We start from the raw sequence: 55,881 nt of genomic DNA, 5'->3' as shown, positions 1-55,881 counted from the left end.
TTGATTCTTGTTGTCGGTATGATTTTGCTTGGCTTGGCCATCACAAATTGCGGTGGCGGTGGTAGCGCAGCCAGCGTAGACAAGCTCACCATCGTAGGTTCTGGTAGCTAGCCCTGTTTAAAAAATGACCAGGAAAACTATTATGAAACCATCCCGTTTTATTTCAATCGCCGCAGTACTTTTGGCAACCAACGCGTTGGCAGGAACTGTGCTTCCACCTGTTGATGCCAGTTCTTTGAAATTGAAAGTGTATTCAATCATGCTTTCTACGAGTGCGCTGTGTACCAGTCCTATCACGGTGTTTTCAAGCGCGGTGCCCACAGAAGTCGATTTTTTGGCGTCGCCAACTTTGGGCAGTGGCAACCCCGCTGACGGCACCTACAACTGCGTCATCATCAAAATGTCTGACAACATCAAATTCAAACCCACGACGTCGTCAGGCAGTTGTGTCTCCGGTGTTGAGTATGTCAATGATGTGTGTAGAAGTGACAATGGCGGCACGACCCAGGCACCTGATGCGGTTGGTGCTGCAACGAGTTGTACGGGTACGGATCCTTTGCCAGTTCCGGACATCGTTCATCTGTATTTGACGACCAACGCCTTGGCCGGTACAGGTGGAAATACATTTTTGCAGCCGACAAGTTCTTCAAGTACCAATGGCATAAAACTGATCTCGCCGCTGGTTGTAGCCGGGACTGCGAAATCAAAATTTGTCGTTAACGCCGCAGGAGCGGTAGATGGAAGCAATAGCACCTGCGGCATGAATCCGCCCGCCTTTGGTTTTGTCAAGTTATAGCGTTCAATGGGTAGGAAGGGTTGCAGCGCAGGGGGACTGGCGCAGTAGCAAAGCAGCGCAGCTTTGCAGCGCCGGTGAGTCCGAGGCTTGCGCAAGCTGGACGAGGTTGGCGACATAGGCCGGGTCGCAGTGCAGACGGGTGGTGTCGATCCACCAGCCTTCTCCGGCCATGAGCCATTTGAAATCAACTTCAACCAACAGTGAAACGCCTTCCTCGCTATTCACCACGGGTGGATCGCTTGGGAGGTCGGGAGTTGTCAGGTTTTGCATGGTAATTACTCCTCATGCTTAGGGAGATGGGGCTTTAACGCCGCTTGCAAAGTATGGGCTGACAATGAAAGGGTGCTCGCTCTAAAAGGGGGAGAAAAACGACGTTTATCAAACGAACGGAATGCGTTGTGGATCGGGCAGTGAGCGGCGCAGCCGGTTAAGAAATGACGCGCACAATGAACCCTGCACACAACCGAGCCCGCTCCATGACCTACACCGAACGATTTTCAGCCGCTGAGCTGGCCCAAGTGATCAACGAAAGCTTTGTTTATATGTGTGCCTGCCCGGCCCAGGTGGCTGAGGGTATTTTGAAGCTGCGCGAGCTGTACCGCTACCAGATGACGTGCTTGAACGACACCAGCAACCAAGTGCTGGTCCACCAGGCCATCGCCGCCAGCACCATTGCCGCGCACGCCGAACTGGAAGCCTGCATGGAAAAGGTGCTGCGCCTGGAAGGCTGGGATCTCACGACCCTGAAGATGCCTGAAAGCCTGCGCAACCGTCAGATGAAGGAACTGCTGGCGGATTAGCCACCGCCTGCTGCAGCCAGGCCAGAAAGGTTTTCATCACCGGGCGCTCGTCGGCGCGTTCGGGCGTCACCAGGTAATACGCGCGCTCGCCGGGCACGGCTTGGCCACTGGCCAACACCAACTCCCCGCGCAACAACTCCCCTTCGATCAACAAACGCGGCACCAGCGCAAGTCCCAAACCGTGGCTGGCCGCTGCCGCCGTCATGGAAAACAACTCGTAGCGCGGGCCAGCCAGGGCCTGCGGCGCGTTCACGCCTGCGGCCTCGAACCACTGGCGCCAACTGTCCGGGCGGGTGCTTTGTTGCAGCAAGGGGAGCTGGGCCATGGCCTCGGGCGTCAGGGTGCGCTGGGTGCCCAAAAACCGGGGGCTGCAGACCGGCACCACATCCTCGGCCAGCAGCCGGGTGGCGCGGGTGCCCGCCCATTGGCTCACCTGCGCCGGGCTGCCGGAGTACAGCGCGGCGTCAAACGCGGTGTCGGCAAACATGAAGGGGCGCGTGCGGGTTTCGATGTGCACCGTGATTTCGGGGTGCAACGCGGCCAGCAGCGGCAGGCGCGGAATCAGCCAGCGGGTGGCAAAGGTGGGTACCGCCGCCAGCGTGATCGTGCCGCCGCTTCCCTGGTTGGCCATGGCGTCCAGCGTGTCGCGCTCCAGACCTTGCAGCCGCGGCGCCACCGAACGCGCATAGTCGGCCCCGCGCTCGGTCAGCGCTACGCCGTGGCGGGTGCGGCGAAACAGCGCCATGCCCAAAAATTCCTCCAGTGCCGTGATTTGGCGCGACACCGCGCCCTGCGTCAGCGACAACTCTTGCGCTGCGCGGGTGTAACTCTCGTGGCGGGCGGCGGCGTCAAAGCAGGCCAGGGCTTGAAGGGAGGGGATTTTTCTGCGCATGATGTGCGGAATATACACATAAGTTTGAATGCGCAATTAAAAAACGCTACTTAATTTATAGCTTCTTGCGCATTTACATAAAGGGCTAGAGGTTAATTTGATCAATATGTCCAGGCTAAATTCCAAGGGCCTAATAGATCCATATATTAGTAAAACGCATGACTGAGTGATGAACTATCGTTTGCTCAAGGGGTGGCTGTCCCGCTACCATGCACAACATGCTGCCGTTGCAGCCCCGAATAATTTCACTTTCACCTCACGGAGATACACATGGCCCACGCTTCTTTCAACTGGCAAGACCCGTTTTTACTCGACAGCCAACTCAGCGATGAAGAACGCATGGTGCGCGATGCCTCAGCCGCCTATTGCCAGGACAAACTGCAACCGCGCGTGATCGAGGCCTTTCGCAAAGAACAAACCGACGCCTCCATCTTTCGCGAAATGGGCGAACTCGGTCTGCTAGGGCCAACGATCACCGAAGCCTACGGCGGCCCCGGCCTGAATTACGTCGCCTACGGCCTGATCGCCCGCGAAGTCGAGCGCGTGGACTCGGGCTACCGTTCCATGATGAGCGTGCAAAGCTCGCTGGTGATGGTGCCCATTTTTGAGTTCGGCACCGAAGGCCAGCGCCAGAAATACCTGCCCAAACTCGCCACCGGCGAGTGGATTGGCTGCTTCGGCCTGACCGAACCAGACCACGGCTCCGACCCCGGTTCCATGATCACCCGCGCCCAGAAAGTGCCAGGCGGCTACAAGCTCAGCGGCGCCAAGATGTGGATCTCCAACTCCCCGATTGCCGATGTGTTTGTGGTCTGGGCCAAAGAGGTCAGCGAGAGCGGCCAGGTCGGACCGATCCGCGGCTTTGTGCTGGAAAAAGGCATGGCCGGTTTAACCGCACCTGCCATTCACGGCAAAGTCGGTTTGCGCGCCAGCATCACCGGTGAAATCGTGATGGACGGCGTGTTTTGCCCCGAAGAAAACGCCTTCCCTGAAGTGCAAGGCTTGAAAGGCCCGTTCACCTGCCTCAACAGCGCCCGCTACGGCATCGCCTGGGGCGCCTTGGGTGCGGCCGAAGACTGCTGGTTCCGTGCCCGTCAATACACCATGGACCGCAAACAGTTTGGTCGCCCCTTGGCCGCCAACCAGCTCATCCAGAAAAAACTGGCCGATATGCAGACCGAGATTGCACTCGGTTTGCAGGGTTGTTTGCGCCTGGGTCGCATGAAGGACGAAGGCACAGCATCGGTCGAACTCACGTCGCTGCTCAAGCGCAATTCGTGTGGCAAGTCGCTCGATATTGCCCGTTTGGCGCGCGACATGATGGGTGGCAACGGCATCTCGGACGAGTATGGCGTGGCGCGGCATTTGGTGAATCTGGAGGTGGTCAACACCTATGAAGGCACGCACGATATTCATGCCCTGATTTTGGGTCGGGCGCAGACGGGGATTGCGGCTTTTTCTAACTGATATTGTTTTTGCGCTGGTTTTTGGTTCTATGTTGATGGTTTTGTGGGGCAGCGTTTGGGGTCTTTGTCCCCGCCTCATCTGTCAAAGGCCCAGAAAATCGGCGGGGACAAAGACCCCAAACGCTGTCGTTAACAGGGTGTGGCACCACGAGGGAATACCGAACCGCTCTGCGTGTTGCGTGCATTCGGAATTAGGTATTCGTCATTCGGTTTGCTGCTTTCTGTATGCCTCAGCCGCGTAACACCGCCGGCTCACGTCATGAGGGGGAGTCCCGGGGGGCGATTTTCTGGGCCTTTGACAGATGAGCCCCCCGGGACGCCCCCTCGTGACTAGTAGCTCCGCCAAAGCCAACCCTACCCAGAAGTCCTGCCCAAAAACCCAAAACCAAACGCCAACCAAGCAACCAAACAAGCGCCAGGAACAAAAAATGACAACCAAACCCGCCGCCCTCGCACACCTCAAAGTACTAGACCTGTCCCGCGTGCTGGCCGGCCCGTGGTGCACCCAAATGCTGGCCGACCTGGGCGCTGACGTCATCAAAGTCGAACGCCCCGGCGCCGGTGACGACACCCGCCACTGGGGCCCGCCGTTCATGCAGGACGCGCAAGGCAACGACACCGACCAGGCCACCTACTTCACCGCCTGCAACCGCAACAAACGGTCCATCACCCTCGACATGGCCCAACCCGAAGGCCAGGCGCTAATCCGGCAAATGGCCTTGCAAAGCGACATTTTGGTGGAGAACTTCAAGGTCGGCGGACTCAAAAGCTACGGGCTGGATTACGCCAGCCTCAAGGCGCTGAACCCGCGCCTGATTTACTGCTCGGTCACCGGTTTTGGCCAGGACGGCCCGTATGCTGAACGCGCGGGTTACGACCTGATGATCCAGGCCATGAGCGGCATGATGAGCATCACCGGCCGCGCTGACGATGTGCCCGGCGGCGGGCCGCAACGGGTAGGCGTGGCCATCACCGACATCCTGACCGGCGTCTACGCCTGCAGCGCCATTTTGGCTGCCATCGAAGTGCGCCACAGCAGCGGCGAGGGCCAGCACATCGACATGGCGCTGCTCGATGTCGGCATGGCGATGCTGGGCAACCAGGGTGCCGGATTTTTGAACACCGCTCGCGTGCCGCAGCGCCAAGGCAACAGCCACCCCAGCCTCGCGCCCTACCAGGACTTTGCCACGCAGGACGGCGCCATGCTGCTGGCGATTGGCAACGAAGGCCAGTTCAGCCGCTTTTGCGAGGCGCTCAAGCACCCTGAATGGGCGACCGATGCCCGCTTTGCCAGCAATACCTTGCGGGTGCTCAACCGCGAAGCGCTGGTCGCCCTCATGCTGCCGGTCACCCGCAGCCAAACCACGGCCCACTGGATCACCTTGCTGGAAGACAAAGCCGTGCCCTGCGGCCCGATCAACGACATCGGTCAAGCCTTTGCCGATACCCAGGTCAAAGTCCGGGGTTTAGTGGTCAATCAGCCTGTAGCCCACGTTGTATATGTGCAGACAGCTATTGAATCAGTAGCAACAGTGGCCAGCCCGCTGCGCCTGACTGCCACACCGCCGGTGCTGCGCCGGGCGCCACCGGCCTTGGGCGAGCACACCGACGAAGTGCTGGCCGAGCTGGGGCTGGATGCAGCGCAAATTGCCGCGCTGCGACAGGCCGGGGTGGTTTAGCCCTGTTCTGTGAACCCTCCAACGCCCTCGCCATGACCCTGATTCCTACCCAGCACCCCCAATTCACCCTGCGCTTTGCCACGCCAGACGACGCTGGCTTGGTCGTCAACTTCATGCAGAAGCTCGGCACCTACCAAAAGATGGCCGACAAAGTCATCGCCACCGAAGCCGGGATTCGTCAGCTGCTGATCAAGCAAAAAGGCGAAGCGGTGTTTGGCATTTACGCCGGTGAAATGGTCGGCTTTGTCTATTTTTGCCAGACCTCGTCGGCCTTTATCGGGCAGTCCGGCCTCTACATCGACGGCTTTCTGATCGACGATGCCCTGCGCCACAAAGGGCTGGGGAAAATCATGATGGCGTTCATGTCCAAGCTGGCACTTGAACGCGGTTGCCAGCGGCTGGAATGGGGCTGTCTCGATTGGAACGAGCCCACCCTCCAGTTTTACAAAAGTCTGGGCGCCTACGGTGTCGACACCATGACCATTTACCGTTTTGCCCCCGAGCAACTGAAAGCCAACGCAGCTTTGTTTTAAAGCGGAATCAGTTTATAAATTAGACCCATATAGGTATAATTTAAGTATGCCTAAAACCCACCACGAACCCAAGCCTTTACTTTGGGTAGGGTCTGCCAAAAAAGATCTTCAGGCTATGCCCGAGGAGGTGCAAGATGCATTTGGTTATGCGCTGCACTTGGCGCAGGCGGGTGGCAAGCATGCACATGCCAAGCCATTGAAGGGGTTTGGTTCGGCGGGCGTGCTGGAGGTCGTGGAAAGCGAGTCAGGGAGTACTTATCGGGCGGTTTACACCGTCAAAATTGCCAGCGCCGTGTATGTTCTGCATTGCTTTCAGAAAAAATCAACCTCGGGTGTGGCCACGCCCAAGCCCGATATGGACTTGGTGCGCGACCGGCTCAAGGCGGCCTTGGTCCATGCCGGCCTATCGCAGTAACCATCAAAAATTAAGGAGCCATCATGAGCACCATTCCCATTGAAGAAGGCAGCAGCAATGTCTACGCAGACCTTGGCATGGCCGAGGCACAGGAGATGCTGGTTAAAGCCAAGCTGGCCAGCAAAATCGGCGACATCATCAAGCGTCAAAACCTGACCCAGCAACAAGCGGCCGAATTGCTGGCCATGCCGCAGCCCAAGGTCTCCAAACTGCTGAACGGACAATTCAGGGGCATCAGCGAAGCCAAAATGCTGGACTGCCTCGCCCGGCTGGGGCGGGATGTCGACATCGTGGTCAAGCCGGCACGCAGGCGGACTGCCGCAGGTGCCGTGGGGCGGGTCAATGTTGTTTTCGCCTGAGTCATCGATGAATTACAAACGTGTGATGGCACTGGCCTTGTCGCTCAGCGCTGCCTTGGTCGCGGCACCTGTCAGCGCCCAACCGGTCACCTTCGGCCTGTTTGGCGACACGCCTTACAGCGCGTGGGAACGGGACCATTTGCCTGATTTGATCGCGGAGATGGAGGGTGAAAACCTGGCCTTTGTGGTGCACGACGGCGACATCAAGAACGGTTCCAGCGAATGCAGCGACGCCGTGCTGCGCGACATTCGGGATGTGTTTCAGGCCTCCAAAACACCGCTGATATATGTGCCGGGCGACAACGAGTGGACCGATTGCCATCGCAAAAGCAACGGCAAATACGACCCGCTGGAGCGATTGGACAAACTGCGCGAACTGTTCTTTGCGGGGGATGTCGCCCTCGGCCAGCGCAAGCTGGTTCTCAAGCGCCAGAGCCATGATCCTGCATTTTCAAGCTACCGCGAAAACGTACGCTGGGAGGCCGGTGGCGCCCTGTTCGTCGGGCTCAACCTGCCGGGCAGCGATAACAATTTTTACGGCACCCACCAAAAGGACAAGGGCGGCCCGGTGCCGGAGTTTGTCGAGCGTAGCGCGGCCAATCGGGTGTGGCTGGCGCAGGCGTTTTCGCACGCCCGCACTAAAAAACTGGCCGGTGTGATGGTCGTGATCCAGGCCAATCCTGAATTTGAAGACATCAACAAGGGCAAGCGCCAGCCGGGCTATGAAGCTTTTGTCGCACAACTTCTCGAAGAAACGCAGGCTTTCGCAGGTCAAGTGGTGCTGGTGCATGGCGACTCGCATTCGCAGCAGATCAACCAGCCGATGATCGACCCTGTGAGCCGGCAGGTGGTTAAAAACTTCACGCGGGTCGAGACCTTTGGCTTCCCGTTTTTTGGGTGGGTCAAGGCCACGGTCGATGCGCGTGACCCGCAGGTGTTTCGGTTTTCGCCGCGCCGCTGGCTCAAGGCACCTGAAAATTAGCCCTTATTCGGTCGCGGCGGTGACGGCCGGTTTGCGGTTCACCAGCACGATGCCCCCCGCCACCATGGACAACGATGCCATTAAATTAACCGTGACGGGTTCGTGCAGCCAGGACGCACCAAACAGCAACGCAAAGACCGGGGTCAGAAACACAAAGGCCGAAATCTTGGTCGCCGGGTAGCGCCCCAGCATCCACATCCAGGCCAGATAACTGGCAAACGCGCCGATGACGGTTTGCGCCGCCAGCGAAGACAGGGCAAAGGCGCTGAACTGCCAGACCCAGCGCTCCGCCAGCCCGAGGGACAACAGCGGCAACGCCAGTGCGCTCACCGCCACTTGGTAAAAAAGCAGTTTTTCGGGCGACACGCGGGTCAACCCAGAACTGCGAATCACCACCGTGGTTAAACCCCAGAACATGCCAGCGGCCAGTGCCAGCAGGTCGCCTTTCCATTGTTCGGCGGAGCTGGTTGCGCCCAGGCCTTCGCCCAGCGCAAACACCACCGCCAAAAAGGCCAACGCCAACCCTAACCACTGCACCGGGCGCAACTTTTCAGAGCTGACAAACAAGGGCAGCAAGACCGCGACCCAGAACGGCGCGGTGTAGAGAAAAACCGTCAGGCGCGAGGCCGGTGAAAACTTCAGGCCGATGTAGAGGCAGGCAAACTCCATGGCAAACAGGCCGCCCGCAAGCAGGCCGGGCCACAGCGATTGGTCCCGCTCAAACAACTTCACTCCGCGCCACGCACACCACAGCCACAGCAGCAGCGTGGCCCCGGTAAAACGCAGAGCAGCCTGAAACACCGGTGGCAACTCAGGAATGGTGGCTTTCACCAGCACCTGCTGAAAGCCCCAGAACAGGCAGCAGACCAGCAGCAGGCTGACCGCAAGGCCGTCCAGATGCTCTTTGCGCGCGGGCATCAACGCAGCCTCACAGCGGATGTTCGGTGTAGAACTTGCCGCCGTGGTAGAGCAACGGTGAAGCGTCAGCACGGTGGGTGCAGCGTTCGACTTCGCCGACAAAGATGGTGTGGTCGCCTTCTTCGTAGCGGCTGCGGTTGAAGCACTCAAACGAAGCCGCCGCGCCTGCCAATAATGGCGCACCGCCCACACCTTCAATGAATTCAACATCCGCAAAGCGGTCCAAGCCCTTGGCCGCAAAGCGCAGCGCCATGTCTTTCTGGTCAGAGGCCAGAATGTTGATGGCGTAGTGCGAGCCTTTGCTGAAGGCCGGCATGGAGGCCGCCGCCTTGGAGAGGCTCCACAGCACCAGCGGCGGGTTGAGCGATACCGAGTTGAACGAGTTGGCGGTGAGCCCCACCAGTTCGCCTTCTGCTGTGCGGGCGGTCACGATGGTGACGCCGGTGGCAAACATGCCCAAGGCGGTGCGGAACTCGGGTTGGGAAAAGTTGGGGGTTTGGGCCCGAAGGCGCCGGTCAGTCAAAGTCATAAGATCAATTTAACCGACTTTGGACTTAGCCGCTTGCAGCATGGCCCCCAGCAGGGTGGCGGGGTCATGGGCCCCCGAAACGCTTAACTGCTGGTTGAAGATGAAAAAGGGCACACCGGTCATGCCGAGGCTGCGGATGTGGGCGTCGGCCTGGGCCACCACCTCCAGGTGTTCGGGGTCGGTCACAAAATTGCGGGCGTCTTCGCCGTTCAGGCAGGCTTCTTCGGCAATTTCAGCCAGCACATCGGGGCTGCCGATCAGGCGGTTTTCGACAAAGTAAGCTTGAAACAGACGTTCCATAACGTCGCTGACATTGGCGTCGCCCGCTTGGGCAAAGGCGATCAGGGCGTGGGCGGCCAGCGTGTTGGGTTGCTTGCTGATGCCGTCGATGTACAGGGTTAGCCCCACCGCTTGACCGGCAGCGCGCACGCGTTCGTAAATCTCGGCGGCCTGCTCTGGCCCACCAAACTTGTCTTCCAGGTACTGCTTGCGCGGCATGCCGGCGGCGGGCAGGTCGGGGTTGAGCTGGAACGGGTGCCAGCGGATGATGACGTTGGGAAGGTCAGCGGCTTCGGGCAAGGCCAGGGCGGCCTCCAGTTTGCGTTTGCCGATGTAGCACCAGGGGCAAACGACGTCGGACACGATGTCAATGGTCAGGGTTGGAGAGTTCATCTGTAAATTGTAGGGTGAGGGCGTAACGGCTGTAGGGCCGTCAGGAAATGGCCAACTACTGTCAACTGGCATCTGTATACTTAAAAACCGGGAACAATTTGACTGCGCAGGCACTGACCGGCGTGGCGAAAAAACAAACCTTTACCGGTTTTCTTACCCAGCCCACCATGACCTCGTCGGCGCCACTGCAGAGTTCCCTCAAAACCAGGATCACGTTCACCACGTTGGTCGTTTTGCTGCTGGGTCTCTGGTCTCTGTCTTATTACGCCAGCCAGATGCTGCGCCGTGACATGCAGCGCTCGCTGGGCGAGCAGCAGTTTTCTACGGTTTCCATGGTCGCCACAGGGGTGAACGAAGAGTTGGTTGAACGACTGGATGCGCTTAAAAGCCTGGGCAGCCACATCAACCCGTCCATGATGCCCAGCAACGAATCGATTCAGGCCCTGCTGGAGCAGCACCCGGTGGAGCTTTCAATGTTCAACGGCGGCGTATTCGTCACCGGTCTTGATGGCACGGCCATCGCTGATGCGCCCCGAGTGGCTGGACGAATGGGTACCAATTACCTCGACCGGGATTCGGTCTCTGTGCCGCTGCGCGAGGGCACGCTCTGGATCGGGCGGCCCAACATGGGCAAGACATTGAAGGCCCCGATTTTCAGTCTGTCAGCGCCCATTTTTGATCCCCAGGGCAAGGTGATGGGTGCAGTGGTCGGGACGATTAACCTGGACCGGCCTAACTTTCTCGACAAAATCATGGGTGGGCATTACGGCAAAAGTGGGGGCTATTTGCTGATCGCGCCCCAGCACGGCCTGATCGTCACCGCAACCGACAAGAGCCGCAACATGCTGCCGATACCGGTCACGGGCGTCAATGCCATGCACGACCGTTACATGCAGGGTTTTGAAGGCTACGGAGTGGCCGTAAGCTCCCAAGGCGTGCAAGAACTGTCGGCGGCCAAAGGCATACCGGTGGCGGGGTGGTTCATGGCCATCACGCTGCCAGCGGAGGATGCGTTCGCGCCAATCCATGCGATGCAGCAGCGCATATTTTTCGCAACGCTCATTCTCACCTTGCTGGTGGGCGGTCTGACTTGGTGGGCGACCTGGTGGCTGCTCCGGCAGCAACTTTCGCCCATGCTGGTTGCCACGCGCATGCTGTCGAATATGGCGACAAACAAGCTGCCGCCCCAGCCCTTGCAGGTGCACCGGAAAGACGAAATTGGGGAGCTGATTGGCGGTTTCAATAACCTGCTGGGCACCTTGGGCCAACGCGAAGCCTTGCTCAAGCAAATTCTGAATATCTCCAGCGTGGCAATTTTTCTGGTGGACAAAGAAGGGGTCATCTCGCAGCCCAACCAGCGCATGGCCGAGATGTTCGGGATGCCGCTGGCAGACCTGGACGGCAAAGAGTATGTCGAGCTGGTGCACCCCAACGAGCGGGAAGCCGGGCGCAAAAATATGCGGGCCTTGCTGAACAGCCAGGTTCAGTTCGTAGAAGTTGAGCGCTGCTACTGGCGGGCCGACCAATCCGAGTTTTGGGGCCACTTGACGGGCCAGCGCTTTATCGATGCCAATGGCGAAGACCGCGGCTTGGTGGGCGTGATTGCCGACGTGACCCAGCGCCGCCAGGCCGAGGCCGAGTTGCACATCGTCGCCACCGCGTTCGAGTCACAGCAAGGCATTGCCATCACCGATGCCAACCGGACCATTTTGCGGGTCAACAAAGCGTTCACCGAAATCACCGGCTACACCTCGGCCGAAGCGGTGGGGCAAAACCCAAGTCTGCTCAGCAGTGGTCGCCACGACGCTGTTTTTTACGCCGCCATGTGGGACGCCATCGCACGCGCAGGCAAGTGGCAGGGCGAAATCTGGAACCGGCACAAAAGTGGCGACGTGTTTCCGGAGTGGCTCACCATCACGGCGGTCAAGAACGGCGAGGGGCCGGTCACGCACTATGTGGCCACCTTCAGCGACATCACGGACCGCAAGGCCGATGAAGAGAAGATCAAAACACTGGCCTTTTACGATCCGCTGACCTCTTTGCCCAACCGCCGCCTCCTCATGGACCGGCTGGAGCAGGCACTGGCCGCCTGCAACCGCCATAACCGCAATGGCGCCTTGCTGTTTGTGGATCTGGACAACTTCAAGACCATCAATGACACCTTAGGCCATGACAAGGGTGACCTGCTGCTGCAGCAAGTGGCCAAGCGGCTGACCCTGTGCATTCGGGAAGGTGACACCGTGGCGCGGCTCGGCGGCGACGAATTCGTGGTGATGCTGGAAGAGCTGAGTGAATACGAGTTGGAGGCTGCGACCCAGGCCGAAGTGGTGAGCGAAAAAATCCTCGCCACGCTCAACCAGACCTATCAATTGGCCAGTTATGAGCACCACAGCACGCCGAGCATTGGCATCACCCTGTTTGGGTCGTTTCAGGAAGGTATTGAAGAACCCCTGAAGCGGGCTGATCTGGCGATGTACCAGGCCAAGGCCGCAGGCCGCAACACGGCGCGTTTCTTTGACCCGCAGATGCAAGCCGTGGTCACGGCACGGGCGGTTTTGGAGACCGGTTTGCGCGAGGCGGTGGCCAAAAAGCAGTTCCTGCTGCATTACCAGCCGCAAGTCATCGGCGCGGGCCAGATCACCGGTGCCGAGGCGCTGGTGCGCTGGCTGCACCCGCAGCGCGGCATGGTGTCGCCGGCTGAGTTCATCCCGCTGGCCGAAGATACCGGGCTGATCTTCTCGCTGGGCAACTGGGTACTGGAAACCGCCTGCACTCAATTGGCGCGCTGGGCCACCGTACCCGCGATGGCCGAGTTGACGCTGGCGGTGAACGTCAGTGCCCGGCAGTTTCACCAAAGCGATTTTGTGGCGCAGGTGCTGGCCGTGCTGGCACGCACCAGCGCCAACCCGCACCGGCTCAAACTGGAGCTGACCGAGAGTTTGCTGGTCACCAATGTAGAAGACGTGATTGCCAAGATGACGTCTCTGAAGCAAGTGGGTGTGGGCTTCTCGCTGGATGACTTTGGCACCGGTTTCTCGTCGCTGTCGTACTTGAAGCGACTGCCGCTGGACCAGTTGAAGATCGACCAGGGCTTTGTGCGCGATATTTTGGTGGACCCCAACGACGCCGCCATTTCCAAAATGGTGGTGGCTCTGGCCGAGACCCTGGGCTTGGCGGTGATTGCCGAGGGGGTGGAGACCAATGCGCAGCGGAACTTTTTGGCGGGGCAGGGTTGTCATGCCTACCAGGGTTATTTGTTCAGCCGACCACTGCCGCTTGATCAGTTTGAGGCATTTGTGGTGAATTATCGGCGCCAAACTTAACATGTCGTATGTTAAATAAGCTGTAACCCTCGTAATATAAGCAAGTATAGCTATTATTTGTATAGCAACAAAAGGTAAAGCGAGAGTATGTCAAGTGCAGACCGCGAACAAATAAACGCCAGGGTCCCGGCTAAATCGCAAAAAAGGGACTCTGAAACGGGCCGGTTGCGTGTGCTGCTGCTGCTATTTGTCGCCCTGATTCTGGTGGTGCCCCTGGCCAGCCTGACCGTCGTCAAGATTTACTCGCCTCAGGTTGAACGCGAAACCTATGCCAACCTGGTAGCCATCGCCAACCTCAAAGCCGGTCAGATTGAAAGTTGGTTGCTTGAGCGGCAAAAAAATGGTCTGGCCATCATGGCCGACGAAACACTGGCCCTGGACATCAGTGACATGGTCTCGGGCAAGTTTGATGAGGCGCGTTGGGCGCGCGTCCAGCGGTATTTCAAAAGTTTGCGCCTGACCTACGGGTATGCCGGCATTGTGTTGACCACGCCAGAAGGCCGCTTGCTGTTGTCCACTGGTGACTACATGGACAGTGGCGATGAAACGGAGTGGCAAGCGCAAAAAATATCCCGCGGGCAACCGTGGCGCAGTGCCATTTACCTGGATGCCCGAGGCCATGCCCACATAGACTGGCTGGTGCCCATCAGCGCTTCAGGACGGTCGAATGATCCGCCTGTGGCGGTCCTCATCTTGCGTATCGATGCCAACCAGTTTCTTTATCCTGTGATCAAAACCTGGCCCACCGCCAGCCCCAGTGGAGAGACGCTGCTGGTGCGCCGCGAAGGCGACAAGGCCGTGTTTCTAAACGACCTGCGGCATAAAAAGGGCACGGCCTTGGTGCTGGCGCCCGCCATGAGCACGGTTGATTTGCCTGCCGCCAACGCTATTCGCGCCAATGCGCCGGGCACCACCGAGGGCGTTGATTACCGCAACATGGCGGTGCTGGCCGCTTACCGCCCGGTGGCGGGCACCGATTGGCATCTCATTGCCAAGCTCGACCGGGAAGAGGTGTTTGCGCCGCTTCATGCGTTGGTGCTCTGGGTTGCCTGGATCTCTTTTGCGGCGGTACTGGTGTTGTGTGCGGGCATGCTGTTGTTGTGGCGCCAGCAAAGTCGAGTGCAAAGCCTGGCCGGGTTGGCGCAACGCTCGCAAGCCGCGCTGGAGCACAGTCGCCTCGACGAGTCGGTCAAGGAAAGTCAGGCTCGGGCCCAGATGTTGATTGACTCGGCACTGGACGCCGTGATCAGCGTGGACCAGGTGGGACACGTCATCGGCTGGAACAACCAAGCCGAGCAAATTTTTGGCCACACTGCTGCGCACGCCATGGGTTGCGATATGGCCGACTTGATTGTCCCGCCCGCTGTGCGAGGGGCGCATCGCAAGGGCATGGCGCGTTTTGTCAGCACCGGCCAGTCAACCATCATGGGCAAACGTATCGAAGTACAGGGGCTGCGTGCCAATGGCACTGAATTTCCGATGGAGCTGACGATCTCGACCTTGTTCCAAAACGACAAGCACTTTTTCAGCGCCTACGTCCGGGACCTGTCGGAGCACAAGGCCAGCGAAGACCAGAAAGCGCGCTTGAACCAGGAGCTGGCGCAGCACCGCGATCACCTGGAAGAACTGGTCATCAACCGCACGGCACAGTTGGTCGAGGCCGGTGAAATTGCCGCTGCAGCCAACCGAGCCAAGAGTGCCTTCCTGGCCAACATGAGCCATGAAATTCGCACGCCCATGAATGCCATCGTCGGCTTCACCCATTTGCTGCGCCGCGCCGGGACCACACCGGATCAGTCAGAGCGACTGGGCAAGATTGAAGGGGCGGCCAACCACCTGCTGTCCATCATCAACGACATTCTTGACATCTCCAAGATTGAGGCCGGTCACCTGAAACTGGAGCAGACCGACTTTCATCTGGGCAGCCTGCTGGACAACGTGTATTCGCTGATCTCCGACCAGGCCACGGCCAAGGGTCTGGTGGTTGAGGTCGACCCCAGCAGCGTGCCACTCTGGCTGCGTGGCGACCCTACCCGACTGCGCCAAGCCTTGCTTAACTACGCCGGGAACGCCATCAAATTCACCGCCACGGGGTTCATTGCCCTGCGTGCCCAACTGCTGCAGGAAGAAGCGGGTGAAATTCTGGTGCGCTTTGAAGTGGAGGACACCGGGATAGGTATTGCTGCGGAAAAACAAGGAAGCTTGTTTCAGGCGTTTGAGCAGGCCGATGTCTCCACCACCCGCAAATACGGCGGCACCGGGCTGGGCCTGGCCATCACCCGGCGACTGGCTCATCTAATGGGTGGCATGGCGGGCGTAGACAGTGTGGCCGGGCAAGGCGCCACCTTCTGGTTTACCGCACGCCTGCAGCGCGGCCAGGGGCGCATGGAGGCGCAAGAGGCGAGGCAGGCCGATGGCGCCGAGCTTGAATTGCGCCGCTACGCCGGCAAGCGCATCCTGCTGGTGGACGACGTGGATATCAACCGGGAAATTGCCCAGCAATTGCTGGAGGGCACCGGCTTGCTCATCGACCACGCCTGCGACGGCCAGCAGGCGGTGGACAAAGCCAGTGCCACGGCCTATGACCTGATCTTGATGGATTTGCAGATGCCGGTGATGGACGGTCTGGAAGCCACCGGCGCCATCCATGCGCTACCGGGTCAGTCGGCAACGCCCATTTTGGCCATGACCGCCAATGCCTTTGATGAAGACCGGCGCGCTTGCCTGGCGGCTGGCATGGTGGACTTCATCTACAAACCGGTGGACCCGGGGGTGCTGTACCGGACGCTGCTGAAGTGGCTACCCCCGTTGACGCTTGATGCGTCCAAAACGCACGAAGCCCTGGCTGCTATGCCGCTGCCTCTTGCATCAAAACTGCCGCCCGTCTCCGACTATTTACCAGGGATGGACGTTCGCCGGGGCTTGAGCACCTGGCGCCAACCCGAGGTGTATGCCAAGTTTTTGCGCAAGTTTGCGTCTGATTACGAAGACAGTGTGCGCGTCATGGCGCAAGCCCTGATCAACCCGCAAGACGGGGCGGCAGGGGCGCTGGCCCACAAGCTCAAAGGGGCGGCCGCCAATCTCGCGCTGACCGATGTGGCCCGGCTGGCGGGCGCGGTTGACCAAAAGCTGAAAGCCGGTGTGCAGGTCACGGCCCTGTTGCCTCATTTGCAAAAGGCGCTGGAGGTGGCGTTGGCTTCGATTGACCGGTATGCGCCGCCCATGCCCGCTGCTGCCAGCACTGACCTCTACCTTGACGCCGCGCAAACCAAACAGGTCGAGCCCCTTTTGCACGCCTTGCTGCTGGCGCTGGATGCGGACAACCCGGACCTGGCCGAACCGCTGATTCAACGATTGGCCGCACTGCTGGCGCCAGAACACCTGCAACTGGTGCGCGACACGCTCAGCGATTTTGACTTCAGGGGCGCCCAGGCGGCCACCCGACAACTGGGCGAGCGCCTGGGTATTTCCTTGGAGGGCTAATAGATGCTGGCTACCCTTCTGATCGTTGATGACGAGCCTGCCAATCTGGCCCTGCTGCGCCAAATTTTGTCACCCAAGTATTCGCTGGTGTTTGCGCGCAGCGGCAGAGAAGCCTTGGCCGCCGCCCTGAAACATCGACCGGCGCTGATCCTGCTCGACATCGAAATGCCCGACATGGACGGCTACACCGCGTGCCGCCTGCTCAAGGCCGACCCGCTGACCGAGCGCATTCCGGTCATCTTCGTGACCAGCCTGTCTGACATTGGCGACGAGACCGCCGGGTTTGAAGCCGGTGCGGTGGACTACATCATCAAGCCCGTGTCGCCCGCCATCGTGCACGCCCGGGTTCGCACGCACCTCTCGCTGGTGAGTGCCAAACAACTGGCCGACAGCTACCACGACGCCATTTACATGCTGGGCGAGGCCAGCGAGTTCAAGGACGCCGAGACCGGCACGCACATCTGGCGCATGGCGGCCTACAGCAGTGCGTTGGCGCAAGCGGCCGGTTGGGAGGCATCCGCCTGCCAACAACTGGCGCTGGCAGCACCAATGCACGACATCGGAAAACTCGGCATACCAGATGCCATCCTGCACAAGCCCGGCAAGCTCGACGCTGACGAGTGGGGGGTGATGAAGACCCACTCGCGGGTGGGTTACAAAATCTTGTCCAAGAGCACCTCGCCGCTCCTCCAGATGGCGGCCACCATTGCCCATTACCACCACGAAAAGTGGGATGGCAGCGGCTACCCGGATGGACTGATCGGCGAAGCCATACCCGAGATGGCGCGCATCGTGGCGGTGGCGGATGTGTTTGACGCCCTGAGCACCGTGCGGCCCTACAAACAAATCTGGCCGCTGGACCGCGTGATGGAGACCCTGCAAAGCAGCGCGGGCAGTCATTTCGAGCCCCGTTTGATCGATCACTTCGTGCGCATCCTGCCGCAAATTCTGGCCATCAAGGAAGCCTGGCAAATGCGTGTTGCGGAGCGAAAAACCCCGATTTAAGTTCAAAAAAACTGAATTGAAACTTCAATCTGGTTGAACACGTTTAAATGTGTTGACCTCTAAACTTTGTGTACTTCGCAGGTTTTCCCTGTGAAACCCATTTTTAGAAGGTCTCTCGTGGTCACCATTTCAACTTCAGGTTCAACAACGGCCCCATCGCGTTACTCGCCCTTGGCGATGGCCTTGCACTGGTTGCTGGCGCTGGTGATCATCGGCCTGTTTGCGGTCGGTGTTTACATGGCCGATCTGCCGTTTTCGCCGATGCGCCTGAAACTGTTCAACTGGCACAAATGGGCTGGGGTCACCCTTTTGGCGCTGTCGGTCTTGCGCTTGCTGTGGCGCCTGACGCACCGCCCACCGGCTTTGCCCAAAACCATCGAGCTAGCGATGCCAAGCTGGCAACTGCAGGCCTACCACGCCACACACTACCTGATGTACGCACTGTTTTTTGCCGTGCCCCTGATCGGCTGGGCCTACAGCTCGGCGGCCGGTTTCCCCATTGTCTGGTTCGGCCAGATTGCTTTGCCGGATTTTGTGTCGCCCGATAAAGAACTGGCGGCCCTGATCAAACCGCTACACGCCCTTTCGGCTTTTGCGCTGATGGGTTTGGCGGGTCTGCACGTCGCTGCCGCCCTCAAGCACCACTGGGTTGACCGTGACGGTTTGCTGAACCGCATGTTGCCCGGTCGGGCTTGAACTTTTGACCCGTATTTTTGAAAGCATTTTTATGAAATTCAATTCACTCACTTGGCCTCTGGCCGCAGCCTTGCTCAGCGCCGCCGCGCTGCCCGCCCTAGCAGAGCAAAAACTGCTGCCGGCGCAAAGCGACATCAGTTTTGTCTTCAAACAAATGGGGGTGCCGGTAGAAGGGCACTTCAAGAAGTTTGACGCGCAGATCGCCTTCGATGCGGCCAAACTTGCCACCAACAAAGTCGCCTTCACGGTCAACATTGCCAGCGCCACCCTGGGTTCACCCGAGACCGACGCCGAGTTGCCCAAGTCGGAGTGGTTCAACACCGCCAAATTCCCGCAAGCCACCTTTGCCTCCTCCGGTTTCAAAGCACTGGGGGCTGGCAAGTACGAAGTGGCGGGCAAGCTCAGCATCAAGGGCCAGAGCCGCGATGTGGTGGTGCCGGTCAGCATGACCCAAACCGGTGCTGTGACGATGGCCACCGGCGTCTTCCCGATCAAGCGGTTGGGCTTCAAGATCGGTGAGGGCGATTGGGCCGACACCTCGATGGTGGCCGACGATGTGCAAGTCAAGTTCAAGCTGGCCCTGAGCGGGGTTGGCAAGCTTTAAGTTTTTTCGTGAGTGCGAGATCATCGCCGTTTTCTTTGTTTTGTATTTAACTTTCTACTGGAGTTTTCTCATGCGTTTATCTCTCATTACCCTCGCAGCCGCCACCTTGCTGGCTGGCGTTTCCCAAGTTCAAGCGGCGACCTACGCCGTGGAACCCACCCACACCTTTGCCACTTTTGAGATCAGCCACTTTGGCACCACCACCAACCGTGGTCGTTTTGATAAAAAAGAAGGTACGGTTCAATTTGACCGCGCCGCCAAGACCGGCAGCGTCGAGATCGTGATCGACACCACCTCCATCAACACCGGCACCGCCGCTTTCAACAAGCACCTGCAAAGCGCTGACTTGTTTGACGCAGCCAAGTTCCCCACCGCCACCTTCAAGTCTGACAAGTTCAGCTTCAATGGCGACAAGGTGTCTGAAGTGACCGGCACCCTGACCCTGCTCGGCAAGACCCAGCCCGTCACGCTCAAGGCCACCAACTTCAACTGCTATGACAGCCCGATGATCAAGCGCGAAGTGTGCGGCGGCGACTTCGAGACCACCATCGACCGCACCCAGTTCGGCATGAACTACGGCATCGATTGGGGCTTCCCGAAAAACGTGCGTTTGATCGTTCAGGTCGAAGCCGTCAAGCAGTAATCTTTCCGTAAAACCATCCCGTTCGGGGTGGTTTTAATGTCAAGGGGTCAATTGCGGTCATAATTTCCCGAACAGGAAACAACATGACTACTCTCATTGACACCCCAAAAACACTGGGCCAGGCGGTCCGCGCGGCCCGCCACCAACTGGGCCTGACCCAGCCCCAGCTAGCCTTGGCCGCCGGAGTTGGCATTCGCTTCGTCGTCGAGCTGGAAGCCGGTAAACCCACCGTGCGGCTTGAGAAAGTGCTTTGCGTGTTGCACGCGCTGGGTGGGCAAGTGGCCGTCAACGGTCTGCCCACAGGCAGCGAAGGCGCCTGACATGCCCAGGCAACTTGCCGTCTGGCTGTCGGGTCACCCTATTGGCACCCTGGCCCAGGTTGATGGCCGCTTGAGCTTCAGCTATGCGCCGCAGTGGTTGACCCATGCTGAGGCCCGACCCTTGTCGCAATCGTTACCGCTACAGACAGAGCCGTTTGATGACCGCGCCACGCGCCCCTTCTTTGCGGGCCTGCTACCCGAAGGCGACAAACGCAAACTCGTCGCAATGGCCCTGCATGTCTCCCGCCAGAACGACTTTGCCCTGTTGGACGGCATTGGTGGCGAGTGCGCCGGTGCCGTGACCCTGCTCGAACCTGGGCAAACCCCGCAGGCCACCGAAGCGACCAACGCGGTGCGCTGGCTGCCCAACCCCGACCTGCTACGCGTGCTGGAAGACATGCCCCGGCGCCCCATGCTGGCCGGTGAGCAAGACATGCGTTTGTCGCTGGCCGGAGCGCAAGACAAACTCCCCGTGGTGGCGCAGTTGGAGGCCGGTCAGGTCCGCATCGGCCTGCCCCGGTTTGGCTCCCCCAGCACCCACATTCTCAAACCGGCCATTCCTGGCATTGAGGGCAGCGTCTTTAACGAAGGGTTTTGTCTGGCGTTGGCGCACGCGATCAAACTGGACGTGGCCCGTGCCGCTATCCATAGCGTTGAAGACCGTGCCTATCTGCTGGTTGAGCGTTACGACCGCCAGCGCACGCCCGAAGGCCAATGGACGCGCCTGCATCAAGAGGACTTTTGCCAAGCCTTGGGCTTGCCGCCCGAAACCAAATACCAAAACGAAGGCGGCCCTGATCTGGCACAGGCCTTTGCCCTGCTGCGCCACGCCACCCGGCCCAGTGCGCCACACATTTTGAAACTGCTGGACTTTGTCATATTCAACGCCTTGGTTGGCAACCACGACGCGCACTCCAAGAACTTCTCGTTGCTCTACACCCCACAGGGTGCCGTGCTGGCCCCGCTGTATGACGTGTTGTCCACAGCGGTTTACCCCCGACTCACCGACAAAATGGCCATGAAGATCGGCAGCAAATACAAGTTTTCTGAAGTCGAGGTGCGACACTGGGCGCAGTTGGCGGTAGCCGCCGGGCTGTCGCCCGCGCTGGTCAAAAAACGCATTCTTGAGATTGCCAAGCGCCTGCCAGACTTGGCCCATAAAACCCAGGCCACGTTTACGACCCACCCCGTCATTGGGCAGATCGTGACGCTGATCGACCAGCGCTGCGCCCTGACCACCCGCCGCCTCGCCACCGATAGCCCAGCCGCGTGAGAGTAGTCCCGCTACACCCCACCATGCAAACCCTGCGCACTGCCGTCCTCGGCCCGCTGCTCATGCAAGACGCGGTGGCCAAAGCACAAGCCACACTCGCCTTGAGCCTTGACCTGCCCATCGACGCGGACGCTCTTCTAGCGCCGCCGCCGGGCATACCGGGTCGCCCGGCCAAGCCGACGCTGGTGCACGCGAAGGCGATCCGAAAAATATCGCTGCTCACGCTCGAAGGCCGTGCGGCGCTGCTGCACGCGTTGGCGCACATCGAGTTCAACGCCATCGATTTGGCGCTCGACATTGTTTGGCGCTTTGCCGGTATGCCGGACCCCTTTTACCGCGACTGGCTGCGCATCGCCCAAGAGGAGGCGCTGCACTTCACCCTGCTGCGCGACCACATGGTGAGCCTCGGGTTTGACTATGGCGACTTCGACGCGCACAACACCTTGTGGGACATGGCCGAGAAGACCCAGGGCGATGTGCTGGCGCGTGTGGCGTTGGTGCCGCGCACGCTGGAGGCGCGTGGTCTGGATGCCTCACCGGCGGTCAGAAACAAGCTGATCAGCGTGGGCGACCACAAGGCAGGCGCCATTCTGACCACCATCCTGAACGATGAAATTGGCCATGTGGCCGCTGGCAACCATTGGTACCGCTGGCTGTGTACCCAGCGGCAACTGGACCCGATCACCACCTATACCGATCTGGTCAAGCAATACGACGCACCCAAGTTGCTGCCGCCCTTTAATCTGGAAGCCCGCCGTCTGGCGGGTTTTGACGAGGAAGAACTCCGTCAGCTGGCTCAACCCAGCAAGCTGTCCGCCGTCACATACGGGTAGCCCAGCGCCAGCGCGACGGCTTCGTAGGTGACTTGTCCGTTGGCCACATTCAAGCCGTTCTTCAGGTGCGGGTTATCGCGCAGGGCCTGTTTCCAGCCCTTGTCAGCCAGTGCCACGGCGTGGCCGATGGTGGCGTTGTTGAGCGCAAAAGTCGAGGTTCGCGCCACGGCGCCGGGCATGTTGGCCACGCAGTAATGCACCACGCCGTCCACCATGAACGTGGGTTCAGCGTGCGTGGTGGCGTGCGAGGTCTCGAAGCAACCGCCTTGGTCAATCGCCACGTCCACCACCACAGCGCCTTTTTTCATGCGGGAGATCATGCTGCGAGTCACCAGCTTGGGTGCGGCGGCACCGGGGATCAGCACCCCGCCAATCACCAGTTCGGCATCCAGCACGGCGTCTTCGACGCTCTGCGCGGTGGAGTACACGGTGCTGATGCGGTTGCCAAACACCAGGTCAAGCTGGCGCAGGCGGTCCACGCTCTTGTCGAGCACCGTCACGCGGGCACCCAGACCCACCGCCATTTGCAGCGCGTGCGTGCCAACCACACCGGCCCCCAAAATCACCACATGCGCAGCAGGCACACCGGGCACGCCGCCCAGCAAAACGCCCATACCGCCCTTGGATTTTTCAAGGTGCGCGGCACCCGCTTGCACCGCCATGCGGCCCGCCACTTCGCTCATCGGGGCCAGCAGTGGCAAGCCGCCACCGGGGCCGGTGATGGTTTCGTAGGCAATGCAAACCGCGCCGGATTTAACCAGCGCCGCAGCTTGTTCCGGGTCGGGTGCGAGGTGCAGGTAGGTGTACAAAATCTGGCCCGGGCGCAGCATGGCGCACTCTTGCGGTTGAGGCTCCTTGACCTTGACGATCATGTCAGCCTGCGCGAACACGTCGCTGGCCAGCGCCACCAGTTTCGCGCCGGCGGCGGCATAGAGATCGTCGGTCATGCCGATGCCTTCACCGGCACCGTTTTGCACCAGTACCTCGTGGCCATGCAGCGTGAGTTCACGCACGCTGGCGGGGGTCAGGCCGACGCGGTATTCGTGGTTCTTGATTTCTTTGGGTAGTCCGATGCGCATGATGAAGTCTCCGGTTTTGTAGTAAGAGGCGAAGTGTGTTTCAAGTCGCCGTGCGTGGCTACCAACATCAGACTAATCGAAGAGTCATTCTTGTGGCTAATAACAAAGTCAGGCAGCGGTCGCGGCCCCAATCGCTGTCAGTAAGGCATCGATCTGCATCGGCTTGAAAAGCACGGTGATGCCCTGCTCGCTCATGCGGCGGATCACGTCCGGATCGGTGTCACCCGTGATGAGCAAGGCAGGCAGCGCCTCACCGAAGTTGACTCGGGCTTGCGCGATGACGCCGAAACCGGTCAGGCCGTCGCCAAGCCGGAAATCCGAGATGACGATATCGGGCGCGAGGGAGCCCAGCAAGTTCATCAGCGACTGACTGTTGGTGGCGGCCACCACCGTATGGCCCGCGCTTTCAAGGGCGAGTTGCAAGGCCCGTAAAACATCTGGATGGTCTTCCACCAGCGCGATGCGCACAGGCTTGAAGAGTGGCTGTGCTGATGGGGCGATGGTGGGCGTGCTCACGACGGCCAGCGGCAAGGCCACGGCAAACATGGAACCCCGACCCGGGCGAGAGCGGAGTCGAATTTCCAGCCCCAGCAGCGCGGCGGCCTTGGCCGCGATGGCCAGCCCCAGACCGCTGCCCCGGTTGCGGGCGTCGTCCCCGAGTTGGCGGAATTCTTCAAAAATGAGACCGGTCTGATCGGCGGCAATGCCGATGCCGGTGTCCCACACCTCTACCCACCACCGACCCTGATGGCGTCGGCACGCGATCAAAACGCCACCCTGGTGGGTGAACCGAATTGCGTTCGAAATGAGGTTGCCCAGGATGCGGCTCAACAACTGTTGGTCGCAGCGCACTGTCAGTCCGGCGTGACGCCAGCGCAAATGCAGTTCTTTTTCTTGCGCCGCCACCTGGTGCACGGTAAAGAGCGCGCCCAGCAAGTCGTCGATGGCGAATTCCGACAACTTGGGGGTGACCACGCCAGCGTCAAACTTGCTGACGTCGAGTAAGTCGGTGAGCAACTCCGAGAGGCTGTTGCTGCAATCTTCAATTCGCGCCACCAAGTCGGAGTTCGCGGGGGCGGCCTGGCGTTTGAGGATGCCCACGTACAGCGACATGGCGGCCAGTGGCTGGCGCAGGTCGTGGCTGGCCGCGGCCAGAAAGCGCGACTTGGCATGGTTGGCCGCCTCGGCATCGGCCTTGGCAGACAACAGTCTGGCTTTCAATCGCTTCCGATCGGAGATGTCGATGCAAGCCCAGATCGAGCCCTCGACACCCTGAGCAAGCAAACCACCGCTGAGTTCAAACCAGACCAGCGACCTGTCTTTGCGCAGGTACTCTATTTCAGTGCGGTAGATTTCGCCCCGTTGCAAGACCGGGTAGGCGACTTGGGAAAGCGCGTCAAAGGCCTGATCGCTGGGGTACAGGATGCGGGTGGATTGGCCCACCAACTCGCCGGGGACATAGCCCATCATTTCTTCAAAAGCCGCATTGCACCAGGTGAATTTGCGGTCTTTGATTTTGACGATGCCGATGATGCGGCTGTTCAGAATAGCCTGCTGTTCATGCATGAGATGGACAATGCGCTGATCAGCCAATTGGCGTTGTGTGATGTCGTGAATGATCGACACCAGAACAGTTTTGGGGCCTGAGGTAATGGACGTGCTATGCACCTCGACCGCCCTGGATTCGCCATTGGCAAGGCGGTGGCTGAAGATGAAGTAGTTGCGCTTGCCGCTAGTGGCAGCCGCCATCTGAACTTTAATCTCACTCGGCCCCAGGGTGTTGATGTCCTTGATGTTCATGGCACATAACTGGGCCTTGTTCCAGCCATAAAAAACGCTCGCTGAGTCGTTGGCATCCAGAATCTGACCAGTGACGGGTTCGACCTGGAGAATGACCGCGTTGTTGTGGTCGATCAGATTGCGAAAACGCTGCTCACTCATCTGCAGGGCGGTTTCCCTCAGATTCGCAATGGCCAGCTGTCGGTTAAAGCCCAGAATCAGCTCGCCAATTTCGTCATGGGTCTGAATCGGCAAGGGCTGCAAGGGCTGGTCGGTGTGCGACAGCAGGGCGATGGTTTTGGCAGCCTGCTGCATTGGCGCCAGTTGGCGCTTGAGCACCCACCAGGTCAGCACCCCCGACAGCAAGGTGGCGAGTAGCGTGACGAACAGCATGTGCGTTTGCATCTTTTGAACAGGGGCAAAGGCTTCTTGGGTCGGCATCGAGACAATCACGCGCCAACCGTTCAAGTGAATATTTGTGCCGGAATTCAAGACTTCCCGGCCTTGGCTGTTGGTAAAAATGGCGGTGCCTTCGTGCCCGTCCAGCAGGCGGTCCAAGAACGGCATGAGGCCTGGAGCAGGGGTTTTCTCCATGATGCGGCTCTTATCGGTGGCGGTAATAATGAGTCGATGCTGTGAATCAATCAGAAGTAAACCACCGGATTCGCCATATTTGCCTTCTGCGAAGCTGTCTAAAAAATTCACCTTGGACAGATCAGTGGCCCCCGCAATGGCCCCGATCACCTTGCCCTGCGCATCACGAATGGGCACGGTCATGGCAAAGCTTGCCGCCTTGACCCGCTTGCCAACCACCGGTTTGCCGATCGTTGCTTTGCCGTCTCTGAGCGCAGCCATGATGTGGTCTTTGTCCATGTAGTTGAGCCCAACCCGACCCATCACAGGAAACTCGGCAACGGCGAGACCGTCTAGCCGGGTGATGAAGATACCCGCGTTGAAATACAGCTGAGTGAGTGGACGATTTGCAACATTTTTTTGCAAAGACGCTGGCTGATCGAGCAAGTGAGCGTCAATTTCGCTGGCCAAAATTTCCAGCGCTTTCATTCGGAGGTTCAACGCGTCATTCACGTCCTTGGCAATGAATGACGCTAACGAAAACTGCTGTGCGCCTGACACGCGTTGCATGTCGTCACGCAAGATGTTGCTGGCATAGAACGAAAGCGACCAGAGGCTGAGCAGGAAAATGCCAAGGGTTAGCGCAAGCACCCTGGTTTTGAGCGAGCGCCATGGAAAGAAATTCGGGATCATGGAATTCTTTGTGGTTAAAGACCTGGCGCTGCGGGTCGCACCAGTGTCTTGTAGATGACTCGCCCAGCGAGACCGTTGGCCCGGGGCGAAATGGTTAACCTCGGCCTGGGGTGGCGGCCATTTTGCACTTTGTCCAGAGGTGTATGGGTTTTTATTGCAGCGCGTCAAACCATGAAGCAGGGGCAGGAATACAGGTCAAACAAGCCTCTAGCCCCCGTGCTACCTGCGCAAGCAGCTATTAAATATATAGCAAATTTATATTCCGGTTGAATTCAGGCTTGCGAGGTAGGGTCCCGCGCTCGGGTCGGAGACTGTTCGCAGTATTGACGATGGTCAAGTTAACTCAATCCAGCAGCTTCACACTGCTTCACCTGATGAATGGCTTTACTGCCATTGAGCCTGTTTTTTAACTGGAGATCCTGATGAAAAAGACTGTAATTGCCCTGAGTCTCGGACTCGCCGTGGTGAGCCTGGGCACCGCCCACGCCGCCGACCCGGCCAAGATCGACTGGGGCAAAATAAAAGTGACCCCGGTTCAGTTGTTCTACCCCGGGCAATCGACCTACGAGTGGCTACGCAGCGATGCGCACAAGGGCGCCAGCAAAGAGGTGATTCGCGGTGATTCCTGCGTGTCATGCCACGACGAAAAAGACGCCGAAAAAGACCTGGGCAACAAACTCGTCAAGGCCAACCGCCTGGAGCCCGTGCCCGTCAAAGGCAAAGTGGGCTATGTCGACCTGAGCGTGCAAGCCGCCTACGACGCCAAAAATGCCTACCTTCGTTTCCAGTGGAAAACCCAAAACCCGTACCCCGGCACCGAGCACCAGTACCTGCGTTTTGACGGCAAGGAGTGGAAGGTCTGGGGCTTCCCCAAGCTGGACAAAGTGGTGCAGGACGGCACGCAACCCGGCATTTACGAAGACCGCATGTCGATCATGATTGACGATGGCAAGGTGGCCGGTTTCGCCAAGCAGGGTTGCTGGCAGAGTTGTCACGACGGCCAGCGCGACATGCCCAAGCAGTTCACCAAAGAAGAGGTGGCCGCCAACCCGCTGCTGCAGGCCATCAAAAAGAGCGATGTCCGCAAGTACCTGCCCGACACCCGCACCGATCCGTCTGACTGGAAGACCGGCAAGTCTGTGGAAGAAATAGCCAAGCTCAAGGCCGATGGCAAGTTTGTCGACCTGATCCAGTGGCGCGCCCACCGCAGCAACGCGGTCGGCATGGCCGATGACGGCTATGTGCTGGAGTGGCGCCTGGGCGATGCCGGTACCGATGTGTTCGGTGGCAACGCCGATGCCAAAACCCATGCGCCCAAGTTCATGTGGGATGAAAAGAAGATGGGCTTCAAGTCGATCACCGCCGACAGCCAAGCCCGCAAAGGCGAGCTCTACCTGGTGCGCGAAAGCAATGCTGTGCCGTTTGACCCGAACGCTGGCTGGAAAGAGGGCGACATGGTGCCCGACTACATCATGAGCCGTGAGGACGCCAAGGGCTCGGCTGCCGACAACAACGCCATCGCTTCATGGCGTGACGGCATGTGGACGGTGGTGATGGTGCGTCCGCTGGGGCTGACCAACGCAGACGACAAGACGCTCAAAGCGGGTGGTGTTTACAACGTCGGCTTTGCCGTGCACGACGACAACATCACCACCCGGGGCCACCACGTGTCGTTCGTGAAGACCCTCGGGCTGGGGGCCAAGGCGGACATCCAGGCTGTGAAGCTGCCCTGAGGGGGAAACGAACTGGGCTGCATGCGGACGATTGAGTGAACGGGCCAATTTAAGCGCGTATGAAATTAAATGAAGTCAACGAGGTTTCTTGTGCGGGAGTAAACTTATCGTGCGTACACATAATACGTGCTAAAAATTTACAGGAGCGTTTCATGAACATCACACTTTCGGTTGACGAGCAAGTTGCGGCCCGCGCGCGTGAGGCTGCGCAAAAGCTGGGCAAGAGTCTTAATCAGGTGGTGCGTGACTACCTGGAGCAATTGGCCGGCAGTGCCCGGCGCGGCCAGCAGTGGGAGCAGTTTGAGCAGCGCTGCCTGCAGTCGCAAGCACGGTTGGAGGGTTGGCGTTTTGACCGTGACGAAGCCAACGAGCGTTGATCTGATGGCCACCAGAAGCTTTATTGATACCAATGTCCTGATTTATGCAGAGGCTGGCGATGCACCTGCCAAGCAGCATGCTGCACTGGCGCTTCTAAAACAGCTGTACGAGGGTATGGATGGTGTTTTGTCAACACAAGTGCTTCAGGAGTATTGCAATGTTGCGCTTAAAAAGTTGAAGCTGCCGCCCCAACACATTCGTGCCCAGCTTGACTTGTATGAACAGTTTGAAGTGGTCCAGGTCACCCCCGCTGTCATTCGTGCCGGGCTGGACTTGCATCAAACACGCAGTGTCGCTTTTTACGATGCACTCATCATGGCCAGCGCCCAGCTTGCGGGGTGCAGCGTTTTGCTCAGCGAAGACATGAATGTTGGTGAAACCATGGCGGGTGTGCGTATCGTTAATCCGTTTGCCTGAAGCTGGCATGGATTAATTTGAGCCTGGCCCTTTAATTCGCTGCACCCTCCACCCCGGTGTCATCGTCTGTGAGCGATGTTGGCCGACTCAGGACGGCGTGGTATTCAGCGCAGTGAGGTCAAGGCGGAGGCCAAAGGCCGGGGGACACGAACGGCGCTGAGTGCCGCGCCGTCCTGAGTCCCGCACACCCTCTACCGCGCACTAGGAAAGCTGAACGTCGCGCCTTCGCGCACGCCAGCCGACGGCCAGCGTTGGGTGATGGTTTTGCGCTTGGTGTAGAAGCGCACGGCGTCCGGGCCGTAGGCGCACAGGTCGCCAAACAGCGAGCGCTTCCAGCCGCCAAACGAGTGGTAGGCCACCGGCACTGGCAGCGGCACATTGACGCCGACCATGCCGACCAGAATGTTGTCGGTGAAGTAGCGGGCGGCTTCGCCATCTCGGGTGAAGATGCAGGTGCCGTTGCCGTACTCGTGGGCGTCGATCAGGTCCATGGCTTCTTGCATGGTGTTCACGCGCATCACGCCCAGCACCGGGCCAAAAATCTCTTCCTGGTAAATCGTCATGCCGGGCTTGACGTGGTCAAACAGGCAAGGGCCTAAGAAGTAACCTTCGGCATGGCCGGGCACCTTGATATTGCGGCCATCGACGACCAGCGTGGCGCCCTCGGCCACGCCCTGATTCACATAACCCAGCACTTTCTCAAAATGCATTTTGGTGACCAGCGGTCCCATGTCGTTGGCGGCATCTGTGCCGGGGCCGACTTTCATTTTGGCGATCTCGACCTTCAGGCCCGCCACCACGGCGTCGGCGGTGGCGTCTCCCACGGCAACCACCAGCGGAATCGCCATGCAGCGCTCGCCGCACGAACCATAGGCCGCGCCCATCAAGGCGCTGACCGCATTGGCCACATCCGCATCAGGCATCACCACAGCGTGGTTTTTGGCCCCGCCCAAGGCTTGCACGCGTTTGCCGTTGGCACAACCGGTGGCGTAAATGTATTCAGCAATCGGCGTCGAGCCGACGAAGCTGATGGCCGTCACGCGCTTGTCAGCCAGCAGGGTGTCGACCGCTTCTTTGTCGCCGTTGACCACGTTCAGCACGCCCGGTGGCAAGCCCGCTTGCAGCGCCAGTTGCGCCACCAGCATCGCGCTGCTAGGGTCGCGCTCGGACGGTTTGAGCACAAAGGTGTTGCCGCAGGCAATCGCCATCGGCCACATCCACAGCGGCACCATGACGGGGAAGTTGAACGGCGTGATGCCGGCGGTGACGCCCAGCGCCTGAAACTCGCTCCACGAGTCGACACCGGTACCGACGTTTTTGCTGTGCTCGCCTTTGAGCAACTCGGGCGCGTAACTGGCGTACTCGACGTTTTCAATGCCGCGCTGCAGTTCGCCCATGGCGTCACTCAGCACCTTGCCGTGCTCGGCGGTGACCAAAGCGCAAATCTGGTCGGCATTTTCTTCCAGCAAAACCTTGAGCTTGCTCATGACCCGCGCCCGCTTCAGCGGCGGCGTGGCACGCCAGGCCGGGTAGGCGGCGTGGGCCGACGCAATCGCTTGCTCGACCGTGAGTTTGTCGGCCAGTTGCAGTGTGGCAATGACCTGGCCCGTGGCCGGGTTGTAAACCGGCTGGGTGCGCGTGCCGCCGGAAGTGGTTTGACCATCAATCAGGTGCTGGATCAGTGTGGGCGTGTTCATTCGGTAACCTTCAGGATATTGTTACTATTAAATAAGTAGCTGCTTGCGCAGATGATGCGGGGGCTACAGCTCTATTTGTTATAAAAGTGGAGTCAGGCGGTTTGGTTGATGGTCTCGCCCAGCGCGTTGATCAGGCTGTCGATCTGCGCTGGCGTGGTGATGAATGGTGGGGCCAACTGGATGGTGTCACCGCCGTAGCGCACATAAAACCCCTTGTCGAGCATGGCCATGGCGATCTCAAAGGGGCGTCGCGCGGGCTCGCCCGGCACCGCGTCGATCGTGAAACCGGCGGCCAGACCATAGTTGCGAATGTCGGTGATGTGTTTGACGCCTTTGAGGTTGTGCACCGCATTCTCGAAATACGGCGCCACCGCCTTGACCTGCTCGATCATGTTTTCTTTTTCCAGCAAGTCCAGTGTGGCCAGTCCGACCGCACAGGTCACCGGGTGAGCCGAGTAGGTGTAGCCGTGGATGAATTCCAGCATGTAATCCGGCCCACCCTGCGCCATGAAAGTGTCGTAGATGTCTTTTTTGGCCAGCACCGCGCCCAGCGGCTGCGAGCCGTTGGTGATCTGCTTGGCCACGTTCATGATGTCGGGCGTGACGCCAAACGATTCGGCCCCGGTCCAGGCACCGCAGCGGCCAAAGCCGGTAATGACTTCGTCAAAAATCAGCAAAATATTGTTGGCGGTGCAAATCTCGCGCAGGCGTTGCAGGTAGCCTTTGGGCGGAATAACCACGCCCGCCGAACCAGAGAACGGCTCGACGATGACCGCCGCAATATTGCTGGCGTCGTGCAGCGTGATCAGGCGCAACAGGTCGTCGGCCAACTCCATGCCTTTGTCAGGCATGCCGCGTGAAAAGGCGTTGCTGGGCAACTGGGTGTGCGGCAGGTGGTCGGCGGCAATACCCTGACCAAACATCTTGCGGTTGGCGCCAATGCCGCCGACCGAAATGCCGCCAAAGTTGACGCCGTGGTAGCCCTTTTCGCGCCCGATCATGATGGTTTTGCTGGCCTGGCCCTTGATGCGCCAGTAAGCCCGGGCCATTTTGAGCGAGGTGTCGGCCGACTCGGAGCCGGAGCCGGTGAAGAACACGTAATCCAGCCCGGCGGGGGTGAGTTCTTTGAGCTTGTTGGCCAATTCGAACGAGAGCGCGTGGCCGTACTGAAACGCCGGTGAGTAGTCCAGCGTCGCCATCTGCTTGGTGACCGCTGCGGTGATTTCTTCGCGCCCGTGGCCCAGGCCGCTGCACCACAAGCCCGAGAGACCATCAAAAATCTGCTTGCCGTGCTGGTCGGTGTAGTAGCAGCCTTTGGCGCTCACCATCATGCGCGGATGCGCCTTGAAATTGCGGTTGCCGGTGTAAGGCATCCAGTGCGCATCGAGCCAGGCGGCATCGGTGCGGGGCTGCGTCAGGTGTTGGGTGTCGTTCATTTTCATGGTGTCTCCAATTCAGGAAATAAGTCGACGATTCTGATGGGCTCTGTTACTCTTATAAATGACTATGTATCACTATTCAGTTAGCAATCTATGAAACTAAAAAGCCGTTCCTCGCTGGGGCAGTTGAGCGACATGGACATTCGCCTGTTGCGGGTGTTCAAAAGCGTGGTCGATTGCGGCGGCATGGCGGCGGCCGAGTTGGAGCTCAACATTGGCACGTCCACCGTGAGCCGCCATATCAAAGACCTGGAAACGCGGTTGGGGCTCACTTTGTGTCGTCGGGGTCGGGCTGGGTTTTCGCTGACCACCGAGGGTGAGCAAATTTATTCGGAGACCCTGCGCCTGCTGGCCGGCACCGACGCCTTTCGCGCCAGCGTGGACGAGATTCACCGGCGCATGGGCGGGCAGCTCAACATCGCGGTGTTTGACAAGACCGCCAGCAACCCGCAAGCGCATCTGGGGCAGGCGATTGCCTTGTTTTCAGAGCTGGCCCCTGAAGTCAACCTTCACCTGTACGTGGCGCCGCTGAACGCGATTGAGCGCGGTGTGATCGACGGGCAGTTTCAGGTCGGCGTGATTCCGGGCCACCGCAGTTCGGACTCTTTGGTCTATGAGGAGTTGTTCACCGAGACCATGTTTTTGTACTGCGGCGCGCAACACGCCTTGTTCAAGAACGAACCCACTGAGATGGGGTGGGACGAGATGCGCAGCTACCCTTTTGCCGGCTTGGGCTACCACTCGCCGAACATGGAAATCACGCAGCAGGTGCGCCTCACGCGCCAAGCCACGGGCTATGACCAGGAATCCATCGCAACGCTGATTCTGTCGGGCAAATTTCTGGGATTCCTGCCGGACCACTACGCCGAAGGTTTTGTGCGCAGTGGCCAGATGCGCGCCGTCAAGCCTGAGTTGTTTCGCTACAGTTGCAGTTTTTTCAGCATCCTGCGCCGGTCACCGCAGCCATCGCGGGTGACCCGGGCGTTTCAGGATTGTTTGCTGAAGGCGCATGGGCAAGGCGCTTAAGTTAATACTGATTAAATAGTGCTCTAGCCCCCGTTGAATATGCGTGAGCAGCTATATAAATAATAGCGTTCGAAAGTCGGATAATACAGAGCTTAAGCGGCGCACTCCCTTGGGGTTGAGTCCAGAAACACACTGACAGGTCTTTAAATGAACACTTTGCCCGATATTGAATTCTCTGAAGCACTGATCCGCCGCTTTGACAAACTCGGCCCCCGTTACACCTCGTACCCAACGGCAGACCGTTTTAACGCTGAATTTACTGAGGCCACTTACTTCACGTACCTGGAGCAGCGCGCCACGCCGGGACGCGACAACCCGCCCCTGTCGATTTACATCCATGTGCCGTTTTGCGAGTCGCTCTGCTACTTTTGTGGCTGCAACAAAATTGTCACCAAGGACCACAGCCGCACCACCGAGTACCTGAGTTATCTGGCCAAAGAAATGGCGCTGGTGGCGGCTCACCTCGGCCCCGACCGGCGCGCGTCCCAGTTGCATTTTGGCGGCGGCACCCCGACCTTTTTGACGCCCGATGAACTGCGCGAATTGATGACCATGTTGCGCAGCCATTTCGAGTTTCTGCCAGACGCAGAAATGAGCATTGAGATCGACCCCCGCACCGTCAACGACGACACCATGGCGATGCTGGCGGAGTTGGGCTTTAACCGCACCAGCTTTGGCGTGCAGGATTTCGATGTGGCCGTGCAGCAAGCGGTGAACCGCGTGCAGCCCTACGAGATGGTCGAAAAAGCGGTCACTGCAAGTCGCAAATCGGGCTTCGAGTCGATCAATGCCGACCTGATTTATGGCCTGCCCAAACAGTCGCAAGCCAGCTTTAACCGCACGCTGGATTTGGTGATTGAACTCGCCCCCGAGCGCATTGCGCTCTACAACTACGCCCACTTGCCGAGCCGCTTCAAAGCGCAACGTCTGATTGTGGAAGCCGATTTGCCATCGGCTGAAGAGCGTTTGCAGATCTTTTTGATGTCGGTGCGCCGCTTGCTGGACGCCGGTTACATCTACATTGGCCTCGACCATTTCTCCAAGCCGGATGACGAGCTGAACAAGGCCCGTCTGGATAAAACCCTGCACCGCAACTTCCAGGGTTACACCACCCGCGCCGATTGCGACCTGATTGGTTTTGGCGTGTCTGCCATCGGCAAGGTGGGGCATTCCTACAGCCAGTCAGTGCGCACAGTGAAGGCCTATTACGAACACCTCGATGCCAATCAGCTGCCGGTTGAAAAAGGTTTTTCATTGACCGACGACGACGTGCTTCGCCGCCAAGTCATCATGGAACTGATGTGCAGCGGGCCGGTCACGTTTGCCGCCATCAACGCCGCGCACCACATCGACTTCGTCAGCTACTTTGCCGACGAGTTGTTGCAGCTCAAGCAGTACGAAGAGGCCGAGTTGATTGTGGTCGATGCGAACAGCATCTCCGTCACGGCCAAGGGACGCATGTTTGTGCGCGCCGTGGGCATGGTGTTCGACAAGCATCTGGCGCAATCGACCGCCAAGTTCTCCAAGCTGATTTAAGGCGCATCACTCGACGAGGCACCAGCCACCCAACGACTTGTTTCGCGGTGGCTGCGTGCTAGACTTTCTTGGCTTTGTTCCACTTTTTCCGGATATAAAAATGCTCAAAAAACTGTCTCTGGCCCTCCTCGCTACATTCGCTAGCGCCGCTTACGCCGACATCAATGTCGGCGTTTCTGTTTCAGCCACCGGCCCGGCTGCTTCGCTCGGCATCCCGGAAAAAAACACGATCGCCTTGCTGCCCACCAGCATCGGCGGCCAAAAGGTGAACTACATCATCCTTGACGATGCCACCGACCCAACGGCCGCCACCAAGAACATCAAGAAACTGATCAGCGAAAACAAGGTTGATGTCGTCATCGGTTCGAGCACGACGCCGAACTCGCTGGCCATGATGGACGTCGCGGTCGACAACGAAACACCGATGATTTCCATGGCGGGCTCGGCCATCGTCGTCGAGCCGATGGACGCCAAGCGGCACTGGATCTTCAAGTCGGCCCAGAATGATGCCCACATGGCAACCGCCATCGTTGGGCACATGACGGACAAGAAGCTGCAAACGGTCGCCTTCATCGGCTTCGCCGATGCGTACGGCGAAGGTTGGTACAAGGAATTCGCCAAGATTGCCGAAGCCCGCAAGCTCAAGCTCGTCGGCAGTGAACGCTACCAGCGCAACGACACCTCAGTGACTGGTCAGATTCTCAAGATCATGGCTGCCAAGCCCGATGCCGTGCTGGTCGCAGGTGCTGGCACACCGGCCGCGTTGCCACAAAAGGCGCTCCGGGAAAAGGGCTACAAGGGCTTGATTTACCAAACCCACGGCGTGGCCAACAATGACTTCCTGCGCGTTGGTGGCAAGGATGTCGAGGGCGCCTTCCTGCCGCTCGGCCCCATGGTCATCGCCAATCAGTTGCCCAATGACAATCCGGTCAAGAAATCAGCGCTGGAGTACGTGACCAAATATGAAGCCGCCTATGGCAAGGGCAGCGTCAGCTCCTTCGGTGGCCACGCCTGGGATGCCGGTGTGCTGCTCGGCAACGCCCTTCCATTGGCCCTGAAAAAAGCCAAGCCCGGTACGGTTGAATTCCGCCGCGCCCTGCGCGACGCCCTGGAGGGCTCGACGAACCTGCCGGGCGCTCACGGCATCTTCAACATGACGCCCAACGACCATCAGGGTTTCGACCAGCGCGCCCGCGTCATGGCCACCATCGAGAACAACACCTGGAAACTGGTCAAGTAATCTAGCCGTCTCTTGCGCTGGCGTCACACCGACGCCAGCCGCACTCCCTAGTCCGGCGGCGTGTTTTAGCCGACGCCCGGGCCGCAGCCATTGGTAAGCCATGGACTTTCAAATTCTTCTTCTGCTCGGCCAGGACGGCATCACCAACGGGGCAATCTACGCCTTGCTGGCGCTGGCTCTGGTGCTGGTTTTTGCGGTCACCCGCGTCATCTTCATTCCGCAGGGCGAGTTCGTCGCCTATGGTGCGCTGACACTGGCCAGCCTGCAGGCGGGCAAGGTGCCGGGCACCCTCTGGCTGCTGGTCGGTCTGGGCACGACCATTGCCTTGCTCGATGGCATCAAATTACTGCGCGAAAAACGATTTTCCAAATTGCCGCCGCTGGTTATTTTCAACATCGGCCTGCCGCTGCTCGCTGCCGCCGGGCTGTTTGCCGTGCCGCCAGCTAATTTGCCGCTTTGGCTGCAGGTGGTGATCTCCCTGCTGCTCGTCGTGCCGCTCGGGCCCATGATCTACCGCGTCGCCTTTCAGCCGCTGGCCAGTGCGCCGGTGCTGGTTTTGCTGATCGTGGCGGTCGCCGTGCATTTGGCACTGATCGGCCTGGGCCTGCTCTTTTTCGGCGCCGAAGGCTGGCGCACGCCAACCTTTACCGACCTCAGCTTCGAGCTGGGCGGTGCGCCGCTGCAAGGCCAGACCATCCTCGTGGTCGTGGCCTCGGCGCTACTTATCATCGGCCTGTATTTCTTCTTTGAGCGCACCATCTACGGCAAAGCGCTGCGCGCCACCGCGATGAACCGCACCGGTGCCCGGCTGATGGGCATTCCGCCGGTGCTGGCCGGCAAGCTGTGCTTCACGCTGGCTGCGGCCATTGGGGCGTTTTCCGGCATCCTGATCGCGCCGATCACCACCATTTACTATGATTCCGGCTTTCTGATCGGCCTGAAAGGTTTCGTGGGCGCCATCATCGGTGGTCTGGTTTCTTACCCACTGGCTGCGCTGGGTGCCATTTTGGTCGGCCTGCTCGAATCGTATTCGTCCTTTTACGCCAGTTCCTTCAAGGAAGTGATTGTCTTCTCGCTGATCATCCCGGTGCTGCTCTGGCGTTCGCTCACCACGCGCCATGTCGAGGACGATGACGAGCACACCGACGAGGTCAACCCCGACTCAGTGTCCACGCGCGCCAACCGGCGCTGGTTGCGCTACGCGCCCTTCGTCGCTTTCGTCGCGCTGCTGCTGGTGGCGCCGCGTCTGCTGCCCGAGTTCTCGATCACGCTGCTCAACTACATCGGCCTCTACGCCATCGTTGCCATCGGTCTCGTCCTGCTGACCGGTGTTGCCGGCCTGACCTCGTTCGGCCAAGCCGCCTTCGTGGGCCTGGGCGCCTACACCACCGCTTATCTAACGACCACATATGGCATGTCGCCGTGGCTGACGCTGTTGATCGGCCTCGCCATCACCGCCGCAGTCGCCCTCTTTCTGGGCTTCATCACGCTACGCATGGGCGGGCACTACCTGCCGCTGGGCACCATTGCCTGGGGCATCAGCCTGTATTTTCTGTTTGGCAATGTCGAGTTTCTGGGCGGTCACACCGGCATCACCAGCATTCCGGCGGTGTCACTGTTTGGCTGGGAGCTGAAGTCCGGCGATCAGTTTTATTACCTGATCTGGTTTGTCGTGTTGCTCGCCATCGTCGCCATTCGCAACCTGCTCGACTCGCGCGAGGGCCGGGCGATTCGCGCGCTGCGCGGCGGTGTCGTGATGGCCGAGGCGATGGGCGTCAATACCCAGCGCACCAAGATCGTCATCTTCCTGATTGCTGCACTGCTGGCCAGTGCCTCAGGCTGGCTGTATGCGCACCTGCAACGCTTCGTCAATCCGACCCCGTTCGCCTTGACGCAGGGCATTGAATACCTGTTCATGGTCGTTGTGGGGGGCATGGGCCACGTCTGGGGCGCCGTGCTGGGCGCCGGGCTGATCACCGTCCTGAAACAGTGGCTGCAGGACTGGTTGCCGCAAATTCTTGGCCAGAGTGGCAATTTCGAAATCATTGTCTTTGGTATCGCCATGGTGATCGTGCTGCAAAAAGCCCGTGCTGGCCTGTGGCCGGCCATCGTCAAATTGCTGCCCGGTGGCGCCCGCCAACGCACCGTCCCCAAGGCTGAAATGCTGCCAAAACGCACGGTGAGTGCAGCCGGCCAGGTGTTGCTGGAAGCCAGCGAGGTCACCAAGCGGTTCGGCGGCCTGGTCGCCAACAACAACATGGACCTGAGCGTGCGCGCGGGCGAAGTGATGGCGCTGATCGGCCCCAACGGCGCCGGCAAGAGCACGATGTTCAACTGCATTTCAGCGGTCGACCCGGCCAGCGAAGGAAAAATCGCCTTCCTGGGCGAGTCGACCGTGGCCATGGGTTCACGCGATATCGCCAAGCGCGGCATGAGTCGCACCTTCCAGCATGTGCGTCTGCTCGGGCAAATGTCCGTGATCGAAAACGTGGCCATCGGCGCCCATCTGCGCGGCAGCAAAGGCGTGATCGCCGCCGCGCTGCGCCTGGACCGCGTTGAGGACCATCGCCTGCTCGCCGAAGCGGCCCACCAGATCGAGCGGGTCGGCCTGGCCGCGCACATGTTCGACCCGGCCGGTAGCTTGGCGCTGGGCCAGCAGCGCATCGTCGAAATTGCCCGTGCCTTGGCGTCAGACCCTTGCTTGCTGCTGCTTGATGAGCCTGCTGCGGGCCTGCGCTACCAGGAAAAACAGGCGCTCGCCGTGCTGCTGCGCAAGCTGCGCGCCGAAGGCATGGGCATCCTGCTGGTCGAGCACGACATGGATTTCGTCATGGGTCTGGCCGATCGCGTGGTGGTCATGGAATTTGGCGAGAAGATTGCCGAGGGCAAGCCGGAGGAAGTCCAGCGTGACCCGAAGGTGCTCGAAGCCTATCTCGGAGGCGTTGAATGAGCATGAACAAGCATCCGCACCTGCACGACCACGAGGTCATCCTTGAGGTGAAGAACTTGCGCGTCACCTACGGCAAGGTCGAGGCGCTGCACGACGTGAGCCTGACCATTCGGCGTGGCGAGATCGTCACCGTGATCGGTCCCAACGGTGCGGGCAAGACGACACTGCTGGCCTCGCTGATGGGCCTGCTGCCTGCCAGGGGCGAGATTGTGTACATGGGCCACCTTCAGGGCCGCGAGCGCGAGGTCGAAACACTGGTCCGCCAAGGCATGACGCTGGTGCCGGAAAAGCGTGAATTGTTCGCCGAAATGAGCGTCGAAGACAACCTGCTGCTCGGCGCCTTCGACCGCTACCGCAGCGGCCACCGGGACCAGATGGAAACCATGGACGAGGTTTTCGAGCTGTTCCCGCGCTTAGATGAGCGCCGCGTCCAGCTGGCTGGCACGCTGTCTGGCGGTGAGCGCCAGATGCTGGCCATGGGCCGCGCCCTGATGGCCAAGCCAAAGTTGTTGATGCTTGATGAGCCCAGCCTTGGCCTGGCACCGCTGATCATCAAGGAAATTTTCCGCATCATCACCGAACTGAAACAGACCGGTGTCGCCATCCTGCTGGTCGAGCAGAACGCACGCGCCGCGCTGCAAATTGCCGATTACGGCTACGTGCTGGAAACCGGCGAGGTGTCGCTGTCCGGCCCAAGTGCCGAACTGGCAGCCGACCCGCGTGTTATTGAGGCTTACCTCGGGCTGGGGCACGCCCGATGAGTTTGCCGTGGGGCAGCGTGGCGAGGCGGTTGAACATCCGGCGGCAGTAGCCGTTGATCTGCAGGCATTTGTTGATCTCGTCTACGGGCAAGGGGCCTGAGACCACCACGATGTCGTTGGCGCTGTCCAGCGAACCGGCCGCCCACAACCGTCTGCGTGCGGTGCTGGCCCAGGAGTGAATGCGCAGGGGGCTGCCATGCTCATGCAGCACGCCGGTGCTGGCGTCAAAGGCAATCGCCACGTTGTCGGTCTTGAGCCTCAAACGGTGTTCGCCCGTGATGGTGCTGGCCGGGGTGCTCAGGTCGTATAAATGGTAGTGGCCTTCTTTGAGCTGGTATTGCATCGCCATGGAATCTCCTCGTTGATGAGCATTGTGTTTGGCAGATCAGATAACTAAAGCCACAAAAGGGAAGGAAATCTTGCCTTTTTGTGAAATGTCAACGCACAGATTGCGTCAATTTTCTAAAGTGAAGCCGTGAGTGGGTCACTGCTTGAGCCAGCGACCTGACCACAAAGGTAAGGTTTCCCCTTCGGGGGAGTTCTCTGGTGTTTCTACACCAGGGCGGATGGAGGCATCCTTAGACTAGCCGGATGGTCAAGCATCGGGTTAGGGGCCTCCGCCAAAGCCCGTCAGTTCGAAAGCGCTGACGGGCTTCTTATTGGCGAAAAAAACAGTAAACACACCATGAAAACCACCCGCCTCCTTGCCGCGCTACTTGTGTCAATAGGCGTTATATCTGCCTGCACCACCACAGGTACCGGTGGCGGCCAAATGAGTGGGCCCGGTGCCGGAGAAGCGCCGGTTGCGTTCCAATGGGTGAGCAAGGACGGCGGTATCACTGGCAACATGACCGCAACGCTGCCCGGCGCGATCTACACAGGTCGATTTTTTCAAATTACACAGCAAACGCGCAGTGAATCGCTGGAACCCTTGTGGGCGCACTGGCACAACGGTTGGTACGACTGGCCGTACTGGGGCGGACCCATGACAACGCCTTATCCGATCACCCGGTTTGTGACCCATTACTCCGGCAAAGTGGTAGCCACACTGGATACAGAAGGCAAGCCGCGCATGCGTTGCCGCTTTCATTTGGCAGACCCTGCCCGTGGCATGGCCGGCGGTGGCGAAGGCGAATGCCAGCTCACCGATGGGCGCGTGGTGCAGGCAGTCTTTGCCCATCAATAACGAAAAAAACCCAAAAGGAAAGAACATGAACACTCTGACAAAAATGGCGTTGGGCCTGATCGGCCAACTCAAACCAGAACCGGCATTGGGCGACGCGCTCAACACGACTTACTTGCCGGCGGCCAATACCACGGGCGGCATTCCACTGATGAAAGCCCTGGCGCAACGCCAGTCGCAGCGCGAGTTTGACCCTGAACCCTTGCCTTTACAAATGCTCTCTGACTTGCTGTGGGCCACCGCCGGGGTGAACCGGCCCGAGTTGGGCGGGCGCACCGTGCCCAGCGCCATGAACGCGCAAGAAGTGGATGTGTTCGTGGCCTTGCCCAGCGGCTTGTTCCGCTATGCAGCATCCACGCAAACGCTGCATCTGGTGAGCCCCATGGATGTGCGCCGAGTCACCGGCTACCAGGACTTTGTCGACACCGCGCCACTGGACCTGGTGTTTGTGGCGGACTATTCCCGTATGAAGTTGGTGCCCGTGGCGCACCGCGAGGCCTATGCCAGTGCGGCGGCCGGTGCCATGGCGCAAAACGTCTACCTGTATTGCGCGTCGGCCGGGTTGGCGACCGTGATTCGCGCCTGGCTGGATCGTGATGTACTGGCGCAGGCCATGGGGTTGAATAACGACCAGCAAGTGCTGCTGTCGCAGACTGTGGGTCATCCGTTAAAACCCAAAGCGGCGGAGCAGTTGAGCTTGGTCGATTGAGGACGGCTTAAGGGGTTTTGGGTGGAGTTGCCTTGCCCAGGCCCACCCGAAATTTCTCCAGCTTGGCAGCGTAGTCGGTCGCTTCGCCGTAGCCCAGAAAACGGGCATAGCGGGAGTGGTTGCCCAGCACCTTGCGTGCGTGTTTGATCGGGCAAAAATACTCTTCGGTGCGCCCCACAATCTCACTCACATAGGCCATCAAGCCGTTGCCGTAGGCGCAGTAGGTACAGTGAAACTTCTCGATGAAGTTGAGGTACTCCAGTTGCTGGCGGTCAAACACGATGTAGTCACTGCGGCGCACCTTGACGATGCCGTAAATCGGAAAACAGGTGGCCTGGAAGAAACTCACACACAGGTCCAGAATCAGCATCGGAAAGATCATGCTGTAGATGATGGGGCCGGTGATGAGATTCTGTGGCCGGTTGGTGACCAGCCACCTGAAAAAACTGTTTTTGAGCTGGCGGTGAGCCTGACGAACTGAGGCCTCAAACTCCACCCGCTTGCCCTTGATGTGGAACAGGGCGCTGGCCTCCTGTTCTTGCACTGCCTTGAGTAAGTCGTCTTCAAGCGCGCTAATCTGATCGAGTAGCTGGTGTATTTTTTCATTCATGGTGACTGCATTGGAACACCGTGCGTCAAATGCGTTTTTTCTGCAGGTAGTTAACCACATCATTCAACGTGACCAGTTTGGCGTAGTTAGATTCCGGAATGATCACACCATAGTGCTCATGCAGGCTGACCAGGAAATTCAGCCAGTCCATGGAGTCCAGATCGACCCAATGGCGCAGGGGCTGGTCAGGCTTCATCGCGTCAGTTTCAAGTTCAGGGGCAATGGCAGACAAGAGTTGGACCACATCTTTTTGCAGGGTTTCACGATCGGTTTTCATGGGCTTGCTCCTTACTGGACGGAGGCTTGTGTGGCGGTGGCGTCAAGGGACTCCGGTCGTTGCAAGACATCGCGCAACTCAGCCAGAAACAAAGCGCCCCGGTGTCCATCAGACGCCCGGTGATCTGCGGCCAGGCTGGCACACAGCAAGGGTTGCGCGCGCACCTTGCCGTCCACCACCCAGGGCCGCGTTGTCAGAGAACCAAAGCCTACCAAGGCGACCTGAGGCGGGTAGATGACGCCGAACACAGACTCCACACCCTGGTCGCCCAGGTTGGTCACGGTGAGAGTGGGGTCGCTCATCTCTGAGCTGCGCAGCGAGCCGGCCCGTGCGCGCTTGACAAGGTCGGCCAGTTCCTGCATGAGGAGTGGCAGGGGCTTGTTGTCAACATCGTGCAGCGCAGGGGCGACCAGTCCGCCACCGCGCAGTGAGATCGCCACACCGGTATGCACGGCCGCGCTGGGCATAAACTGCCCCTCCCGGAAAAACCCGTTGAGTTCCGGTGTGCGTTGCAGCGCGAGTGCTACCGCCTTGAGCAGCAACACGGCGGGCAGCAGGCGCTCGGTGATGGGCCGGTCCTTGTTGTGCTGCTGGAGCCAATCTAATGCGTTGGCCATAGGAATGGTCTCGGCAAGGTAGTAGTGGGGAATCTCGCGCTTGGAGCGGCTCATGGCGGCTGCAATGGCTTTGCGCATCTCCGTCTGACGGTCCGGCGTGGCGGTGGTGGCATGCGCCGCCGCCTCAATATCGGCCAGTGTGACGGCGCCTTGGGCGCCACTTCCTTTGACGGACTCAACATTCACGCCCAGTTCTTTGGCGCGGCGTCGAGCCGAGGGCGACACGGCGCGACGGCTTGCATGCGCGGCGATAGCGGGCGCATCCACGGCAGTGGCTGCCACTTCACCCGGTTCCAGTAGTCGGGCCAGCACGGTGCCCACGGGCACTTTTTCACCCGGATGCACCAGCAGCTCATGCAGCACACCCTCATGCCAGATATCAACATCAACCGCTGCTTTGGAAGTGTCCACCACGGCCACCACCTGTCCCCGTTTAAGCGTGTCGCCTGGCTTGACGTGCCATGTGAGTAGCGTGCCTTCGTCCATGTCCGCGCCAAGTGAGGGGAGCTTGAATTCGATCATGGCGCGCTCCCCAGCAGCGCTTGAACAGCGGCTACTATTTTGCTTGCCTGAGGCAGGGCGGCTTCTTCCATGTGGCGGGCATAAGGGATCGGCACTTCTTCGCTGCAGACCCGTGCCAAGGGGGCATCCAGGTCAAAGAAGGCCTGTTCGCTGATGCGTGCCATCACCTCGGCGGCCAGGCTGCCGGTACGCCATCCTTCGTCAATGACCACGGCACGGCGGCACTTGCGAACCGAGGTCATCACGGTGGCGTCGTCGAGCGGGCGCAGCACCCTCAGGTCAATCACTTCAGCGGAGATACCCAGCATTGCCAGTTGCTCGGCGGCCTGAATGGCTTTGGGCAGGCAGCCGCCAAAAGTGATCAGACTGACGTCGGTGCCAGCAAGCCGCACACGGGCACTGCAAATGTCAACAACGGTGTGGTCTGGCACGTCGCCTTCCAGGTTGTAGAGCTGGGCGTGTTCAAAAATCAGCACCGGGTCCGGGTCGGCCAAGGCCGCAGCCAGCATGCCGCGCGCGTCTTCTGCCGTGGCCGGAGACAGCACCCGCAGGCCTGGCACATGGGCATACCAGCCCTCAAAACTATTGGAATGCTGCGCCGCCACTTGGCGCCCGGCACCGGTGGCCATGCGGATCACGATAGGCACCGAAAACTGACCGCCCGACATGTGGCGCAGCATGGCGGCGGTGTTGACAATCGGGTCAAGCGCCAACAGGCTGAAATTGACGGTCATGATTTCGACAATCGGGCGCATGCCACCCAGCGCAGCACCCACACCGGCCCCCACAAAACCGAGTTCTGAAAGTGGCGTGTCGCGAATTCGCTCGGGGCCAAACTCCTCCAGCAACCCTTTGGAGACGGCGTAGGTTCCGCCATAGCGACCCACATCCTCGCCCATCAAAAACACCCGTGGGTCAGCCAACAAGGCCTCGCGCAGTGCCTCACGCAGGGCCTCGCGGTAAGAGAGGCGGCGTGGCATCAGGGGGCTCCTTGGGGCGTGGTGACGTCGCGCAACAAATCTTCTACGGGTTCCCAGGTGCCGGCTTCGGCAAAGGCCACGGCAGCGTCCACCTCGGCTTGCGCGGCAGCATCAAGCGCCAGAAATTCGGTTTCAGACAGCAAGCCCTGCGACTTCAGGCGCGCCGTGTAGGTGTGAATGGGCCCCCGCGTCTTCCAGGCTTCCACTTCCTGCTTGTCGCGGTACAGCTCGGGGTCAAACATGGAGTGGGCGCGAAAGCGAAAGGTTTGGAGTTCCATGAACACCGGCCTCGCGTCGTGTCGCACTTGATGAGCGGCGCGTTTGACAACCTCATGCACCGCCACGACATCCATGCCGTCGACCCGTTCCGTGGTCATGCCATAGGAGGCTGCTTTTCGGCATAAATCGGTTTGAGACTCCGAGCGCGCCAGCGCCGTGCCCATGGCATAGAGATTGTTTTCGCAGCAAAACAGAACCGGCAATTGCCATAAGGCGGCCAGGTTCATGGACTCGTGAAATGCGCCTTCGGCCATCGCGCCCTCACCGAAAAAGCAAGCCGTCAAAGGCCCGCCCTCGCGCTTCTCGAACGGGTTGCTGACGGCCCCGGGGCGCTTGGACATCTTGTCGGCCAGTGCCAGACCGGTCGCCAGTGGCAGGCCGCCGCCAACAATGCCCTGGCCTCCATAAAAGTGGGTCGCGCGATCAAACAGATGCATCGAGCCGCCACGCCCCCGCGAGCAGCCTTCCTGTTTGCCATACATCTCCGCCATGATGGCGTTCATGGCGACACCGCGCAGCAAAGCGTGGCCGTGTTCGCGGTAGGTGCAAACAACGTTGTCACCCGCGCGCAAGGCGCACAGGGCACCGCTGGCAACGGCTTCTTCGCCAATGTAGAGGTGAAGGAAGCCACGGATTTTTTGTTGGCCATAGAGTTCGGCCGCCTTCTCCTCCATACGGCGGATGCGCAACATATCGGACAAGCGGGCCAGTGCAAAGGCCTTGTCCCACGGAACGGGACCCGTAGGGGGCGCTGGCACCTGAAAGGCATTCATGCGCCACCTTCGAGTGTCGAGGTATCGCCTTCGGGCAGGCCGAGTTCGCGGGCTTTCAGCAACCGGCGCATGATCTTGCCGCTGCGTGTGCGCGGCAGCGAGGGCAAAAAGGCAATCTCTTTGGGGGCCACGGCTGCCCCCAAGCGTTTGCGGGCGTGGGCCGAGATGTCCATGCGCAGGGCGTCACCCGGCGTGAAACCATTTTTGAGGGAAACAAAAGCTTTCACCACCTCGCCAACCACCGCATCAGGCTTGCCGATCACCCCGGCCTCGGCCACGGCCGGGTGTTCCATCAACACGCTTTCAACCTCAAACGGGCCAATCAAATGCCCTGCGGACTTGATCACATCGTCGGTGCGGCCAATAAACCAGTAGTAGCCATCGGCATCGCGCCTGGCCAGGTCGCCGGTCAGGTAAAGGTCGGCATCGAAGCACTTGTTATAGCGTTCCATGTTGTTTAAATAACCGCGAAACATCGACGGCCAGTCCGCACGCAAGGCCAGCTCACCCTCCACATCCGGCTTGTCAACAACACATACGCGGGGCAGCTCACCTTCGGTCTCCAGATGGCGGACGATGAAGGCTTCAACGCCCGGCAGGGGTCGCCCCATCGAGCCGGGTTTGATGTCAAACGCGGGCGTGTTGGCAATCATGATGCCGCCCGTCTCGGTCTGCCACCAGTTGTCATGAATCGGCAGGCCAAACGCATCCAGGCCCCACCAGACCGCCTCCGGGTTGAGGGGTTCCCCCACGCTGGCGATAAAACGAAGTGCCGGATAGGCATGCTGTTGGGCCAGCGCAGCGCCCGACTTCATCAGCATGCGTATCGCCGTGGGTGCGGTGTACCAGACGCTGATGCGCTCCTGCTCAAGAAGCGTGTACCAGCGCTCTGCATCAAATTCCTCGCGGTCAATCAACGAAGTTACACCTTGCAGCAAGGGCGCGATGATGCCGTAGGACGTGCCTGTCACCCAACCCGGGTCGGCGGTGCACCAGTAGCGATCCTGTGGGTGCAAATCAAGTGCGTAACGGCCAGTCGCCCAGTGGGTGACGACAGCGCCATGCACATGCAAAGCACCCTTCGGTGTCCCGGTGGTACCGCTGGTGAAATGCAGTAAAGCCGGGTCATCAGGACCGGTGTTGACGGTGGTAAAGATATTCGAGGCAGCGGCTAGGCATTGACCCAGATCCAGCGTGTCGGGCTCATGGGTGATACCGCCCTCCTCGCTCACCAGCAAGACATGGCGCAGTGAGGGTAGTTGCGCTCTGATCTGTTTGATTTTGCGCTGGTAAAGTAGATCGGTGGTGACCAGTATTTGGCCACTACCGAGTTTGATGCGGGTGGCAATCGGCTCCGGACCAAACGCCGAGAACAAGGGCGTGACCACGGTGCCATTCTTGAGCGCCCCCAGCACGGCGATGTACAACTCGGGAATGCGCCCGGTCAATACAAACAAACGGTCGCCCTTGCCAATACCGAGACTCTTCAGCATGTTGGCAAAGCGATTGGTTTCGCGTGCCAGTTGGCTGTAGCTCAGGTCGACCGCAGGGGCATTGCGTGCCACAAAGCGCAGGGCAACCCGGTCATGCAAGGCGCCAAACGCGTGAAGATCCACCGCCTCGAAGCCCATGTTCAGGCCGCCATCAGGCAGTCCTTGCAGCGCGTTGCGGGCCAGAGCCCAGACGTCCCGTTGGCGTTCGCCCTCATAGTCCGCCCAATAGGGTTGTACGGAAACCGAAGAGGGTGATTTGTGAATAACTGGCGATCGCTCCATAGCCGACTTTCAGGTGCGCTCGACCACTTCCCGGTCCCTGGCGCCGGCCAGGCCTGCGGTCAGGTCGGCCAACTCACGTGTCAACAGTTCCAGCACATCCTCCATCGTGATGATGCCCACCAAGCGGCCTTCACCGTCAATCAGAATCAGTCGCCGCAGCCGGTGTTTCTTCATCAACTGCACCGCCTCCATGGCGTCCATTTCTGGGGTGGCGGTGACCAAATCAACAGTCATGATGTCACCCGCTGTGAATACCGCCGGGTCCAGTCCCTCGGCCATCAGTTCCAGCACCAGGTCGCGGTCGGTGAGGATTCCTACAGGACGAGATTTCTCCTGAGCGTCCACCACCACCAAAGCCCCCACATGATGCTGGCGCATGATTTTGGCGACTACCAGGGCGGCAGTCTCTGGCTCCACCACGGCCACCACCGTCGTGGCAAAGTCTTTGAGTTGAGTAGACATGTGCGCGCTAAGCCTCAATCACCAATTGATTAACCACGCGGCTTACGCCGGGCGCTGACCAGGTAGCACCTTCAGCGGCATTGCGTTCTGCCCAGGAGTGCACATGGCCGCTCAAGGTCACCACGCTGCCGTCCACCGCGATCTCAATTCGGCGTGCTTCGCGCATGGCCTGACGCGTCAGCGCATCTTGAATCCGGGCCGAAAGATTGACCGAGATGGGCAGTGTCTTGAGCCGGATGTTGTCGGTAATCCCCAGTACACCTTTAAGTGGTCGGATCATGCGTTCCACAGCGCGCCGTTGAAAATTCCAGTCCAGTTCGCCACTCAGCGTGACCCAGCCTTTTTCGACAGTCACCTTGATACGGTCTTGCGGCACCGAGGTATTCCAGCCCAGCACATGTTCAACAGCGGTGGCAATTTCGGTGTCGCTACGTTGGTGTATTCCTACCGGAACTACATCAAGTTCAACCGCAATCGCCTTCACACCAGAAACTCGTTCTACGGCGCGCTTGGACGCTACTTTTTCAGAGTAGGTGTCCAGATGACCGGTCAAGGTCACTACCCCGTCATTGACTGAAACACCAACCCTTGCCTCGGGCACCAGTGGGTCCCACGATAACTCTGAAAGCACATCTTTTTTGAGGTCTGAATCGGTTTTCACGGCAGCTCCTGGTTAGGAAAAAAGTGAAGAATCTGTCTGTTCAGAATAGCCACGGCTTGCTTCATTGCATTGCGAATAATCAAATTTTTAACGGCATCACATAGGAAACTCCATCCTGTTCAGGGTAATTTTTAACAGCAAGGAGATGAGTCATGAATAAGGTACATATCGTTATGTTCGGGTCGATACTGGTCCTGGGTTGTTTGAGTCGCCCCGGGTTTGCGCAGTCCAGAGTTGACTTTGGAAAAGTGGAATTTGAGTCAAGTTGCGCCAGTTGTCACGGTGCCTCAGGCAAAGGAGATGGCAGCATGCGCGCCTACCTCACAAAGCCACCTAGCGACCTCACCACGCTGGCCAAACGCAATGCGGGGGTGTTCCCCAGTCAGCGGATCTGGGAAACAATTGATGGCCGGACGTCAGTCATGATTGGCTCGCACGGAGCCCGCGAAATGCCGGTTTGGGGGAATGTATTCCGGTCTGAAGACACGCAACCCCAGGAAATTCATGTGCGCAACCGCATCGGCGCCGTGTTGGACTACCTCGCGCGAATCCAGGAAATGTAGCTCGCCAGGGCTCAGTGGTTGTATGTTTCTTGATCGCACCGATGCAGCGCATCGCCTCGTGACGAGACTGATTGCCTACAAAGGAAGAAACCCGTTGGTGCTGGCCATTCCCAGAGGCGCTGTGCCGATAGCGAAAATCATTGCGGATGCGCTGGCGGGTGAGTTGGATGTGGTGCTGGTGCGCAAGTTGCGAGCGCCGAATCAGCCCGAGCTTGCCATAGGTTCGGTCAATGAAAGTGGCTGGACATTTGCCGCTGATTTCGCCAAGTTCTATGGCGCTGATTCCAAATACATTGATGCAGAGAAGCAGGTGCAGATTGAAACCATTCGGCAGCGCCGCGCCCAGTACACGCCGATTCGACCGCCGATTAACCCGGCTGGGCGAATCGTTATTGTGGTAGATGACGGTCTGGCCACCGGTGCCACCATGATCGCAGCGCTGCACGGACTGCGAACTGCCAAGCCAGCCTGGTTGATTTGTGCCGTTCCGGTGTCGCCGCCCGACACTTTGGTCAAAGTGGCCGAACTGGCAGATGAGGTGGCGTGCATTGAAACACCCCAAATTTTCCAGGCGGTTGGGCAGTTCTACCGAAACTTCCCGCAAGTGTGTGACGAGGAAGTCTATGAGCTGCTGAAAAGCAATTGAAAAATAGAGCTGTCCAAAGGCTTTCAGGAGGTCAGGTACTGGCTGAACCAGTTGGCTGCCTGGCGTGCTACCTCTTGCAGGGCGCCAGGTTCCTCAAACAGATGCGTGGCACCGGGCACGATCATCATTTCCTTGGTGCAGGGCAGAAGGGTATAGGCCCGTTGGTTGAGGTCAATCACTTCTTCATCTCGCCCGCCGACCAGTAACAGTGTGGGGGCGGTGACCTTGGTTAGGTCATGCTGGCCCGCCAAGTCTGGTCGGCCGCCGCGACACACCACCGCCATGATGTCCTCCCTGAGTGCAGCCGCCGCTTGCAGTGCGGCCGCTGCCCCGGTGCTGGCACCAAAGTAACCGATAGATATGCTTTGAGTGGGTGTGTGCTGCTTGATCCAGCGTGTGGCGACCAGCAAGCGGTGCGTCAACAAGGGAATATCAAACCGCGTCTGGTAGTCCAGGTTCTCGGCCAGGGTGAGCAAATCGAGCAAGAGCGTGCCCATGCCTTTTTCATGGAACACACGCGCTACAAAATTGTTGCGTGGACTGTGCCGACTGCTGCCGCTGCCATGGGCAAACAAAACGATGCCGCGCGCGTTGACGGGCAGTTCGAGCATGCCTTCCAAGTGGACGCTGTCCACCGCCAGACTGATGAGTTGTGTGGTGGCGAGTTGCATGGGTTTCCAGATTGAGTCAATCAGGCATGGCGATAGGAATGCGTCTTCGGCCGAAGTGACCGGCCTTTTCATCAAAACGACCGGCCAGGGCGGTGCTGCAGTGCGGGCAGTGGCCTTGCGGTGTCAGTCGGTAGTGGTTGATCTGGTACCAGTCGCGCACGATCAACGGGGCATGGCAGTGGTGGCAAAAGGTGGTGTCGCCTTCGATGTTGTGCACGTTGCCGGTGTAAACGTAATGCAGGCCGGCTTTGAGGGCGATGTCGCGGGCGCGTACCATCGTAGCGGGTGGGGTGGCGGGTACATCCGGCATTTTGTAGTCGGGGTGAAAGGCCGAGAAGTGCAAGGGCACATCGGGGCCAAGCTCTTTCATGATCCACTGGCACATGGCCCCTATTTCCTCAGAGCTGTCGTTGTGGCCGGGAATGAGCAGCGTGGTGATCTCGAACCACACCTTGGTTTCGCGCTTGAGGTAGACCAGTGTGTCGAGCACCGGTTGCAGATGCGAGCCGGTGAGCTTGAAGTAGAAGTCTTCGGTAAACGCCTTCAGGTCGACATTGGCGGCGTCCATCTTGGCGTAGAAGTCCCGCCGGGGCTGGTCGTGCATGTAGCCCGCCGTGACGGCCACCGTCTGCACCCCGCGCGCGTGACAGGCGTCGGCCACGTCCATGGCGTACTCGGCAAAAATGACCGGGTCGTTGTAGGTGAAAGCCACACTCTTGCAGCCATGTTTGACGGCCTCAGTCGCGATGGTTTCAGCCGAGGCCTGGTCCATCAGCTTGTCCATGTCGTGCGATTTGCTGATGTCCCAGTTCTGGCAAAACTTGCAGGCCAGATTGCATCCGGCTGTGCCAAACGAAAGCACGCTACTGCCGGGGTAGAAATGGTTGAGCGGCTTCTTTTCGATCGGGTCGATGCAAAAACCAGACGAGCGCCCATAGGTGGTCAGAATCATCTGTTCCCCGACGCGCTGACGCACAAAGCAGGCGCCGCGTTGGCCTTCATGCAGGCGACAGTCACGCGGGCACAGGTCGCACTGCATACGACCATCGTCCAGCAGGTGCCAGTAGCGTGCGGGGTAGTTTGAGGATGGAGTCATGATGACTCCCGCTCCTTCCATTTGGTGACGGTGTAGCGGTGCAACCTGATACCGGGGGCCCAGAAATCTGGCGCCAGACCGGCTTTGTGTTTGAGGTGCGCCATGAACTCGGGCGCTGTCGGCAACTGCTCCCATACTTGCGGTAAAAAAGTGCTGCGGTGGTGGCCGAATTCAAACACCACACCATCAATGCCGGGGCGTAACTGCTGGAGCGCTTGCACCTCGCTGTCAAAGTGCATGGGTTGCATGGAGGACAGCAGTGACACTTCGATGTCGGTCGTGGACAGTTCGGCCGGTGTCAGCGGCTCGAAGCGGTGATCCTGCAAAGCAGCGGCCACGGCGTTGGCCTTGATATCGGCCAGCAGCGTTCGCCTGGCCTCCAGCGTACCGATGCATCCCCGCAATCTTCCCTGCTGGGTGAGGGTAATAAAACAGGCACCAAATTTCTGCAGGGCCTCTTCAGTTTCGTCGACAGGCGCTGGCGCTTGACCCAGGGCCTCGGCGATGGCGGCGCGGGCAACGGCCAGCAATGTTTGCCCGGCCTGGACTTTGGCTGACAAGTTCGTTGTCGGGTTGGCGTCAATGTGCATCAGGGTCCCCTGGCATGAAGGCAATGGCGGCGTAGCCCACCACCCGTGCCCGGTCACCCGCCGTGTCACCGGAGTTGCAGGCGCCCAACAGGTGAGCCTGTAGACCATGCTGACGCGCAGCCAGCAATAGGCCGTTAATGGGCGTGCTGCCGCAGGCCTGGTGGTGTGAGAGTGTGCTGCTCAAGTGCAGAATACTTTGCAAGGTTTCCTGATCGACTGATTGCGCGTCCTGGTAGGGCAGGAAGTGCGACAGGTCGGAGCTGATCACGATCAGTGTCTCGGGGCCACCCCAAAGTGCGGACAGTACTTGCGCCACTTCTGCGGGTGTGGCATCGCCTACAGCCAAGGGGACCAGCTTGAAGTCATCCAGTGCCAGTTGCAGGAAAGGCAATTGAACTTCCAACGAATGCTCAGGGGCATGGGCGGCGCGGTTCACCACGACCTGCGGCAACGAAGCGACTGCTGCGATGGCGTCCTGGTCGATTTCAACCAGACCCAAAGGCGTGGCAAACGAGTCCACATCGGGCAGGGCCAAACCTTGCACGGCCACGCGGTGCACCGGCCCCAGTAGAACCACACGCCGGATGGATTTGCGTCCGCCGGCCAGGCTGGCATAAGCCAGGGCGGCGGTGCTGCCCGAGTAGATATAGCCGGCATGCGGCACGATCAAGGCTTTGGGCGCTTGCGCTGCGGGGCCAGCGTCTGGTTTGGCTTCGGCGAGCAATAAACGCACATCATTGGATAAAACGGACGCCTGACCCGGGTAAAAGGCGCCCGCCACAGCGGGTTGTCGAACAAGGTGCATGGGAACCTCCTGTGCGAAGCTTAGTTCCCCCAATATCAGGCTGACTTGCTGCTTATCAAGTCTATAGATCAATCAGCTCGGTTCAGCCTGCCACGGCGATCGAATTCAGGGCGCGTTCCTGGGCAGGGGCAAAACCGTGAAAGCCGAACGCCATCGCGGGTTGACGCCCGCAGATCAGTTCTGCGAGTGCTTTGCCAGAGCCCGCACCTTGCGTCCAGCCCAGCGTGCCGTGGCCGGCATTGACCCATAGTTTCCCTACTTTGGTTTTACCAATGTAGGGAATATTGGTGGGTGTGGCCGGGCGCAAACCGGCCCAGTATTGCGGGTTGCCGCCTTGAGCTTCGTTGCGCGTGTCGCAAACGCCCGGCAGCACGGCTTCTATCCGGTCTGACAACATCTGGCAACGGGCACGGGCCACGGTAGAGTTCAGCGTCAGGTCGTAGCCGCCGACCTCGATCGTGCCGGCGACGCGCAGTTGGTTGCCCAGGCGGCTGATGGCGATTTTCTTTTCGTCGTCAATGGTGGAGACTCGCGGGGCGGCCTCGGGTCGCAAAATCGGGAAGGTGGCACTGTAGCCCTTGCCCGGGTAGATCGGCAGGTCAACCCCGACGGTGCGCAGCAGCGGCGCGGTGTAGGAGCCGCAAGCCACGACAAACTGATCGGCTTTCAGGTGGCGTAATACTTTTAGATCATTTGAGCCTGTAGCCCCCGTGTTACGTGCGCTAATAGCTATTGATTCAATAGCGTCGCCGCTTTTGTTCAGGTGCACGACGTCATGTGCGTAGAGAAATTCGGCGCCGCGGGCGATGCAGCGTTGTGCCAGCGCCTGGGTGAACACGCGGGCGTCGCCGCTTTCGTCGCTGGCGGTAAACGTGCCACCCACGATGCGGTGCGCAAATTGTTTAAAAGCCGGCTCGATCCGCAGCAATTCCTCACGGTTCACCACCTTGCGCGAGACGCCGTACTTGCGCATCAGCGCGGCGGCATCGCCCGCCGTGTCGAACGATTTCTGGTCGGTGTAGTAGTGGGCAATGCCGTGCTCCAAGCGTTGGTACTCGATGCCGGTGGCGCGCACCAGGTCTTTCAGCGCGGCGTGGCTGAAGGCGCCCAGGGCGACCAGTTGTTGCACATTGCGCTCAAAGGCGGCGTCATTGCACTGGCTCAAAAACTGCAGGCTCCAGCGCCACTGTTGCCAGTCCAGTTTGGGCCTAAACAGCAAAGGGGCTTCGTTGCTGAACATCCACTTCAGTGCTTTCAGTGGCGCATCGCGGTTGGCCCAGGGCTCGCAGTAGCTGACCGAGATTTGTGCCGCGTTGGCAAAACTGGTTTCCATGGCCGCGTCGGGTTGACGCTCCACAACGGTCACCTCGTGGCCTTGCTCCAAAAGATGCCAGGCGGTGCTCACGCCAATAATTCCGGCGCCAAGAATGGTAATTTTCATGCTTTGCAGTGTCGTGGAAGTCACGCAAGTTGAAAAGTAAGATTAAACTTTCTCAGAAATCATTAGTTATTCTTATTAAGGTGGTTCGCATGAGCACGTTTGATCCCAATGCCCTGGAATGCCTCGCCGCCATCGTTGAAGAAGGCGGTTTTGAGCGCGCAGCTGTGCGGCTCTCGATCACCCAGTCGGCGGTGTCGCAGCGACTGCGTTCGCTCGAAGTGCAAGTCGGGACGGTGCTGATCGTGCGCAGTCGTCCGCTCAAGGCCACCTCGGCCGGGCGCCTGCTGCTCAAGCACGCGATGCAGATGCGCCTGCTGCGGGCCGATCTGGAGCGCGACCTGAAAGACCTCGCACCGGGTGCCGCGGGCAGTGGGCGCGACGAGGAGCGGATCTCGATTGCCATCAACGCCGACAGCATCGCTACTTGGGCCTTACCGGCCTTGAGTACGCTGGCACGTCAGGGCCTGGGGCTGGAGATCATCACCGATGACCAGGATTTCACCCATGACTGGTTGCGTGAAGGGCAAGTTCTTGGTTGTGTCACCACGCTCAAGCAAGCCTTGCGCAGTTGCAAGATGATGCCGCTGGGCGCCATGAACTATGTCGCCGTAGCCGAGGCGGGCTATGCCAGTGAGCATTGTCCGGGTGGTTTGTCGCCGCACAACTTTCGGTCCATGCCGTTCGTGGCGTTTAACCGCAAGGACGATTTGCAGGCCGAGTTCGTGGGGCGCGCCTTCAGCCTCAAGCATGTGGCGCTGAGTCAGTTGTATGTGCCCAGTTCCGAAGGCCAGGTGCGTGCGGTGCTGGCCGGGTGGGGCGTGAGCGTGCTGCCTGAATTGCAGGTGCGCGAGCATTTGCAAAGCGGCCGCTTGGTGGATATTGCCCCCGGTCAGGCCTTGCCGGTGGACCTGTATTGGCATTGCTGGAACCTCGATTCAGCCGTGTTGGACGCCCTGACGACGGCCTTGACCACGGCAGCGGCAACGGCATTGAAATCGCGGGTTATTACACCCTTGGCTAAAATTTGAGGATGAACCTTGCCCCCGTCATCAAAACCTCCTTCAAACAACAAATGCTCAAGGCCCGGGAGGTGGCCATCATTGCGACCGTGAACCGGTTGCTGGCCGAAAAGGGATTTGAGGCCATGACGGTGGACGAGGTGGCAGCCCAGGTTGGTATTGCCAAAGCCAGCCTCTACAAGCACTTTTCAAGCAAGGAAGAACTCGCGGCAGCGGCCATGGTGGGCGTGATGCGCCGGGCGCAGAGCTACATCCGGGCCTTGCCACCCAACGCCAAGCCGCTGGACAATTTGCGGGCTGTGGTGCGCTGGACGCTGGAGGTGAAATTGGCGGGCGACATGCCGTCCTTGCCGAGCCAGAACTCCACGTTGCGGGCGACGCTGATTGCCAACAAGGACTACATGGACGGCCTGATGGACGTGAGTGACCGGTTGGGGGCGTGGATAGAGGCTGCCCAAGCTTCGGGTGATCTCAACCCGGACTTGCCTGCGATTGCTATTTTGTACATCTTCTTTGCCCGAGCCTGCGACCCGGTGCTGGAGTTCTTGCGCATGGGCGGCCTGTACACCGATGAACAAATCGTGTCGATGGTGCTGGGCACTTGCTTTGAAGGTCTAAACGCCCGCTAGCCCCGGCAGCCTCAAAAGTGAAGTGCAACACACCTTTAAATTTCCGATAAG

General features: G+C 59.5%; 55 protein-coding genes and 1 pseudogene (1 of these 56 only partly in view). 33 read left to right on the top strand and 23 right to left on the bottom strand.

Annotated features, from left to right (window positions below):
• Together WCG50_RS00280 and WCG50_RS00275 are read left to right on the top strand one after the other, a co-directional pair.
• Positions 1–111, top strand: the 3' portion of a protein-coding gene (locus WCG50_RS00280; RefSeq protein WP_336897546.1) for a hypothetical protein. Its footprint begins 12 nt before the window's first position; the window shows 111 of its 123 coding nt (coding positions 13–123); its start codon lies beyond the left edge, outside the window; it ends in the stop codon at positions 109–111.
• A gap of 13 nt (positions 112–124) precedes the next feature.
• Positions 125–796, top strand: coding sequence for a hypothetical protein (locus WCG50_RS00275; protein WP_336897545.1), 672 nt, complete (start codon positions 125–127; stop codon positions 794–796).
• 3 nt (positions 797–799) lie between these two features.
• Here the strand turns inward: WCG50_RS00275 and WCG50_RS00270 are convergent, their stop codons facing one another.
• Positions 800–1,066 carry a hypothetical protein gene (locus tag WCG50_RS00270; RefSeq protein WP_336897544.1) on the bottom strand — a complete coding sequence of 89 codons (267 nt, stop codon included), beginning with the start codon at positions 1,064–1,066 and terminating at the stop codon, positions 800–802.
• Positions 1,067–1,242: 176 nt separating this feature from the next.
• On the opposite strand from WCG50_RS00270, the gene WCG50_RS00265 reads away from it, so the two are divergent.
• Positions 1,243–1,596 carry a hypothetical protein gene (locus tag WCG50_RS00265; protein ID WP_336897543.1) on the top strand — a complete coding sequence of 118 codons (354 nt, stop codon included), beginning with the start codon at positions 1,243–1,245 and terminating at the stop codon, positions 1,594–1,596.
• Here WCG50_RS00265 and WCG50_RS00260 read toward each other — a convergent pair.
• Complete coding sequence (locus WCG50_RS00260; protein ID WP_336897542.1) at positions 1,532–2,488, bottom strand: LysR substrate-binding domain-containing protein; 957 nt, start codon at positions 2,486–2,488, stop codon at positions 1,532–1,534. The two genes, WCG50_RS00265 and WCG50_RS00260, sit on opposite strands and share 65 nt — an antisense overlap.
• A gap of 270 nt (positions 2,489–2,758) precedes the next feature.
• Between WCG50_RS00260 and WCG50_RS00255 the strand changes: the two genes are divergently transcribed.
• The 6 genes from WCG50_RS00255 (at position 2,759) to WCG50_RS00230 (ending at position 7,922) form a co-directional block, all read left to right on the top strand.
• Complete coding sequence (locus WCG50_RS00255) at positions 2,759–3,955, top strand: acyl-CoA dehydrogenase (RefSeq protein ID WP_336897541.1); 1,197 nt, start codon at positions 2,759–2,761, stop codon at positions 3,953–3,955.
• 427 nt (positions 3,956–4,382) lie between these two features.
• Entirely contained in the window at positions 4,383–5,633 is a 1,251-nt protein-coding gene (locus tag WCG50_RS00250) for a CaiB/BaiF CoA-transferase family protein (RefSeq protein ID WP_336897540.1), read from the top strand.
• 32 nt (positions 5,634–5,665) lie between these two features.
• Entirely contained in the window at positions 5,666–6,166 is a 501-nt protein-coding gene (locus tag WCG50_RS00245; protein WP_336897539.1) for a GNAT family N-acetyltransferase, read from the top strand.
• A 46-nt stretch (positions 6,167–6,212) separates the two neighbouring features.
• A complete protein-coding gene (locus tag WCG50_RS00240; protein ID WP_336897538.1) occupies positions 6,213–6,581 on the top strand; it encodes a type II toxin-antitoxin system RelE/ParE family toxin in 369 nt (122 codons plus the stop codon).
• A gap of 23 nt (positions 6,582–6,604) precedes the next feature.
• Positions 6,605–6,940, top strand: a complete 336-nt coding sequence (locus WCG50_RS00235; RefSeq protein WP_336897537.1) for a helix-turn-helix transcriptional regulator — start codon at positions 6,605–6,607, stop codon at positions 6,938–6,940.
• A gap of 7 nt (positions 6,941–6,947) precedes the next feature.
• Positions 6,948–7,922, top strand: coding sequence for a hypothetical protein (locus WCG50_RS00230; RefSeq protein WP_336897536.1), 975 nt, complete (start codon positions 6,948–6,950; stop codon positions 7,920–7,922).
• Between the two features lie 3 nt (positions 7,923–7,925).
• On the opposite strand, the gene WCG50_RS00225 is transcribed toward WCG50_RS00230, so the two are convergent.
• From WCG50_RS00225 to WCG50_RS00215, 3 genes are read right to left on the bottom strand one after another with little or no spacing between them, the layout of a single operon-like run.
• Positions 7,926–8,840 (bottom strand): DMT family transporter, encoded by a 915-nt coding sequence (locus tag WCG50_RS00225; RefSeq protein WP_336897535.1) that lies wholly within the window; start codon positions 8,838–8,840, stop codon positions 7,926–7,928.
• Between the two features lie 10 nt (positions 8,841–8,850).
• The gene (locus WCG50_RS00220) at positions 8,851–9,369 is read right to left on the bottom strand and encodes a flavin reductase family protein (protein ID WP_336897534.1); all 519 of its coding nucleotides are present in this window, start codon (positions 9,367–9,369) and stop codon (positions 8,851–8,853) included.
• 9 nt (positions 9,370–9,378) lie between these two features.
• Positions 9,379–10,041: a DsbA family oxidoreductase gene (locus WCG50_RS00215; RefSeq protein WP_336897533.1), complete on the bottom strand. Its 663-nt coding sequence runs from the start codon at positions 10,039–10,041 to the stop codon at positions 9,379–9,381.
• A 167-nt stretch (positions 10,042–10,208) separates the two neighbouring features.
• Between WCG50_RS00215 and WCG50_RS00210 the strand changes: the two genes are divergently transcribed.
• The 9 genes from WCG50_RS00210 (at position 10,209) to WCG50_RS00170 (ending at position 22,221) form a co-directional block, all read left to right on the top strand.
• Entirely contained in the window at positions 10,209–13,364 is a 3,156-nt protein-coding gene (locus tag WCG50_RS00210) for an EAL domain-containing protein (protein ID WP_336897572.1), read from the top strand.
• A 171-nt stretch (positions 13,365–13,535) separates the two neighbouring features.
• On the top strand, positions 13,536–16,847 hold the full coding sequence (locus tag WCG50_RS00205; RefSeq protein ID WP_336897571.1) for a response regulator: 3,312 nt from the start codon (positions 13,536–13,538) through the stop codon (positions 16,845–16,847).
• A gap of 3 nt (positions 16,848–16,850) precedes the next feature.
• Positions 16,851–17,852, top strand: a complete 1,002-nt coding sequence (locus WCG50_RS00200; RefSeq protein WP_336897532.1) for an HD domain-containing phosphohydrolase — start codon at positions 16,851–16,853, stop codon at positions 17,850–17,852.
• Between the two features lie 126 nt (positions 17,853–17,978).
• Complete coding sequence (locus WCG50_RS00195; RefSeq protein WP_336897570.1) at positions 17,979–18,548, top strand: cytochrome b; 570 nt, start codon at positions 17,979–17,981, stop codon at positions 18,546–18,548.
• 31 nt (positions 18,549–18,579) lie between these two features.
• Positions 18,580–19,152, top strand: coding sequence for a YceI family protein (locus WCG50_RS00190; protein WP_336897531.1), 573 nt, complete (start codon positions 18,580–18,582; stop codon positions 19,150–19,152).
• 70 nt (positions 19,153–19,222) lie between these two features.
• Positions 19,223–19,795, top strand: coding sequence for a YceI family protein (locus tag WCG50_RS00185; RefSeq protein WP_336897530.1), 573 nt, complete (start codon positions 19,223–19,225; stop codon positions 19,793–19,795).
• A gap of 83 nt (positions 19,796–19,878) precedes the next feature.
• Positions 19,879–20,115, top strand: a complete 237-nt coding sequence (locus WCG50_RS00180) for a helix-turn-helix transcriptional regulator (RefSeq protein ID WP_336897529.1) — start codon at positions 19,879–19,881, stop codon at positions 20,113–20,115.
• 1 nt (position 20,116) lies between these two features.
• Positions 20,117–21,388, top strand: a complete 1,272-nt coding sequence (locus tag WCG50_RS00175) for a type II toxin-antitoxin system HipA family toxin (protein WP_336897528.1) — start codon at positions 20,117–20,119, stop codon at positions 21,386–21,388.
• Positions 21,389–21,411: 23 nt separating this feature from the next.
• Positions 21,412–22,221, top strand: coding sequence for a ferritin-like domain-containing protein (locus WCG50_RS00170; RefSeq protein WP_336897527.1), 810 nt, complete (start codon positions 21,412–21,414; stop codon positions 22,219–22,221).
• Here WCG50_RS00170 and ald read toward each other — a convergent pair.
• Both ald and WCG50_RS00160 read right to left on the bottom strand, forming a co-directional pair.
• Positions 22,185–23,300, bottom strand: a complete 1,116-nt coding sequence (ald, locus tag WCG50_RS00165; protein WP_336897526.1) for an alanine dehydrogenase — start codon at positions 23,298–23,300, stop codon at positions 22,185–22,187. The genes WCG50_RS00170 and ald overlap by 37 nt on opposite strands.
• Before the next feature lie 108 nt (positions 23,301–23,408).
• Complete coding sequence (locus WCG50_RS00160) at positions 23,409–26,345, bottom strand: PAS domain S-box protein (protein WP_336897525.1); 2,937 nt, start codon at positions 26,343–26,345, stop codon at positions 23,409–23,411.
• Between the two features lie 422 nt (positions 26,346–26,767).
• On the opposite strand from WCG50_RS00160, the gene WCG50_RS00155 reads away from it, so the two are divergent.
• From WCG50_RS00155 to WCG50_RS00145, 3 genes are all read left to right on the top strand, one after another.
• Positions 26,768–28,078, top strand: coding sequence for an ethylbenzene dehydrogenase-related protein (locus WCG50_RS00155; protein WP_336897524.1), 1,311 nt, complete (start codon positions 26,768–26,770; stop codon positions 28,076–28,078).
• Between the two features lie 152 nt (positions 28,079–28,230).
• Positions 28,231–28,455 carry a DUF6364 family protein gene (locus tag WCG50_RS00150; protein WP_336897523.1) on the top strand — a complete coding sequence of 75 codons (225 nt, stop codon included), beginning with the start codon at positions 28,231–28,233 and terminating at the stop codon, positions 28,453–28,455.
• The gene (locus WCG50_RS00145) at positions 28,433–28,873 is read left to right on the top strand and encodes a PIN domain-containing protein (protein WP_336897522.1); all 441 of its coding nucleotides are present in this window, start codon (positions 28,433–28,435) and stop codon (positions 28,871–28,873) included. Before WCG50_RS00150 ends, WCG50_RS00145 begins: the two co-directional genes overlap by 23 nt.
• 191 nt (positions 28,874–29,064) lie before the next feature.
• Here WCG50_RS00145 and WCG50_RS00140 read toward each other — a convergent pair whose 3' ends face one another.
• Positions 29,065–30,570: a CoA-acylating methylmalonate-semialdehyde dehydrogenase gene (locus WCG50_RS00140; RefSeq protein WP_336897521.1), complete on the bottom strand. Its 1,506-nt coding sequence runs from the start codon at positions 30,568–30,570 to the stop codon at positions 29,065–29,067.
• Between the two features lie 92 nt (positions 30,571–30,662).
• Positions 30,663–32,012: an aspartate aminotransferase family protein gene (locus WCG50_RS00135; RefSeq protein WP_336897520.1), complete on the bottom strand. Its 1,350-nt coding sequence runs from the start codon at positions 32,010–32,012 to the stop codon at positions 30,663–30,665.
• A 90-nt stretch (positions 32,013–32,102) separates the two neighbouring features.
• Between WCG50_RS00135 and WCG50_RS00130 the strand changes: the two genes are divergently transcribed.
• From WCG50_RS00130 to WCG50_RS00105, 6 genes and pseudogenes are all read left to right on the top strand, one after another.
• A complete protein-coding gene (locus WCG50_RS00130; protein ID WP_336897519.1) occupies positions 32,103–33,035 on the top strand; it encodes a LysR family transcriptional regulator in 933 nt (310 codons plus the stop codon).
• A gap of 147 nt (positions 33,036–33,182) precedes the next feature.
• A complete protein-coding gene (gene hemN, locus WCG50_RS00125) occupies positions 33,183–34,571 on the top strand; it encodes an oxygen-independent coproporphyrinogen III oxidase (protein ID WP_336897518.1) in 1,389 nt (462 codons plus the stop codon).
• 94 nt (positions 34,572–34,665) lie between these two features.
• Entirely contained in the window at positions 34,666–35,811 is a 1,146-nt protein-coding gene (locus tag WCG50_RS00120; protein ID WP_336897569.1) for an ABC transporter substrate-binding protein, read from the top strand.
• 100 nt (positions 35,812–35,911) lie between these two features.
• Positions 35,912–36,889, top strand: a pseudogene (locus tag WCG50_RS00115) (branched-chain amino acid ABC transporter permease); the annotation flags it as partial.
• 114 nt (positions 36,890–37,003) lie between these two features.
• Entirely contained in the window at positions 37,004–38,761 is a 1,758-nt protein-coding gene (locus WCG50_RS00110; protein ID WP_336897568.1) for a branched-chain amino acid ABC transporter ATP-binding protein/permease, read from the top strand.
• 2 nt (positions 38,762–38,763) lie between these two features.
• Positions 38,764–39,522: an ABC transporter ATP-binding protein gene (locus WCG50_RS00105; RefSeq protein ID WP_336897517.1), complete on the top strand. Its 759-nt coding sequence runs from the start codon at positions 38,764–38,766 to the stop codon at positions 39,520–39,522.
• Here WCG50_RS00105 and WCG50_RS00100 read toward each other — a convergent pair.
• Positions 39,485–39,871 (bottom strand): hypothetical protein, encoded by a 387-nt coding sequence (locus WCG50_RS00100; protein ID WP_336897516.1) that lies wholly within the window; start codon positions 39,869–39,871, stop codon positions 39,485–39,487. The genes WCG50_RS00105 and WCG50_RS00100 overlap by 38 nt on opposite strands.
• A gap of 336 nt (positions 39,872–40,207) precedes the next feature.
• Here WCG50_RS00100 and WCG50_RS00095 point away from each other — a divergent pair, with 336 nt between their 5' ends.
• Complete coding sequence (locus WCG50_RS00095; RefSeq protein ID WP_336897515.1) at positions 40,208–40,708, top strand: hypothetical protein; 501 nt, start codon at positions 40,208–40,210, stop codon at positions 40,706–40,708.
• Between the two features lie 25 nt (positions 40,709–40,733).
• A complete protein-coding gene (locus tag WCG50_RS00090) occupies positions 40,734–41,414 on the top strand; it encodes a nitroreductase family protein (protein WP_336897514.1) in 681 nt (226 codons plus the stop codon).
• 7 nt (positions 41,415–41,421) lie between these two features.
• Here the strand turns inward: WCG50_RS00090 and WCG50_RS00085 are convergent, their stop codons facing one another.
• Genes WCG50_RS00085 through WCG50_RS00050 form a run of 8 tightly spaced genes read right to left on the bottom strand, consistent with a single transcriptional unit; the run spans position 41,422 to position 48,370 of the window.
• On the bottom strand, positions 41,422–42,024 hold the full coding sequence (locus WCG50_RS00085; protein WP_336897513.1) for a hypothetical protein: 603 nt from the start codon (positions 42,022–42,024) through the stop codon (positions 41,422–41,424).
• Positions 42,025–42,049: 25 nt separating this feature from the next.
• Positions 42,050–42,301: an acyl carrier protein gene (locus WCG50_RS00080; RefSeq protein WP_336897512.1), complete on the bottom strand. Its 252-nt coding sequence runs from the start codon at positions 42,299–42,301 to the stop codon at positions 42,050–42,052.
• 11 nt (positions 42,302–42,312) lie between these two features.
• Positions 42,313–43,440, bottom strand: a complete 1,128-nt coding sequence (locus WCG50_RS00075) for a dihydrolipoamide acetyltransferase family protein (protein ID WP_336897511.1) — start codon at positions 43,438–43,440, stop codon at positions 42,313–42,315.
• Complete coding sequence (locus WCG50_RS00070) at positions 43,437–44,420, bottom strand: alpha-ketoacid dehydrogenase subunit beta (protein ID WP_336897510.1); 984 nt, start codon at positions 44,418–44,420, stop codon at positions 43,437–43,439. Before WCG50_RS00070 ends, WCG50_RS00075 begins: the two co-directional genes overlap by 4 nt.
• Complete coding sequence (gene pdhA, locus WCG50_RS00065) at positions 44,420–45,472, bottom strand: pyruvate dehydrogenase (acetyl-transferring) E1 component subunit alpha (RefSeq protein WP_336897509.1); 1,053 nt, start codon at positions 45,470–45,472, stop codon at positions 44,420–44,422. The genes WCG50_RS00070 and pdhA overlap by 1 nt, the downstream gene beginning before the upstream one ends.
• Complete coding sequence (gene acsA, locus WCG50_RS00060) at positions 45,469–47,247, bottom strand: acetate--CoA ligase (RefSeq protein ID WP_336897508.1); 1,779 nt, start codon at positions 47,245–47,247, stop codon at positions 45,469–45,471. Before acsA ends, pdhA begins: the two co-directional genes overlap by 4 nt.
• Before the next feature lie 9 nt (positions 47,248–47,256).
• Complete coding sequence (locus WCG50_RS00055) at positions 47,257–47,709, bottom strand: CBS domain-containing protein (RefSeq protein WP_336897507.1); 453 nt, start codon at positions 47,707–47,709, stop codon at positions 47,257–47,259.
• A 7-nt stretch (positions 47,710–47,716) separates the two neighbouring features.
• Positions 47,717–48,370: a BON domain-containing protein gene (locus WCG50_RS00050; RefSeq protein ID WP_336897506.1), complete on the bottom strand. Its 654-nt coding sequence runs from the start codon at positions 48,368–48,370 to the stop codon at positions 47,717–47,719.
• Between the two features lie 152 nt (positions 48,371–48,522).
• On the opposite strand from WCG50_RS00050, the gene WCG50_RS00045 reads away from it, so the two are divergent.
• Complete coding sequence (locus WCG50_RS00045) at positions 48,523–48,933, top strand: c-type cytochrome (protein ID WP_336897505.1); 411 nt, start codon at positions 48,523–48,525, stop codon at positions 48,931–48,933.
• A 22-nt stretch (positions 48,934–48,955) separates the two neighbouring features.
• A complete protein-coding gene (locus tag WCG50_RS00040; RefSeq protein ID WP_336897504.1) occupies positions 48,956–49,579 on the top strand; it encodes a phosphoribosyltransferase family protein in 624 nt (207 codons plus the stop codon).
• Between the two features lie 23 nt (positions 49,580–49,602).
• On the opposite strand, the gene WCG50_RS00035 is transcribed toward WCG50_RS00040, so the two are convergent.
• From WCG50_RS00035 to WCG50_RS00015, 5 genes are all read right to left on the bottom strand, one after another.
• Positions 49,603–50,250, bottom strand: coding sequence for an alpha/beta family hydrolase (locus WCG50_RS00035; RefSeq protein WP_336897503.1), 648 nt, complete (start codon positions 50,248–50,250; stop codon positions 49,603–49,605).
• Between the two features lie 16 nt (positions 50,251–50,266).
• Entirely contained in the window at positions 50,267–51,346 is a 1,080-nt protein-coding gene (amrS, locus tag WCG50_RS00030; protein WP_336897502.1) for an AmmeMemoRadiSam system radical SAM enzyme, read from the bottom strand.
• Positions 51,343–51,936, bottom strand: coding sequence for an AmmeMemoRadiSam system protein A (amrA, locus tag WCG50_RS00025; RefSeq protein ID WP_336897501.1), 594 nt, complete (start codon positions 51,934–51,936; stop codon positions 51,343–51,345). Before amrA ends, amrS begins: the two co-directional genes overlap by 4 nt.
• Positions 51,926–52,741, bottom strand: coding sequence for an AmmeMemoRadiSam system protein B (amrB, locus tag WCG50_RS00020; RefSeq protein WP_336897500.1), 816 nt, complete (start codon positions 52,739–52,741; stop codon positions 51,926–51,928). The genes amrA and amrB overlap by 11 nt, the downstream gene beginning before the upstream one ends.
• 82 nt (positions 52,742–52,823) lie before the next feature.
• A complete protein-coding gene (locus WCG50_RS00015) occupies positions 52,824–54,182 on the bottom strand; it encodes a D-amino acid dehydrogenase (RefSeq protein ID WP_336897499.1) in 1,359 nt (452 codons plus the stop codon).
• Positions 54,183–54,271: 89 nt separating this feature from the next.
• Between WCG50_RS00015 and WCG50_RS00010 the strand changes: the two genes are divergently transcribed.
• Entirely contained in the window at positions 54,272–55,210 is a 939-nt protein-coding gene (locus tag WCG50_RS00010; protein WP_336897498.1) for a LysR family transcriptional regulator ArgP, read from the top strand.
• Positions 55,211–55,212: 2 nt separating this feature from the next.
• Positions 55,213–55,830, top strand: coding sequence for a helix-turn-helix domain-containing protein (locus WCG50_RS00005; RefSeq protein WP_336897497.1), 618 nt, complete (start codon positions 55,213–55,215; stop codon positions 55,828–55,830).
• Positions 55,831–55,881: the final 51 nt, after the last annotated feature.

The sequence above is a fragment of the Rhodoferax sp. genome (genome assembly GCF_037143375.1).
Lineage (GTDB): Bacteria > Pseudomonadota > Gammaproteobacteria > Burkholderiales > Burkholderiaceae_C > Rhodoferax.
This window is presented reverse-complemented; position numbering and strand designations above follow the sequence as displayed.

What these genes read in the sequence shown, in the direction of transcription:
- WCG50_RS00275 (WP_336897545.1), top strand. Translation starts at nt 125, where the DNA reads ATGACCAGGAAAACTATTATGAAACCATCCCGTTTTATTTCAATCGCC.
- WCG50_RS00270 (WP_336897544.1), bottom strand. Translation starts at nt 1,066, where the DNA reads ATGCAAAACCTGACAACTCCCGACCTCCCAAGCGATCCACCCGTGGTG.
- WCG50_RS00265 (WP_336897543.1), top strand. Translation starts at nt 1,243, where the DNA reads ATGAACCCTGCACACAACCGAGCCCGCTCCATGACCTACACCGAACGA.
- WCG50_RS00260 (WP_336897542.1), bottom strand. Translation starts at nt 2,488, where the DNA reads ATGCGCAGAAAAATCCCCTCCCTTCAAGCCCTGGCCTGCTTTGACGCC.
- WCG50_RS00255 (WP_336897541.1), top strand. Translation starts at nt 2,759, where the DNA reads ATGGCCCACGCTTCTTTCAACTGGCAAGACCCGTTTTTACTCGACAGC.
- WCG50_RS00250 (WP_336897540.1), top strand. Translation starts at nt 4,383, where the DNA reads ATGACAACCAAACCCGCCGCCCTCGCACACCTCAAAGTACTAGACCTG.
- WCG50_RS00245 (WP_336897539.1), top strand. Translation starts at nt 5,666, where the DNA reads ATGACCCTGATTCCTACCCAGCACCCCCAATTCACCCTGCGCTTTGCC.
- WCG50_RS00240 (WP_336897538.1), top strand. Translation starts at nt 6,213, where the DNA reads ATGCCTAAAACCCACCACGAACCCAAGCCTTTACTTTGGGTAGGGTCT.
- WCG50_RS00235 (WP_336897537.1), top strand. Translation starts at nt 6,605, where the DNA reads ATGAGCACCATTCCCATTGAAGAAGGCAGCAGCAATGTCTACGCAGAC.
- WCG50_RS00230 (WP_336897536.1), top strand. Translation starts at nt 6,948, where the DNA reads ATGAATTACAAACGTGTGATGGCACTGGCCTTGTCGCTCAGCGCTGCC.
- WCG50_RS00225 (WP_336897535.1), bottom strand. Translation starts at nt 8,840, where the DNA reads ATGCCCGCGCGCAAAGAGCATCTGGACGGCCTTGCGGTCAGCCTGCTG.
- WCG50_RS00220 (WP_336897534.1), bottom strand. Translation starts at nt 9,369, where the DNA reads ATGACTTTGACTGACCGGCGCCTTCGGGCCCAAACCCCCAACTTTTCC.
- WCG50_RS00215 (WP_336897533.1), bottom strand. Translation starts at nt 10,041, where the DNA reads ATGAACTCTCCAACCCTGACCATTGACATCGTGTCCGACGTCGTTTGC.
- WCG50_RS00210 (WP_336897572.1), top strand. Translation starts at nt 10,209, where the DNA reads ATGACCTCGTCGGCGCCACTGCAGAGTTCCCTCAAAACCAGGATCACG.
- WCG50_RS00200 (WP_336897532.1), top strand. Translation starts at nt 16,851, where the DNA reads ATGCTGGCTACCCTTCTGATCGTTGATGACGAGCCTGCCAATCTGGCC.
- WCG50_RS00190 (WP_336897531.1), top strand. Translation starts at nt 18,580, where the DNA reads ATGAAATTCAATTCACTCACTTGGCCTCTGGCCGCAGCCTTGCTCAGC.
- WCG50_RS00185 (WP_336897530.1), top strand. Translation starts at nt 19,223, where the DNA reads ATGCGTTTATCTCTCATTACCCTCGCAGCCGCCACCTTGCTGGCTGGC.
- WCG50_RS00180 (WP_336897529.1), top strand. Translation starts at nt 19,879, where the DNA reads ATGACTACTCTCATTGACACCCCAAAAACACTGGGCCAGGCGGTCCGC.
- WCG50_RS00175 (WP_336897528.1), top strand. Translation starts at nt 20,117, where the DNA reads ATGCCCAGGCAACTTGCCGTCTGGCTGTCGGGTCACCCTATTGGCACC.
- WCG50_RS00170 (WP_336897527.1), top strand. Translation starts at nt 21,412, where the DNA reads ATGCAAACCCTGCGCACTGCCGTCCTCGGCCCGCTGCTCATGCAAGAC.
- ald (WP_336897526.1), bottom strand. Translation starts at nt 23,300, where the DNA reads ATGCGCATCGGACTACCCAAAGAAATCAAGAACCACGAATACCGCGTC.
- WCG50_RS00160 (WP_336897525.1), bottom strand. Translation starts at nt 26,345, where the DNA reads ATGATCCCGAATTTCTTTCCATGGCGCTCGCTCAAAACCAGGGTGCTT.
- WCG50_RS00155 (WP_336897524.1), top strand. Translation starts at nt 26,768, where the DNA reads ATGAAAAAGACTGTAATTGCCCTGAGTCTCGGACTCGCCGTGGTGAGC.
- WCG50_RS00150 (WP_336897523.1), top strand. Translation starts at nt 28,231, where the DNA reads ATGAACATCACACTTTCGGTTGACGAGCAAGTTGCGGCCCGCGCGCGT.
- WCG50_RS00140 (WP_336897521.1), bottom strand. Translation starts at nt 30,570, where the DNA reads ATGAACACGCCCACACTGATCCAGCACCTGATTGATGGTCAAACCACT.
- WCG50_RS00135 (WP_336897520.1), bottom strand. Translation starts at nt 32,012, where the DNA reads ATGAAAATGAACGACACCCAACACCTGACGCAGCCCCGCACCGATGCC.
- WCG50_RS00130 (WP_336897519.1), top strand. Translation starts at nt 32,103, where the DNA reads ATGAAACTAAAAAGCCGTTCCTCGCTGGGGCAGTTGAGCGACATGGAC.
- hemN (WP_336897518.1), top strand. Translation starts at nt 33,183, where the DNA reads ATGAACACTTTGCCCGATATTGAATTCTCTGAAGCACTGATCCGCCGC.
- WCG50_RS00105 (WP_336897517.1), top strand. Translation starts at nt 38,764, where the DNA reads ATGAACAAGCATCCGCACCTGCACGACCACGAGGTCATCCTTGAGGTG.
- WCG50_RS00100 (WP_336897516.1), bottom strand. Translation starts at nt 39,871, where the DNA reads ATGGCGATGCAATACCAGCTCAAAGAAGGCCACTACCATTTATACGAC.
- WCG50_RS00095 (WP_336897515.1), top strand. Translation starts at nt 40,208, where the DNA reads ATGAAAACCACCCGCCTCCTTGCCGCGCTACTTGTGTCAATAGGCGTT.
- WCG50_RS00090 (WP_336897514.1), top strand. Translation starts at nt 40,734, where the DNA reads ATGAACACTCTGACAAAAATGGCGTTGGGCCTGATCGGCCAACTCAAA.
- WCG50_RS00085 (WP_336897513.1), bottom strand. Translation starts at nt 42,024, where the DNA reads ATGAATGAAAAAATACACCAGCTACTCGATCAGATTAGCGCGCTTGAA.
- WCG50_RS00080 (WP_336897512.1), bottom strand. Translation starts at nt 42,301, where the DNA reads ATGAAAACCGATCGTGAAACCCTGCAAAAAGATGTGGTCCAACTCTTG.
- WCG50_RS00075 (WP_336897511.1), bottom strand. Translation starts at nt 43,440, where the DNA reads ATGATCGAATTCAAGCTCCCCTCACTTGGCGCGGACATGGACGAAGGC.
- WCG50_RS00070 (WP_336897510.1), bottom strand. Translation starts at nt 44,420, where the DNA reads ATGCCACGCCGCCTCTCTTACCGCGAGGCCCTGCGTGAGGCACTGCGC.
- pdhA (WP_336897509.1), bottom strand. Translation starts at nt 45,472, where the DNA reads ATGAATGCCTTTCAGGTGCCAGCGCCCCCTACGGGTCCCGTTCCGTGG.
- acsA (WP_336897508.1), bottom strand. Translation starts at nt 47,247, where the DNA reads ATGGAGCGATCGCCAGTTATTCACAAATCACCCTCTTCGGTTTCCGTA.
- WCG50_RS00055 (WP_336897507.1), bottom strand. Translation starts at nt 47,709, where the DNA reads ATGTCTACTCAACTCAAAGACTTTGCCACGACGGTGGTGGCCGTGGTG.
- WCG50_RS00045 (WP_336897505.1), top strand. Translation starts at nt 48,523, where the DNA reads ATGAATAAGGTACATATCGTTATGTTCGGGTCGATACTGGTCCTGGGT.
- WCG50_RS00040 (WP_336897504.1), top strand. Translation starts at nt 48,956, where the DNA reads ATGTTTCTTGATCGCACCGATGCAGCGCATCGCCTCGTGACGAGACTG.
- WCG50_RS00035 (WP_336897503.1), bottom strand. Translation starts at nt 50,250, where the DNA reads ATGCAACTCGCCACCACACAACTCATCAGTCTGGCGGTGGACAGCGTC.
- amrS (WP_336897502.1), bottom strand. Translation starts at nt 51,346, where the DNA reads ATGACTCCATCCTCAAACTACCCCGCACGCTACTGGCACCTGCTGGAC.
- amrA (WP_336897501.1), bottom strand. Translation starts at nt 51,936, where the DNA reads ATGCACATTGACGCCAACCCGACAACGAACTTGTCAGCCAAAGTCCAG.
- amrB (WP_336897500.1), bottom strand. Translation starts at nt 52,741, where the DNA reads ATGCACCTTGTTCGACAACCCGCTGTGGCGGGCGCCTTTTACCCGGGT.
- WCG50_RS00015 (WP_336897499.1), bottom strand. Translation starts at nt 54,182, where the DNA reads ATGAAAATTACCATTCTTGGCGCCGGAATTATTGGCGTGAGCACCGCC.
- WCG50_RS00010 (WP_336897498.1), top strand. Translation starts at nt 54,272, where the DNA reads ATGAGCACGTTTGATCCCAATGCCCTGGAATGCCTCGCCGCCATCGTT.
- WCG50_RS00005 (WP_336897497.1), top strand. Translation starts at nt 55,213, where the DNA reads ATGAACCTTGCCCCCGTCATCAAAACCTCCTTCAAACAACAAATGCTC.